Here is a 51,964-nt window from a genome sequence, read left to right on the forward strand (position 1 = left end):
GCTCCGGCATGTCGGTGGAGCCGGAAATCGATACCAAGGCCGCCCAAACATCGACCGCTGACGCGCAAGGATTATCCAGCCACGCTGGATGATCCTTCCCGATCTTCGTCGATTATCAGCTCAGCATTGTCATGAGATTATTCCGGCATGACCCCGGAAGGAGACGCGTCGTGGCCACTCTTCAGATCGCCGCAAACAACAATTCAGCCGTATCCCAGGGCGCTGCAACCACTGCCGTTGCCGGAGCTGCCATGAGCCCGCTGCGCATGTGGACCGCTGTGGTCGGTTCGACACTTGGCGCCTTCATGGCCGTTCTCAACATCCAGATCGTCAATGCCTCGCTGGCCGACATCCAGGGCGCGATCGGTGCCGGAACGGATGATGGCGGCTGGATCTCGACCTCCTATCTGATCGCCGAGATCGTCGTCATTCCCCTTAGCGCCTGGCTCGCCCGCGTCTTTTCCGTCCGCATCTACCTGCTGACCAATGCCATCCTCTTCCTGGTCTTTTCGGTCGGCTGCGCCTTTGCGGCCAACCTGCAGCAGATGATCATATTGCGCGCCATACAGGGCTTTTCCGGCGGCGTGCTGATCCCGATGGCTTTCACGATCATCATCACGCTGCTGCCGAAACCCAAGCAGCCGATCGGCCTTGCGCTCTTTGCCCTTTCGGCGACCTTCGCGCCGGCAATCGGCCCGACCATCGGCGGTTACCTCACCGAAAACTGGGGCTGGGAATATATCTTCTACGTCAATCTCGTGCCCGGCATTCTCATGGTCGGCATGCTCTGGGCTTCGCTTGACCGTGCGCCGATGAACCTTTCACTGCTCGCCAAGGGTGATTGGCCGGGCATCATCACCATGGCGGTCGGCCTTGCCGCACTGCAGACCGTGCTTGAGGAAGGCAACAAGGACGACTGGTTCGGCTCGCCATTCATCGTCCGTCTTTCCGTCATCGCCGCGATCTCGTTGACGCTCTTTCTCATCATCGAGCTTCGCGCCGCCCATCCGCTCCTCAATCTGCGTCTGCTGGTTCGCCGCAATTTCGGCTTTGGCATCGTTGCCAATTTCCTGCTGGGCATCGCGCTCTATGGCTCGGTCTTCATCCTGCCGATCTACCTGACACGCACCCAGGGCTACAACTCCGAGCAGATCGGCATGGTGCTTGCCTGGACCGGTATTCCACAGCTGATCCTCATTCCGCTGGTGCCGCGGCTGATGAAGCGTGTCGATGCCCGCCTGCTGATCGTCGTTGGCTTCGCGCTCTTTGCTGCCTCGAACTTCATGAATGTCCATATGACCGGCAACTATGCCAGCGACCAGCTCTTCTGGCCGAACATCGTGCGTGCCATCGGCCAGGCGCTCGCCTTCACGCCGCTGACTGCGATTGCGACGGCCGGAATCGAACAGGAAAATGCCGGCTCCGCCTCGGCGCTCTTCAACATGATGCGCAATCTCGGCGGCGCGGTCGGCATTGCGGCGCTGCAGACCTTCCTTACCAAGCGCGAGCAATTCCACTCGAACATTCTCACCAATTCCGTTTCTGTGTTCGAAGAGGCAACCCGCGACCGGGTAGCAAAATTGACCAACTATTTCATGAACCATGGGGTGAGCGATCAGGCGCTTGCCACGCACAAGGCGATCGTCGCCATCGCCTCCGATCTGCGCGCGCAGGCCAATATCATGGCCTTCAGCGACACCTTCTATCTGCTCGGCGTCGCGCTGGTCATCGCCCTCATCGCCAGCCTGCTTCTGAAGAAACCCGGCCACCTTTCCGGCGGTGCGGCACACTGAGCGCCGCACCTCAAAGAGGAGGAGATAGCCATGACTTTGCTGCATGACATGCCGAAGACCGCAAACGTCAATTCCAGAACGGACCGCGGCGGCGTCAACACCGCGGCTACCTTAAACCTGATCGAATGGCTGACGGGCGACGAATGCCATGCTCTCGATGAGGCCGGCCTCGTTGCCGGGCTCGGCCGTCGCCTGCAGGCCGTTGGGCTTCCCGTCGATCGATTGACGCTGCACCTGACGACGCTGCATCCCGAATTCATTGGCCGCACCTTCGCCTGGGCTCCCGGCGAGCCGGTCGAGATCCATGATCGCGAACATGGCTCGCGCCTCGCGCTCGCCAATACGCCGCTTATGAAGGCACAGGAAATGCGCGAGCCGCTCATCGTCGGTCCCGGCGAGAGCCCCCATGGGCGCTGGCAGCATATCGACATATTTTCCGGCCGAGGGCTGGTTCAACTGATCGTGGCACCGCTTTGCAATGCCGACGGGCCGATCAGCAGCGCCGTCTTCGCCACGCGGCGGCCCGGCGGCTTCACATCCAGCGAGCAGGACCTGATCGAACGCATCCTGCCGGCATTGCGCAACACCTGCGAGCTACGTGTTCTCAGACAATGCGAACTCAGCCTTCTCGACACTTACATCGGTCCGATGACGGCAAGCCGCATCCTGGCCGGACACATCCGTCGCGGGGAAATCGAATCGATGGAGGCAGCACTTCTACTGTGCGACCTGCGCGGCTTCACCGAGCTTTCCAATCGGCTGCCCGGCGAGACCGTGCTTGGGCTCTTGAACGCCTATTTTGACAAGGTAGTGCCGGCGATTACCCATGAAGGCGGAGAAGTACTGAAATTCATGGGCGATGCGGTTCTGGCATTCTTTCCAGGCATCGATGCGACCGGAGCCTGCAATGCCGCGCTGACGGCAGCAAAAACAATCCTCGGTGAAATAGGCGGCTTCGAATATGACGGCATCCACGTCAAGGCCGGCATTGCGCTGCACTATGGCGAGGTGAGCTACGGCAATGTCGGCTCCGGCAACCGCCTGGATTTCACCTTGATCGGCCCTGACGTCAATATCGTCAGCCGTATTCAGAACGTCTGTAGCGAAAGCGGTAAAGCGCTTCTGATGTCCGGCCCATTCCAGCAAAAGGCCGATATCACCGATGCAATCTCGATCGGGCGGCGGCAGCTGAAAGGCTTTGCCAAGGCGATGGAGTTGTTCGCGATCGCATATTGAAGCTGCCGATGAGGCGAGAGAGATGAGCCTTCGGGGCATTCCGTCGGTAGGCCGATTGCCTGGCTGGACTTCCCGTCTGAGTTTTCTCGTCAAGCATGTGTTGCATTAAATCAACAACCGCTTTTTCCGTTTCTGAATGGCTCCAGCTCAGATTTACAAACAATCCGAATGTATATAGCTCTTTCTTCAGGACCTAATTGGCTTGCGATCTGGTGGGGTGTTGTTTCAGCCGCCAGCTAACGAGGTTCCATCGGGGTGGGGATAGTACCGGCAGTCTATTGCAAATGCAGTGCCTGTTTTTTGCTTCCTGTTTATGGGGAGCACTTTCAGGATGGCCTATTATGCTCGCTCCTTGGATTACGTACGAATAGTTACAACCAGGAGTTTACAATGAACATCAAGAGCCTTCTTCTCGGCTCCGCTGCCGCTCTGGCAGCAGTATCCGGTGCTCACGCGGCTGACGCTATCGTAGCAGCTGAGCCGGAGCCGCTGGAATACGTCCGTATCTGCGACGCATACGGTGCAGGCTACTTCTTCATTCCCGGTACCGAAACCTGCCTCAAGGTCGGCGGCATGGTCCGTACCGAAGGCAAGTGGTACGACGCCTACAATGCCAACAGCCATAACGGTACGCTGTGGCATACCCGCGCTCAGCTGAGCCTCGACACCGCAACCGACACCGAATACGGCCCGCTGAAGACCAACACGGTCATCCGTTGGGATTGGCAGGAAGGCAACAGCACCAGCACCAAGCTGCTCTGGGCCAACATCAGCCTCGGCGGTTTCCTCGTCGGTAAGGCAGACTCGCAGTATAACTCCTACATCGGTTATGCCGGCGACGTCATCAACGACGACGTGATCTATGACGGCCCGTACGAACTCAACCAGTTGACCTACAACTACGACGCAGGCAACGGCTTCACGGCTGTCGTCTCGCTCGAAGACAGCAACTCCAGCGGCTCGGGCGCTGGCTATGGCGCAAGCTGGGCATCTGACGACAAGGCCAACCACTACGCTCCTGACGTTGTTGCCGGTGCTGGCTTCAAGTCCGGCGCATGGGGCTTCAAGGTCGTTGGCGGTTACGACTCGATCAAGTCGGAAGGCGCTATCAAGGCTCGCGTCGATGCTGACTTCGGCGTCTTCTCGGCCTTCTTGATGGGCGGCTGGAACACCGATGGCGACAACCTCAACAAGTACGCCGGCACCAACCTGGCTCGCTCTTCTTGCCCGGCTAACGATGCATCGAAGTGCGGCTGGGGTGACTGGGCTGTTTGGGGCGGCGTTGGCGTTCCGATCAACGAAAAGCTGAAGTGGAACCTGCAGCTCGCCTACACCGACTCGAAGATCTTCGCAGCGACCACGAACCTCAAGTTCAACCCGGTCAAGAACCTGCTCATCGAGCCGGAAGTCTCCTACACCAACTTCGATTCTGTGAACCAGGATCAGTGGGCTGGTATCCTGCGCTTCCAGCGTAGCTTCTAATACCGAATTACCTGGTCTACCTGGGACCGGGTACGGGAAGCCTGATGTACCGATCCATCAGGCTTCTCAAAGTGATCGGTTGACCTCCGATCAAAGCCGGAAGGATCCGGTTTCCCTCCGGGTCCTTCTTATTGCCCAAGCAAGATCAACGATGACTACGTCAATCCGGCGCGTAAAATCCCGCCTGATGGGCGGCTCGGTCCAACTCTTCCCTGAAATCGGGATGGGCAAGCGCAATCATCGCCTTTGCCCGCTCTGCCACCGATTTACCCTTGAGATTGGCCCAGCCATATTCCGTCACGACGATATGGATATCGTTGCGTGATGTCGTTACCGGCCCTGTCAGCGTCGGAACGATACGCGAAAGCGTTCCCTTGGCCGCCGTCGCATGGCAGGCGATGATCGAACGGCCGCCGCGTGAGCCATAGGCGCCGCGGACGAAATCCACCTGCCCGCCCGAGCCGCTGAACTGCCTTCCATTGACGAATTCGGAATTGCACGCCCCGTTGAGATCGATCTGCATCGTCGCATTGACTGACACCATACGATCATTCTGCGCGATGACGAACGGATTGTTCACGTAGTCGACGGGATGCGCTTCGACATGGGGATTGTCGTTCAGGAAATCGTAAAGCGGCTTGTCGCCCAGCGCAAAGGTGAAGATGGTTCGCCCGACATGGATCTGCTTGCGGCTATTGTCGACCACGCCCGCCTTGACCAGCGCGGCAAGTCCCGATGTCATCATTTCGGTATGGATACCGACGTGGCGATGGTGGGAGAGACCGGCACAAACCGCATCGGGCAATGCACCGATGCCCATCTGCAGACAATCGCCATCGTCCACAAGCCCGGCAATGATGGCGCCGATGGCATCATCGACTTCCGAACGGGGCGCAGCAGGGAGCACCGGCAAACTTGCGTCGTTCTCGACCAGAGCCGTGACGCTCGACACGGGGATCATGCAATTGCCGCGCACATAGGGCATGTTGGCATTGACTTCGAGGATCAGCCGAGTTCCCGGCTTGCGAGCGACCGCAAGCGCATAATCCGTACTGGCGCCGAGGCTGAAATTCCCGTCCGCATCCATGGGCGAGACGGTTGCGACCAACGTATCGACGCCGACATGCTCGACCAGCGAGCGCGGCACCTGACTGAAGTGGCAAGGCACGAGATCGCCAGCGGGCAACATTTCCGCCATTCGCCTCTTATCGAGGGCACGATCCACCGCTCCATGAAAATAACTCATGGGAATGATGCGGTCGCGCAAGTCGAAGTCGAGCACGCTGGAGCCGGCGACGCCTGTACAGAGCAGGTAGTAGAGCCGGATGTTGTCCACCGCCCCCGCCCGAGCACGCTCGGCCAGCGCCGCAAGAATGGCAGGCGGCTGGCCGGCAGCGATCGGCATGGCGATCTTCGCGCCGGATGGTATGAAGGCAACGGCCTCATGTGCAGAGCGCACGCGTTCGCGATATTGCGTCTGATGATTAGCGGCCATCGAGTCCTCCCCTTGAATGCCACCGTCAGCACAATTGGCATCCACTGCGAGATCGCATACGGCCCTCCTCCGAGGCCGTTGCGAGCGCTTTCGCTGCAATAGGACGCGCTTACATAAAAGCGCCTAACCTGCTGTTTGCGCAAGACCCGAACATCACGCGTACACCGGCGAAAGCGAAATCGGGCCCAACCTTCGAATCGCGGCCGACACCGCAACCTCATCAAGGACAAGTTCCAAAGGTCAGGGAAACAGGAGGGATAATGTCAATCCTCCCTCCAGGCTGCGATTGACGGTGGAGGTCGTCAGGCCTCTACGTCGATTGTGCCCATCATACCGAGATCTTCATGCTCGAGGATGTGGCAGTGATACATGCGCTGCCCCGGTAAATCCTGTCGCAACAGGATACGCACCGTCTCGCCAGCCGCAACGTTCACGGTATCCTTCCAGGCCCGGTAGGGTGGCTTGGCGACCGCCCCATCCTTTACGCGTTCGACAACCTGGAACTGCGTCCCATGGACATGAAACGGATGATCCATATCCGCCTGGTTGGCAATTTCCCAAAGCTCGACCTGCCCGACCTTCGAGACTTCGTCAACGCGGTTCATGTCGAAGCTGGCGCCGTTGATGAGGAACTTCATCTCCATGCCGCCCATGGATTCCGTTAGCGCAAAGCGGCGCGTGACCGCCGGCGCGGCGAGGGGTTCAATGGTGCGCAGCTTCGCCGGCAGCGGCGGCACGGACGGCGCTGCCACCTCCGAGACATTCGCCGTCAGCAAGGTCATGCCGGCCTCTTCGGGCTTGCCCGGCCCCATCCACCCCCGCTCATAGTCGAGCGTGGTGAGCTTTGCCGCTCCCGGCTTGTCGAACGATACGATGAGCTCGACGCGCTCGGCGGGCGCAAGCAGAAACTCGCCGACGCCGACGGGAGCCTCGATAAGACCCCCATCCGTTCCCACGAGCATCATGTCGGCATTCTCGAATGTCAGCCGCAGGAACCGCGCATTCGTCGCATTGAAGAGGCGCAGGCGACGCTTCTCCCCCTTTGCCACGGCCAGGACCGGATTTTTCTGACCATTGACCAGCACATGGTCGCCGACCCGCCCGTTCATCAGATCGATCATGTTGCTCGCCGGCATGCTTCCATCTTCGGCGATCCGAAGATCGGTGAACATCAGGACCGTATCGCCATACTCGGCGGGAATCGGGTCATCCTTGGGTTTCACGAGGAAGATGCCTGCAAGCCCACGATAAACCTGCTCGGCGGTAAGGCCATGCGGATGAGGATGGAACCAATAGGATGCGGCACTCCCCGCTGGTAGATCGAAAGCATAGATGTGCTCGCCGCCCGAAGCGACGGGTTCCATGGGATTGCCATCTTGATCGGCCGGCACCGGCATACCATGCCAATGAACCGTGGTCGGTTGGCCGGGAATGCCGTTCTTGAAGCTGATCTCGATCCTGTCTCCTTCATGCGCTTCGATCACGGGATTTCCACCGTTGTAGAGAAGCACGGGCGTATCGAGCCCCTCGGCGAAGCGAGCAAGCCCCTGCTCCGCGGCAAGCCTTGCCTTGAACAGACCGGCTTGGCTGGCCTCGTTCATCAAGCGTGGCAGCTCGCGCAGAGGCTGGCCTTCCGGCAAGACGAGCTTGTTGCCGGCTTTGGGCATCATGTTGTGAGCGCCGTTTCCGCTCATGCTGCCCATGTCGTGCATCATCTGGGCCGTGGCAGACCCGGAAATCGTAAGGCCCGCCAGCCCCACGAGAAAACTACGTCGGTACATCGATTGCTTCCTCTTGCTCACCTGGAAGCGATACGCCCGTAGGGCCGCTCGCCACGGTGTCGCGCCTTTTGTCTCTGTGTCGAAGGTGACTTCGAGGAGCCACCTTCCGGTCGTCAATTGCCGTGCTCGGCGCACCGCCTCTTCATCACGGCAATCTTGCCTTCCGCCGGCTCTGCGCACTCACCGGGCCTGCGTCGATGAAGATCGGGGAGCCTGTGCATAATCTGAACCACTCAGTTTGCGACTGCCGGATAGCCGGCCTGTTCGAGAGCCTGCTGGAGCATCGGCTGAGAGGCAGCCGTCTCGATCTTGACGGTGCGCGCGTCAGGATTGGTCTCGATCCTGGCGTCTGGATCGACGGATTGGATTGCCTTGGTGACGGACTTGGCGCAGCCGCCGCAGGTCATGTTTTCGATTCTGAGTTCCATGAGAATTCTCCTTGGTTTTGATCTCACGGCGCTCAAGGTGGGGCTTCCAACCATGGTAAGGTCAAGTGTCATCCGACGAAAAAAATGCTATTGACCTTCCAATGGTTGGAAGCCTCACCTTCCCTTCACAATCAAATTCGGAGCGTGAAAGGACCTCCCATGAATAGTTCAGTTCGGCCATTGGATTTGTCGACTGTCATATCTCTGCCTATCGAGGGCATGACTTGTGCATCCTGCGTGGGTAGCGTCGAGCGCGCCTTGAAGAACGTGCCGGGCGTCGATGCAGTATCGGTCAATCTCGCCACCGAAAAGGCGAGCATCACGACACACGCAGGCATCGATCACGCGGCACTCGTCCGGGCCGTCGAAAATGTCGGCTATTCCGTTCCGGAGAATTTCACCGCTGCGACAGGTTCCGTCGAGCTTTCGATCGAGGGTATGACCTGCGCCTCGTGCGTCGGCAGCGTCGAACGCGCCCTGAAGACCGTGCCTGGCGTGAGTGAGGCCACCGTTAACCTTGCAACCGAGCGGGCCACGATCAAAGGGGCGGCGGACGCGGCAAGCCTGATCACGGCGGTCGAGAACGCCGGCTACGAGGCGAAAATTATAAGCGCGGACCGAGGAGACGAAGAGGCCGGACGCGCGCGGAAGAAGGACGCCGAACGGCGGGAGCTCACCCGCGATTTCATCGTTGCCGCGATTTTGACGACGCCGGTCTTTCTCCTGGAGATGGGATCGCATCTCATTCCCGGCGTCCACGGTCTGATTGCAGAGACGATCGGGATGCAGCGGAGCTGGTACATCCAGCTTGCGCTGACGACGCTCGTCCTTTTCGTTCCCGGCATACGCTTCTATCAGAAGGGACTTCCTGCGCTCCTGCGCCTTGCGCCCGACATGAACTCGCTGGTCGCCGTCGGCTCATTGGCAGCCTACGGCTATTCGCTGGTTGCGACCTTCGCGCCTGGCCTGTTGCCATCGGGCGCAATCAACGTCTATTTCGAAGCGGCGGCCGTCATCGTGACGCTCATCCTGCTCGGCCGACTGCTCGAAGCTCGGGCCAAGGGACGCACCTCCGAAGCAATCAAACGCCTGGTCAACCTACAGGCCAAGACCGCGCGCGTCCGCCGCGATGGCAGGGCCGCCGATCTACCGATCGGTTCGGTCGTTTCCGGCGATATCGTCGAGGTTCGTCCAGGCGAACGGGTACCGGTCGATGGCGAGCTCATCGAGGGCGAGAGCTATGTCGACGAATCGATGATCACCGGTGAGCCCATCCCGGCCCTGAAGACGATTGGCAGTAACGTGGTTGGCGGCACGGTCAACCAGAAGGGCGCCTTTGCCTTCCAAGCGACCGCCGTCGGCGGCAATACGGTGCTGTCGCAGATCATTCGCATGGTCGAGGAGGCACAGGGCTCGAAGCTGCCGATCCAGGCCATGGTCGATAAAGTGACCATGTGGTTCGTACCAGCCGTGATGGCCGCGGCCGCCGTCACCTTCGCAGCCTGGCTCTATTTCGGCCCGTCACCCGCTCTCAGCTTTGCGCTGGTCAATGCAGTCGCCGTGCTGATCATCGCCTGCCCCTGCGCCATGGGGCTTGCCACCCCCACCTCGATTATGGTCGGCACCGGCCGCGGTGCGGAGCTGGGCGTGCTCTTCCGCAAGGGCGAAGCCCTGCAGCTGCTCAAGGACGCGAGCGTTGTCGCCGTCGACAAGACAGGCACACTGACTGAGGGCAAGCCGGCGCTGACCGACCTGGAACCGGCGGCGGGCTTCGACCGCTCCGGCGTGCTGCGCCTGGTGGCGGCGGCAGAAGCAAAGTCTGAGCATCCGATTGCCCGGGCGATCGTCGAGGCGGCGATCTCCGAGGATCTGACGCTGCCAAGTGTATCGGATTTCGAATCGGTCACAGGCTTCGGCGTTCGGGCGAAGGCCGGCGACAAACGTGTCGAGATCGGCGCAGATCGCTACATGGCCGAGCTCGGACTTGACGTCACAGGCTTCCGCGAAGTCGCCGAACGTCTCGGCAACGAGGGCAAGTCGCCGCTTTATGCCGCGATCGACGGCAAGCTCGCCGCAATCATTGCCGTCGCCGATCCGATCAAGGAAACGACGCCGGCAGCGATCAAGGCGATGCACGATCTCGGCCTGAAGGTCGCAATGATTACCGGCGATAATGCTCGCACGGCCAAGGCCATCGCCGCACGGCTTGGCATCGATGAGGTCGTGGCCGAAGTGCTGCCCGACGGCAAGGTCGAGGCCGTTCGCCGGCTCAAGCGCCAGCACGGCAAGGTGGCCTTCGTCGGCGATGGCATCAACGATGCGCCGGCTCTAGCCGAGGCCGACGTCGGTCTTGCGATCGGCACCGGCACGGATATAGCCATCGAGGCGGCCGACGTCGTCCTGATGTCGGGAAGCCTACAGGGCGTGCCGAACGCCATTGCCCTGTCCAAGGCGACGATCGGCAACATCAGACAAAACCTCTTCTGGGCCTTCGCTTATAACACGGCCCTGATCCCGGTCGCTGCCGGCGCCCTCTATCCGGCCTTCGGCATCTTGCTCTCGCCGGTCTTTGCCGCCGGCGCCATGGCCTTGTCGAGCGTCTTCGTGCTCGGCAATGCGCTGCGGCTACGTCGCTTCAGGGTCATCAACTAGCAATCGGACGCGGCCGGTCCTTTTCGGGCCGGCTGCCTTATGTCAGGAGAACATTCATGAATATCGGGCAGGCAGCAAAGGCATCGGGCGTCTCGGCCAAGATGATCCGCTATTACGAAGAGACCGGCCTCATTCCGGCGGCCGGCAGAACCGCGTCGGGCTATCGCGACTATTCGGATACCGACGTCCACATGCTGCGCTTCATCCGCCGGGCGCGCGATCTCGGCTTTGCCGTCACCGAAATCAGTGAGCTTTTGGAACTTTGGCGCGACGAAACCCGCCAGAGCGCGGAGGTCAAGCGCCTGGCTCAGGGCCATATCGAAGCGCTGAAGAAAAAGATCGCCGACCTGCAGGATATGGAGCATACGCTCACCATGCTCGTGAATGCCTGCCAGGGCGACCATCGCCCGCATTGCCCGATCCTGCAGCGGCTCGAGACCGATCAGGAAGACGAAAGCCCGGCGATCCGGCCGCGGACCGGCGCAATCCCGCGGCCCCTGCAGTGAGAGCGGACCCGGCGATGTAACCGCCATCGATTCGGCGGCGCTGCAGCTTTCCGGCCTGCGGCCTCTACAGGACTGGCGGCGGGTGCCTGCCAGCCTGGATAGCAATTCCCATATGCAGATCCTTTTACAACAGCGTCCTGCTGCGGTTCGTCAGCGCGCTTGTTGCCGACCCTCGACGCTCGGCCTCTCGGCGGGCGGCCGATGCCAGTCGATCCGCGAGATCTCGGACTGCGAAGAATTCAGGAAGAAGCCGTCGAAGTGAGGCGGGGCACGAGAATTGCGTCTATCGGTACACTCAGCCCTCGCTCGGCGCACGGGTTGTCAATATATCGCCGATCGCTGGACCATCTTCGATGGTGCCGTCTTGACCGCGGCGATATTTGACCCCGACCTCACAGGCGTGCGGCGCCATCTTCCAGATCCAGCCCTTGAGGTGACGGCCGGTGTCGGGAGGCGAGTAAAGCGGCATGTTGAAGCGCAGTCCGTCATCCTCGCCGAGATCGAGCGTGCACATGACCGTGCCTTCGCCATCGTCCTCTTCGTCAAGATTTGGATCGGCGACATGGGTGATCGTGGTACGAAGCGGCTCGACATGGATCATGGCCTGCAGGATGTGCGGAAGATCGTCAAAGGGCGGAGCCGCGCGGCCATCGCTCGGCTCTTCCACGAAAGCCTCATGTAGTGTGACCCGGCGGAAATAATATTCGCTGCGCCCCATTTTGTCCCAGCCGCCGATCGCCGTTGCGATATCGCCCAGCTCGTAGACGCGCAGCAGGAGGCTGGTTTCGCCCGAATGCATTGCCACGAGACGGTCGTCATTGTCGTCGCCACCCGAGGAATCGGCGCGCAAGACGATGTCGAGCGCAACGATCTCGTCACCGTCGGCATTGCCTGAGATTTCGTAGGTCCCGGTGTAGAAACGCACGTCGACCCGTTCCAAACTCCGATAATGGATACGCCAGAACAACAGGCTGTAGCGCCCATCTGGTCGGAGCGCCAAGAGCCTGTGCCAGTCGATATAGGAAGACAGATATAAGCCGGCTAAGCCTTGCCCGTCTGCGATATCCTCAAATGTGGTGCGATGTTCGACCGGCAGGGCATCGGCCACGGTCGTCGGCTTCTCGGCTGTCGGCTTCGGCGGATCGACGGCGTCGCGAAGACGCCGATGCATCTCGAAGGCATCGACCTTTGCGATCCGCAGCATCTGCATCGAAAACAGCATCTGGTCGATTTCATAGACTTCACCCGGTGAAAGCGCCCCACAGTCCTTACGTGCCGATTGTACCAATGTCGGCGAAATGAGGGATTCAAGCGACTGCCTGTCGCAAAGAAACCGATTGAAGAACTCGTCGAGGCTCCAGGCCAGGTCGCTCGTCCTTTTCGATACAGGATCGATGAAGACAACATCCTCGTCGGTTGCCGTCAGCTTGCGGTAATAGAGAAGGACGCCGAAGGGCGTCAGCGCAATCGGGATGCGCCGCACATCATCCGGCGGCGAAACGATCCAACGATGAAGCACGGCCTGCCAAGGCCGCGGGTCGATCAGCGCGAGTTGCATATCGCCATAAAATCCGACCCCCTTGCGGCGCCACAATTCGAGAAGGCTGGCGGGAAGAACGCCTTCATAAGCGGCGACAAGCTCACTGTCGGCTCGGGAAACCTGCCGCGATGGCGGATGCGCTTCGATAAAGCAGTGAAGAGCGGGGCGGCGAAATGGGAGAACAAGACGATCAAACATAAGTTGTATATGGACGGCAGCATCCATCGGACAAGATGCCCGATCGCTCAGCCACACATACACCTTCCCGTCGCCCATGTGATCGGGGCGACAGGCTCAGACTTCCCCGTCAAGGAATTGCCGGAGGCGCGGCACGACGAAATCGAGGAAGACGCGCACGCGCTGCGGCATGCGAGCACCTCCCAGGAAGACCGCGTGAATCTGCTCTTCATCCGGCTCGACGACATCGGCGAGCACCTCGATGAGACGGCCGGCCGCAATGTCGGCCCGGACGTGATAGTCACCCATGCGGGCAAGCCCCACACCTGCCAGCGTCATACGCCGCACGGTTTCGCCATTGTTGGCAAGCAGCGAACTCGTCATGGCACGATCGACGATGCGGCCGCTTTCCCTAACCGGCCAGACGGGCGCAAGGCGGCGGAAATTAAATCCCAGGCAATTGTGCCGTGAGAGATCATCGACCGTCAGCGGTATTCCACAACGATCGAGATAACTGGGCGCGGCGACGATCTTGCGGCGAGCAATGCCGATGCGGCGCGCTATCATTCCCGAATCCGGCAGGGATCCCACCCGGAAGGCAATGTCGGTCCGGTCGAGATAGAGGTCGACGATTTCATCGGATAGCGAAAGGTCGACCACGACATTGGGGTAGATCCGCCAGAATTCCGGCAAGAGCGGCTCGAGGCCGAGCACGCCCAGGGCTACCGAGATGTTGACCCGCAGGGTGCCACCTGTCGTCGTCGCACCCTGCGCCAGCTCCTGTTCGACCTCGTCGAGATCGTGCAGCAGGGCCTGGCTGCGCTCATAATAGATCCGACCCTCCAAGGTCAGCGACAGCCGGCGGGTGGAACGCTCGACAAGCCGCACGCCGAGTCTTGCTTCGATGCGTGAGATCAGCTTGCTGACGGTTGACGGCGTCATGCGCAGCAAGCGTGCCGCTTCGGAAAAGCTACCGGCTTCCACCACGCGAAGAAATACCTGCATCTCGCCCGCACGATTGTCCATGAAACACCCGTCTTTGATTTTGTTTCACAAATAATGTGAAAACTCACCCAATTATCAAGTGCGAATGCTCCCTCTATTTCATAGGCCGAAGAGATTGCGCCCTCGAATCCGGCGCTCGATCCATTCAAGGCGGCCAAAGCCGCCGAGGCTTTCAAAAGGAGTTTTCGATGCTCACCGTTACTGCCCATGGCGCAACAATTCCCGCGCTCGGCTTCGGCGTCTTCCGTATGTCGGACGCAGAAGTGGAGCGCGTCATCCCGGCCGCACTGGAGGCCGGTTTCCGTCATTTCGACACCGCACAGATCTACCAGAACGAGGAAGCGCTCGGCCGAGCCCTTCAATCGGCCGGCGCACGACGCGACGACCTGTTCCTGACCACGAAGGTCTGGGTCGACAATTATAGCAACGAGAAGTTCGCCGCTTCGGTCGAAGAGAGCCTCGACAAGCTCAAGACCGACCGGGTCGATCTGCTCCTGCTGCACTGGCCGACCGACAAGGTGTCGGTCGCCGACCAGATCGAGATGCTGAACACGGTGAAGGCCGCCGGCAAGACCCGTTTCGTCGGCGTCAGCAACCAGAATATCGCGCAGATGCGCGAATCGGTCAGGCTTTCCAGCACGCCGATCGTGACCAATCAGGTCGAGATCCACCCCTACCTGCCCCAGCACGCGCTCGCCGCAGTCGCAAAGGCAAGCGGTCTTGCGATCACCGCTTATTACGGCATGGCCGACGGCGCGGTGCCGAAGGATCAGGTGCTGCAGCAAATCGGCGCCCGATACGGCAAGAGCGCTGCGCAGGTCGGCCTACGCTGGCTGATCCAGCAGGGTCACATCGCCCTCTCCAAGACCGCCAATCCCGCGCGCGCCAAGGAGAACATCGCGATCTTCGACTTCAACCTCGACGAGGCCGATATGGCCGCCATCGCCAATCTCGCTCGTCCGGATGGCCGGATCGTCAGCCCTCCCGGCCTTGCTCCGGAATGGGATGTCTAAGGAGATTTTAACATGAACGCCCACGTTTCGACGGCCGAAAAGGCCCAAACATCCTCTCATGCGCAATGGGCGCTTCTCGCCCTTGCAATCGGCGCCTTTGGCATCGGTACAACCGAGTTTTCGCCGATGGGGCTTCTCCCGGTGATCGCCAAAGGGGTCGACGTCTCGATCCCGACCGCCGGCCTCCTGATCAGTGCCTATGCGATCGGCGTCATGGTTGGTGCGCCCTTCATGACGCTGGCTTTCAGCCGCTTCGGCAAGCGCACCGCGCTGATGCTGCTGATGAGCATCTTCACGGTCGGCAATCTCATGTCGGCCATGGCGCCCGGCTATTTCACACTGCTGCTTGCCCGGCTCGTCACGAGTCTCAATCACGGCGCCTTCTTCGGTCTCGGTGCCGTCGTGGCGGCAAGCGTGGTACCGAAGGAAAAGCAGGCAAGTGCGGTCGCAGCCATGTTCATGGGACTGACAATCGCCAATATCGGCGGCGTTCCGGCCGCGACCTGGGTCGGTCAGGCAATCGGTTGGCGCATGGCCTTTGCCGGGACGGCTTTGATTGGCGTCGCCGCCATCGCGGCGCTGTGGATCGCTCTTCCGAAAGGCGAGCGCGGTGCGATGCCCGATGTCAGGAGGGAGTTGGCCGTGCTTACTCATCCTACGGTGCTCATTGCCATGGCAACCACCGTCATGGGTGCAGGCGCGATGTTCTCGCTGTACACCTATGTTGCTCCGGCGCTCACCGAACTCACTGGCGCATCCAATAGCTTCGTGACCCTCGGGCTGGTCCTGATCGGCGTCGGCTTCACGATCGGCAACTGGCTGGGCGGCCGGCTGGCCGACTGGTCGCTCGACGGCGCAACCAAGATCTTCCTGGCTCTGCTCGCGGCCATCATGTTCGTGCTGCCGCTCGCGATGGTCACCCACGTGGGTGCCGCCATCGGCCTGCTTCTTTGGGGTGGCGCAGCATTTGCCATCGTCCCGCCCGTGCAGATGCGCGTCATGGAAGCAGCAGCAGAGGCCCCGGGCCTTGCTTCCTCCATCAATGTCGGGGCCTTCAACCTCGGCAATGCCTTGGGGGCTGCAACCGGTGCGGCCGTCATCAGCCTTGGCTTCGGCTATGCGGCGGTTTCGATCGCTGGTGGCCTGCTCGCCGCAGCCGGCCTGGCGCTGGTGTTGATCGGCACCCGCAGATCGTCGTCGCTCCCGGCAAATTGCGGCGCCTGATCAATCCGCTGGCCGCCAATCAGGTATCGAGGTTTCTCGATACCCTGCCCACGAAAAGCGAGCCGTCTACGGTCTATTGCCGCAGACGGCTCAACCCAATCGAAGCAGCCATGTTCAAGGCAGCTTGATCTCGAGCGTGATCATGTAGTTGCTGTAGTTGGGAGCTGCCGGCGGCGGGTTATGGTTAGTGGCAGAGAAGATCGAATAGTCTGTTATGCGCGGAGGCGTGGATGGCGGCTTCACGTCCGGCCTCCAGGACGCCTTGATCGTTATCTTGTCCGTCGCGCGATAGGAAAGATTGAGCTCGCGGTTCCTGCTTGCGCCGTCCCGGGAATGCTTGCCTCCCACGGACCATTTGTCCCATGATGCGTCCAGGGTCTCGCTTATCTCCGTACCCTTGCGCTCATAGCTGCCACTCAGGGAAGAATTGTCACCCTTGGTCGACAGCTTGTAGAGCTGATCCTGAACCTTGCCGTTGAAGTCCGTCGTTATCGTGGCACTGCCTTCGGTCTTGCCATCAGACGACCGCGCGTTGAGGTCGAAGATGATGGTCTTGTTGCCGACATAGACGCCGACGTTCGGATTGAGCCCATTCGTCTTGAAGCCGATGTCGCTCTTGGCCTTCGAGTCGAGAACGATGGGACGCTCGGGCGACTGAAAATACTTTCCAAGCAAATCCTGCTGGGGCTTGGTCGGCTCAACGGGTTTGCCCATCGGGTCGAAGGCACCCATGACCGTGCAGCGCTGGCCGCTCACCCAACTGTTGACGGCAAAGATCAGATGTCCGTCATCGCCAATCGCGGCTACGCCCTGATGCAGGCTGTTCCTCAGATTATAGCGACCGCAGCAGGACAGGGAGTTGTCGCTCATTGCTTCGAAGGATCGGCCGGAAAAAAGCACGCCGGATGGCAATCCCGATGCAGCCTCGCTCCCAAGAATAGGGCAGCTGGAGAGCGGTATCAGCCTATAGCTGTTCAAATCCGTTTGCGGCGTCTGGCCCGTTGGCCTGGTGAGCGGTGCTAATCCCATATCTGATCTGCCGTTTCTCGATCCGTTGACGAAGGATGAAAGATGAAATTCCCAAATCGCCATGCCACTAGAGGACAGTGAGCGATACGATTTATGCGTGTCCAACCCGGGGAGTTAGGTCAGCGAACTTATTTGTCCAGACGGTCAATTTTGTTCTGACGGCACAGAGCCGGGCTGGCGGAATTGGCTTGAAGCCATGACCGCCTGATCATTTGACGCGGCTCGTATTGCCAGCACTAGTTGCTTTCGGATAGACCCTCTCCATCTCATCTGTGTTCAGATTCTCCGGAGCATCAAAATGCGTCTTGAACCGCAGCAGCGAATTTATGTCTGCTTCTTCCTCTTTGCGGTATCGATGGGCGCAATGCTGTCGCGCCTTCCCGACCTCCAGGACGCCTTGCAGATCAACAAATCCGAGCTCGGCCTGACACTGATCGGTGCGGCCATCGGCGCTCTGATATCGCTTACCTTCGCCTCCCCCATCGTCGCACGCCTTGGCGCCCGCAAGACGGCATTCATCACCGTGCTCGGAACCTCCGCATCCCTGGCGCTCGTACCCTGGATGGGCGTGGCCCCCCTGGTCTTTGCCGTCCTGTTTTGCGAGGGACTGCTTGCCGGAGCGCTCGAAATCAATCTCAATGTCGAGATCGATCGCATCGAGGCGCAGCTCGGCCGTGGCGTGATGAACCGCGCACATGGGTTCTGGAGCCTCGGCTTTTTCGTCACCGCCCTCGCCTCATCGGCGATACGCCAGGTCGGCATTTCAATGCAGCTGCACCTCGCCCTGATATTCATCTTCGTCCTGATCGTGGGGTCGGTGACGATCGCCGGCATGCGCAATGCGCCGGCACGCCCGACGCAGGATCACCCGGAGGCCGGGCATATCGCGCTGCCGACGCTCGGCCTGCTGCCTCTCTGTGTGATCGGCATCGCTGCCTTCCTGGTCGAGGGTGCGGGGATCGATTGGTCGGCGATCTACATGCGCGACGTCTTTCACGTCGAGCCCTTCATCGGCGGTCTCGGACTGACGCTTTTCACCTTCTTCATGGCGCTGGCAAGACTGTTTGCCGACGGGTTCGTCGATCGCTTCGGCTCCCGCTCCGTTGCGCTTTCGCTGCTCCTCCTTTCGACCGCCGGCCTCTGCGCCGTCTGGCTGGCACCCCACCCCAATGTGGCGCTCCTCGGCTTTGCCTTCATGGGCGCCGGCTGCAGCGCGGTCTATCCGCTTGCAGTTTCGGCCGCCGCCCAGCGCACCGACCGTCCGGCCCACGTCAATGTCGCAGCGCTCGGACAAATGTCCTTCGTCGTCTTCTTCCTCGCCCCGCCATTGCTGGGATTCGTGGCCGAGCATGCCGGCATTCGCACCGCCTACCTCGTGTGCATCCCGGTCATCCTGGCTGCACTCGTGGGCATCGGATCGCTTTCGACGCGCCGCAGCGCGTTTGCGTAAGGGCTCTGCGATCCCACGAGAGTTGCCAGGATCGAATCAGCCAAGATCCGTTATTGGCTGTCGAGGGGGTACGCCATACGCTTCCCCCTCTTCCGCAGCCAGGCGTGGGGCATTGCTCGCCTGCGGTGCTTTCACCAAGTCAGAAGCCTCGGCCCGCTTAACGCAGCGAGCGGAATGCTGCCCTGACTTCGTTGGTGAAAATCGCCGGCTGCTCCCAGGCCGCAAAATGCCCGCCATTATCGGTTTCGTTGAAGTAGATCAGATTGCCATAGCAACGCTCGGCCCAGGTCTTCGGCGCCTGGTAGATTTCGCCCGGAAAGACACTGACTGCGACCGGCAAGGTTGGAATCTGGATGGCGTTGAAGTTGTTGGAATGGTCTTCCCAATAAATCTGGGCCGCAGAGGTTCCGGTTTCGGTAAACCAGTAGAGGGAGATGTCGTCCAGCATCTCGTCGCGGGTCAGGACTTTTTCCGGCTGCTTGCCGCTGTAAGTCCAGGTGGCGAACTTGTCGTAGATCCAGGCCGCCAGGCCCACCGGCGAGTCGACGAGCGAATAGCCAATGGTCTGCGGGCGGGTGACCATCATGTTGGCGTAGCCCGAACTATCGCGATAGAACTCCGCCAGCTTTTCGAAGCAGGCACGTTCCTTGTCCGTCAGATCGGCCGGAGCAGGATCGCCAGCCGCAAGAATATGGGCAATCTCCTTCGGGACGATGCCGGGCATATTGAGATGGATGCCGAGCAATCCCGGCACGTTCTGGAGCGCCATGCGCTGGGAGATGACGGAGCCGCAATCGCCGCCTTGCGAGACGAAGCGCTCGTAGCCAAGACGACGCATCAGCGTGCCCCACGCGCGGCCGATATGGTCCGAACCCCAGCCCCTCGTCGTCGGCTTGCCGGAGAAGCCGAAACCGGGGATCGATGGCACTACGAGATGAAAGGCGTCTTCGGCCTTGCCGCCATGAGCGGTTGGATTCGTCAAGGGATCGATGACCTTGAGCATTTCCAGAACCGAGCCCGGCCAACCGTGGGTCATGATCAGCGGCATTGCGTTTTCATGCGGAGAGCGCACGTGAATGAATTGAATATCCAGCCCGTCGATTTCGGTTATGAACATCGGCAGGGAATTGAGCTTTTGTTCCACCTTTCGCCAATCATAGCCGTCGGCCCAATATCCGACGAGATCACGCAGACGTTCGAGCTGCACGCCCTGGGAGTCGTCAGCAACATTTTCCTTGAGCGGCCAGCGTGCTTTCGCAAGCCTCTGCTTCAACTCGGCAATCGCGCTGTCGGGTATGTGGACCTTGAACGGCTTCACGCCGTCGGGCAAGGCGTCCGATGCGGCAAAGGACATGACAGGCTTCAGGAGCGATGCTGCGCCAGCGACGGCGGCAGCAGTCACAAAGGCGCGTCTGTTCATTGAGAAGGATAAAGGCGACATCAGAATCTCCATATGTTTGGGAGGTTTGTTGAATGCCGCGAAGTTCTGCTTTCGGTGTGTATCCCGGTTGTGTCTTCAACCGCGCCAAATTGTATCCTTCCGTGTCCAGATCGACCAAGGCTACGATGGAATACAGAATTCTGCGCTTTGGCTTTGGCAGCGGCAAGTACGTCCCAAAAGATGGAACTTGGCTCAGTAGACCAGTGAAGAAGGATTTTTCGGGGAGCCGCGACGGTGGGAGATAAGGCAATGCTGGGCTCCCAAAGCCGGAAGCGGAACCAGAGATTGCGCAGGCTTGTGAAAGTCGTCTTCCATGATGATGGAAGCGGCTCGATGACTGCTCGCTGAGAGCAGCGCTCGCCTGTCGGTCAAAATAGGGGACGGCTATCCCGATGGGAGGAAAAATCATGGATAGCCGGCCAGCCGCGATGTGATGAGATCGGGCCAGCAAATTCAATTTAGCCAGGTTGCCGCGTCTTACGGCGCATAGCGCGTAAAGACGTAGTCGTGATCCCTAACATTGCCGACATGGCAGCTGAGACAGGTCTCATGTTGTGCAACGTCGACCGGCTTGCCGTCGACGAACCGCCCGAAGCCCCAACCGTGGCTATCGGGATATTTCTTGGAATCCTTCACCATGACCTGCACCGTCGTCGGCGCTCCCGGCACCGTTGCCGGTGCAAACTCCGTCGATTGCTTGCGTTTGTAGGCCAATTTGACGAGGATCGAACCGTCCGGAAAAGGCAGGGTGCCCTTCTTATAGGCGTCGATGGCGATATCATTGCCGAGCACTGCGCGAAGTTCGTCGAGCGGCGGAGCCTCCTGCGCCGGCGCAATGAAATTCCAGTCCCTATAGCCTTCCGGTATGGTGACGCCGTAGATCGGCGAGGCATTTTCCGGCGGCGTTGCAGAACTTGCGGATTGAGAAGCCGCGATGCCGACGGCGAGGCTTGAGACGGCAAATGCGCCAAGGAATGCGAGTTTCATTTTTGACTCCTGCCTGACGGATGATCTGGCAGAGGATCGCGCGGAATTGTATCCGCGAGATTTCAGGAAACGGCCCGATTGTATCGCAATGTAGCCGGGGAGACCCGTTCGTGTGAGCTACTCGTCGGAAATCGGGTGGCCACCGCTCCGGTTCGGACGCTAGGCTCCAGGTTCTTGCCGCGCCCGAGGGCCTAGAGCGCCCTCGAAAACCCGCCCAAACCGAGGACATGACATGAACACGCAACCATCCAGCTTCGCTCCGGCTTTTGCGGAAACCTCCACAGTGACGCGGGTCGCCGCCTACGATTGGTCGTCGCTGACGGGAGAGCTTGACGGCTTCGGCTGCGCCATCCTTCCGAAGTTGCTCGCACCCGAGGAATGCGATGCGATCTCCCGCCTTTATCCCGAGGAACGTCATTTCCGCAGCCACATCATCATGGCGCGTCACGGCTTCGGAAGAGGTGAATATCGCTATTTCAACTATCCCCTGCCGGGGCTTCTCGGTGGATTGCGCACGGCGCTCTATCCTCATCTCGCCGATATCGCAAACCGATGGAATGAACGCATGGGCGTCGAGGAACGCTATCCCAATGAGCACGCCGCCTTCCTGAAGCGATGCCATGAAGCCGGCCAGAGGCGGCCGACACCACTGCTGCTGCAATATGTGCCCGGGGACTTCAACTGCCTGCATCAGGATCTCTATGGCGAGCTTGCCTTTCCGATCCAGGTCGCAATTCTGCTGTCCGAGCCGGGCCGGGATTTCACCGGCGGCGAGTTCGTCCTGACCGAGCAGCGGCCACGCATGCAAAGCCGCGTGGACGTCGTGCCGCTTCGACAGGGCGATGCCGTCGCTTTCGCGGTCCATAATCGGCCCGTGCGGGGAACGAAAGGGAGCTACCGTGTCAATCTCAGGCACGGGGTAAGCCGGGTGCGCTCGGGCATGCGCCACACCGTCGGCATCATCTTTCACGACGCGCGCTGAGGGCGCTAAGCAGCAGCCGATCTTACCCGACGAAGCCGGCGTAATTTTCTCCCGTAATTCTGCGCATGATAGCCGAGTAAGCATCGTGATTGTGATCGCCCGCCAAGACACGCCCCAGCGACGGCTGCGCGAAAGCCGACATTGGCAGAAGGGCGAGCGGCGTCGAGACGGGCGTGAGGTGAGAACCCTGCCCGGCGCGCAATGTCGTCAGCAGGCCGAACATCTCGCCGGTGATGCTGGGCCTCGACAATATCGCCATACGATACTGCCCGGACGAATTCGTCACGAGATAGATATGCCCCGACAGGTGCGGCACCGACACCGAGCCCTGTTGCGAAAACGAGGCATCGCTGCGCTCGCGCTCCCGAAAGCTCAGGCAGGTCAGTTCGCCATCCCAGGCGATCTCCGTGCAATAGGCGAAGATCGCCTGGGGATCGCCGAAGGACGGGCGAAGCGTCAGGTAGGTGCCTTCCAGCCATGACACCGAGGCGCGGGAATAGGCGCCAAGCTCTTCAGGGGCATGGCCGGGCCTGTCGTTGACGACAGGCGCCTGCGTTCCAACCGGTTCCCGCAGGACGACGCCCATCGCCTGTTCCAGCCGAATGAGGGTCGCAAGCGTGAAAGGGCGATGGCCGGAAAGAGCCTTCTCCAGGGTCGAGAGGCTGATGCGCGCATCATTGGCAAGACGCTGCCTGGAAATACGCCGCCGGGCGATCTCTTCGCGAACCCGCGCCGCCACGGTGCTGTTCTGACTGTCGGACAAATAGGGGTCGCCCTGGACCATTCCTTCGTTTCCTGTTTGCGTAATTTCCTTCACAATTCCACACATGGCCGTAACCGGCAAGACCGTTTGCGGCAAGATGCGGACGAAACAGGGCAAAGCTTACGCTGGCGAGAAAATAGCCTTTGTTCACAATGGCTTCAGTCATTCCACGGCGAACAAGGAGCCTGTCATGTCAGCCTCGCCAAGCATCTCGCGCTACCAAAAGCGGCAAAATTTCCTCATCAGATTCGGCCTGTTACTCTGGTTCAGCAATGCCATCCTGCTGCCGGTGCTTGCTGTCATTTTCGCACTGCTTCATCCGCTGGAATCGCACGCGCAGCCGGCAGCCTTCGTCACCCCGAACGAAATGGGTGCGGGCAGCCTTCTTCTTCAGACCAAGGAAGAAGGAAAATATATCGAAGCGCCTCGTCTTGCGACCGATGTCGACATCGACGTCAACGGCCCGACGGCACGCGCCGTTCTGACGCAAGCTTTCGAGAACACCACCGACAAATGGGTCGAAGCCCTCTACGTATTTCCTCTTCCTGAAGACAGCGCCGTCTATTCCCTGAAAATGGTCGTCGGCAACCGCGTCATTGTCGCCGACATTAAGGAGAAACAAGCCGCCCGCGCTATCTACGAAAAGGCTCGCAAACAGGGGAAGAAGGCCACCTTGGTCGAGCAGCAGCGTCCGAACGTCTTCACCAATGCGGTCGCCAACATCGGCCCGCATGAAAAGATCGTCGTCCAGATCGAATATCAGCAGGCGGTGCGTCTCGCGGATGGTCGCTTTTCCCTGCGGGTTCCGCTCGTCGTTGCGCCGCGCTACACCCCCCAGAATGGATCGCCCATCACACAGCAGGCCGATCTGAAGGCCGGTTGGGGTCGGAGCGAAAACAGCCCTTCACACAATGCTGCCGACAAACCCGTCTCCGCGCCGCTTTTGGCGCCGGACAGCGACCGCACCAATCCGGTCACGCTGAAGGTCAATCTCAATGCTGGCTTTCCGCTCGACGATGTCAAAAGTCTCTATCACACGGTCAGGATCGACAAGGTAAGCGATAACGCGCGCCGGATCGTGCTCGATGGCGATGCAACGGCCGACCACGACTTCGTGCTCGAATGGAGCGCCGTCGCCAGCGACGTGCCGAGCGTCGGTCTCTTCCGCGAACATGTCGGCAAGGATGATTACGTGCTTGCCTATGTAACGCCGCCGGCGGTGGCGGCGCCGCAAAAGGCTGGCCGCGAAGTGGTCTTCGTCATCGATAATTCCGGCTCCATGGGCGGCACGTCGATCGAGCAGGCGCGGGCGAGCCTCGATTATGCCCTGTCGCGGCTCGAGCCGAACGACCGCTTCAACGTCATTCGTTTCGACGATACGATGACCAAGTTCTTCCCGGATTCGGTCATGGCAACGGCTGAGAATATCGCCTCGGCCCGCCGCTTCGTCACCGGCCTGGAAGCTGCCGGCGGCACCGAAATGCTGCCGCCACTTCATGCAGCCCTCGACGACAGCCATCAGGCGAACGGATTGCGTCAGGTCGTGTTCCTGACCGACGGCGAAGTCAATAACGAGCAGCAGCTTCTCGATGCGATCGCTCAATCGCGTGGTCGCTCGCGCATCTTCATGGTCGGCATCGGCTCGGCGCCGAATACCTACCTGATGAGCCGCGCCGCCGAACTCGGCCGCGGCAGCTTCACCCATATCGGCTCGGTCGCCGAGGTGAACGAACGCATGCGCGCCCTCTTCGACAAGCTGGAGAACCCGGCCGTCACCGATGTCGCCGCCAGCTTTTCGGAAAAGAATGTCAGCCTCTCGCCGAACCAATTGCCCGATATCTATCACGGCGAACCGCTGGTGCTTGCCGCCCGGATGGGGAAAGCGGCCGGCACATTGACCGTCAGCGGCAAGATCGGCGACCGGCCGTGGACGATTACCCTGCCGCTCGATCAGGCGAGCAGCGCCAAGGGCATCTCGAAGATCTGGGCGCGTCGCCAGATCGACGATGCCGAAGTCAATCTCACGCTCGGCAAGATCACGCAGGCCGATGCCGACAAGCGCATCCTGCAACTGGCGCTGGATCACCATCTGGTAACGCGCCTGACCAGCCTTGTCGCTGTCGATAGCAAGCGCCTACGCCCGACGAATGCGCCGCTGACGCAGGCCGACATCCCCCTGCAGCTGCCGGCTGGTTGGGACTACGACAAGCTGCTCGGCATCGGCGCAACGCAAGATGCAAAGGCGGAGACCAAGCATCGTCAGACGGCCGACAAATCGCAAGGGGCGGATGGCGACGCGGAGCTTGCGCCGATCTCCGCACCGGCTCCGGCCAGCGTTCCGCTACCGCAGACGGCAACGCCCGGAGAGTTGATGATCCTTCAGGGATTGCTGGCCCTGCTGCTTGGGACGTCGTTGCTGGCCCTCGCATCGCGAAAGAGCAAGGCATGATCGCCACCACTCGCATCCAAACCATCGGGAGCGCGCCAGCGCGCTCCCTTCTGACCTTTGCAGCCGGCATTCTTATCGCGACCGGCCTCTTCCTCGCCGCACAGGGAGGATGGATCTATGCCAAGGCAGCTTTGGCGCAGCTTCTCCTGGAGCGCGCCTTCGCCGAGAGCGTGGCGTCAGGCACGCCGGTCAAGCCCTGGAGCTGGGCCGATACCTGGCCGGTGGCGCGCATCGAGGTTCCCCGCCTTGGCGTTGCCGCGATAGCGCTGAAGGGCGCAAGCGGCCAGGCGCTTGCCTTTGGCCCCGGCCACCTCGACAACACCCCGCAGGCGGGCGAAGAGGGCACGGCCGTCTACGCAGCGCATCGCGATACCCACTTTACCTTCCTGAGGGATATTAAAGAGAATGACCGTATCCGCATCACCCGCAGCGATGGCCGGATCTTTACTTTCCGCGTGAGCCACATGGCCGTTGCCCGCTGGGACGAAGCAGAGATCGACCCCAATGCGGAAGGCGTCCATATCGTGCTGGCGACATGTTTTCCCTTCGACGCCGTGACGTCAGGCCCGCTTCGCTTTCTGGTCTATGGCGATCTTGAAGAAACGGCGGCGAAATAGATCGCCGCCAGGAAGCCATGCTGCATCGGTACTACCCGCTAGCTGCGGGTAGAAGCTTCCGAATAGCGCGCGTCCATGGCCGAGAGGCCATTGGCGTTGGGCTGTGTCAAAATACCATAGAGTTCCGGGCGGCGGCCTCTTATCCAGCGCTGGCCCGTGCATTTGTCGAGCAAAGCCAGATCGATTTCAGCACTCACCCTTGCGTCGGCAGCCGTCCAGGTCTCGACCAGGATCCGACCATAGGGATCGAGGATCATGGCGTTGCCGGTGCGCACCTCGTCTTCATCCTGCCCGACGCCGTTGCTGAAGACTAGGAACATTCCATTGTCATGGGCGCGCGACGGCAGCCAGCGCATGAACCACTCCCGGCCGTTCGGGCCGCGAAACTCCGCCTCGATCGTCTCGGGATCTTCTTGGCGATTGATCCATTTTTCGACCGGTATCCGCCTCAGCCCATGCGGGCTCACCGAATGGCCGCCGCCGGCCTGATGCGGTGCGATCAGCAATTCGGCGCCGAGCAGCGCCGTGGCGCGCGCATTCTCGATCAGATTATTGTCCCAGCAGATCAGGATGCCGGCACGAATTCCCCAGGGTGTGTCGAAGACCGTGAAGGCATCGCCGCTAGAAATCAGGCGATGCTCCCAGGCATGCAGCTTACGATGGCAATGGATGTTTCCATCAGGCATGCAGACTGCATAGCTGTTATAGAGTTTCCCATTCTCGCCCGCCTCCAGGAAACCTGCGCCGATCGCAATGCCTTTCTTGCGCGCGAGAGCTGCGACGCGACTGATCGATGGACCCGAGAGAGGCTCCGCCAGCGCCTGTAGTGCGGGACCATCGAGCTTGGGAACGTGCCAGTATCCGCAAATGCACATTTCGGGGAATACGATGAGCTGGTTGCCGGCCTGAACGGCTTCCTCCGTGAAATGCACGATGCGCGAGAGATTGTAAGCCTTGTCGTTGGCCCGATGCTGAAACTGCACGGATGAAATTTTGAACGCCATGTCCATTGCTCCTTACTGTCGTGAAGCAATTTGACCACGCGGCGTCTCTTTCGTAAAATGACTTTATCGATTAAAATTATTCCGAGATAGAATGGAAATAAAACTCCTCCGCTCCTTCATTCAGCTGATCGATACCGGCCATTACGGCAAGGCATCGGCAAAGCTGTTCGTCACCCAGTCGACCCTGACCAAGCAGATCCAGGCTCTGGAAGCCGCAATGGGCGGAGCATTGTTCGAACGTGGTCGTCATGGCGCGAAGCTGACGCCACTTGGAGAGCTGTTGCAGCGCGAAGCGCGGCCGCTTCTTCGCTTGAACGAAGACGTCGACCGGAAGATGCATCGCGCCATTGCCGGTCTGACCGGATACCTCGATATCGGATTTGGGATATCGACCCTCGTTGCCGCACCGCAGCTGATTGCCGGCTTTCGTGCAGCGACGCCGGATTGCAGCATCACGCTCAACGACCTGCCGTCACGGGAACAGCATCAGCGCCTGCTCGACGGCCGGCTCGATATCGGCTTCTGCCGGGCACCGGAGGAAGATAGCGGTCTGGCGTTCATGCCCGTGCTTGAGGAGCATCTGGCCCTGGTGCTTCCACGCGGGGTGACCATGCCGGCCCAAGACCGGCTGACGGAGCTGAATGAACTCGGCTTTGTGGCACTTTCACCATCGCGCGGACCGGGACTGGCCGACCAGATCAGGCGCTGGTGTTCGCTCACCGGCTTCGAACCTCGCATCGTCCAATATGCTGACGATATCCTGACCGTGCATGCCATTGTCTCCGCCGGCCTGGGCGCGGCATTCCTGCCCTGGCGCGGCGTGCAGGCATTGGCTGGATCCAGCCACAAGCAGCCTCTCTCAGGACCGGAATCGAGATGGCCGGTTGGAATTTGCTGGCATCGCAAACATACGAGCCCCTTATTGGCCCGCTTTATCGATCACGTGTCGAAGAATCATGAATTCGGCCAAGCGCAGGCCGGGTGGCAATCGAGATAGAGCCTGACGCATCGTCATTCTGCAACGCAAAACGACCGCTCTCGTTGCCGACAATGGGGTTATGCACTCCAACCCCATTGTCCGAAAGGCGCTAGACGTGAGCCCATCCGTCGTCATCGGACGGTTCTAGCGCCTTGATGGTCAAAACGAACCGTGTAGCCAAAGCATTGTCGGCGTGCCTAGAATTGCCACCGCAATCACCAGTGAAACTGCCATCTTGATCGCTTTGATGCGCCGTGTCCTGACGCCGCTCCAATCATAACTCAAAATCACTAACCCTCGCAAATCATTCATGATTCGCAAACTAGAGCCGACACGCCTTTCGGCAAGGGAAGGCGGCGATTCGTCCACAGAGGATATTTCTGCGATGCTTCGACATGGGCAACGCCGAGACCATCTGATGGGCGGGGGACAACCGCTGAAATCAGAAGAGAGACTGCCGTGCATGGGCTTCTGGGATGCCGAACCGCAAGATTCCGCACCATACGCTTCACCTGCACCGACTCGGACGGAAAGCCGAAATCTTGAGCGAAATTATCCGTAGGCCACCGACTCACCTGTGGGCCGATATAGTGATTCTCGCCGCTAATCTTAGCCGGGTAGAGGTCGAGCGATCGACGACAACCGCACTTTACTATCAAAAGGTGTGAGTCATCCCCGCAACCATCTTCGGGGACTTCTTGAAGAAAATCCAGGAAAAGCAGTGTATTAAACACCCCAACGGAGAGTCTTCGCTGTCACACGTTAACCGGTCATTAACCGTTAATCTCTGGACGGCCTGACAGAATCGTGTTCTATCTTCTGGCGGGCAAAGGTCGGCAAACCGGCGACAAGCCGCCAAGAGGGACAGATGGCGATAGCAAACCGCACGGAGACTGTAGCTCCTTCAAAGGAAAATGCAGCCAGCAAAATTGCGCGGCACGCAACTGTGCTGTCTGGTCAGCTCCAGCAGCTCAGGACGCGGATGTATCCGCCGAAATCCGAGAAGATGCTGCGCCAGTTCCTGACCAATGAAGTGTCGAAGCTGACATCGATCCCGGATTCGACCTTGAAGCTGATGTCGAGCGAAGGCCGCGGCCCAACTCCCAGCCGCCTGGAGAACAATCACCGGGTTTATACGCTGGCCCAGATCAACGAATTGCGGGAGCTGTTTGCCAAGCAGAAGCCCGTGGAAGCCCTTCGCTTCCTGCCGCGGCGCCGACCGGGCGAACACCTCCAGGTCATGGCGATCGCAAACTTCAAGGGTGGTAGTGCCAAGACGACGACCTGCGTTCATCTCGCGCATTACCTTGCGCTGCATGGCTATCGCGTGCTTGCCCTCGATCTCGATCCGCAGGCCTCGCTTTCGGCCATGTTCGGTGCCCAGCCGGAAATCGATGTCGGCGCCAACGAAACCATCTACGCGGCGCTCAGATATGACGCGGCCGAAAGACGCCCGATCCGCGAGATCATCCGTAAAACCTATTTTGACGGCATCGACCTCATTCCGGGCAATCTGGAGGTCATGGAGTATGAGCATGAAACGCCGCGGGTTCTGGCCCAAAAGTCCGGCGCCGGCGCCATCTTTTTCGAGCGCCTCAAGCTGGCACTTACCGAGGTCGAAGATGATTACGACATCGTTATCCTCGACACGCCGCCTTCGCTCGGGTTTCTAACCCTTAGCGCCATCTATGCCGCCACGAGCATGATCATTACGGTACATCCCGCCATGCTCGACGTGGCATCGATGAGCCAGTTCCTGCTCATGATGGGCGATCTGATCAGCGTGCTCAACGAAAGCGGTGCGCAGCTCGATCAGGATTTCATCCGCTATCTCGTCACGCGCCACGATCCGAATGATGCGCCGCAGTCGCAGGTCGTCGCAATGCTGCGCCATCTCTTCGGCACCGATGTCCTGTTGCCGACGGCAATCGAAAGCACAGCAGTCGAAGCTGCCGGGCTTGCCAAGCGCTCGCTCTACGAACTCGAAATGGGTCAGATCGGCCGGGACACGCACAAGCGCGCCCGCGAGGCCGTGGATGCTGTCAACGAAGCGATCGTTCATCTCATCAATACAAGTTGGGGGCGTGGATGAGCAAAAACCCGAGAAAATCCATCGTCGCCAGTTTCGGTCTGCTTTCAGCGGAATTGGAAAGCGGCGAGAACAAATCGGATTCGACGCTTCCTGCCCCTGCCCCCGCGCAGTCGGGTCGCGTTGGCGCTGGCGTGATCGGCGCCGCGCATCGCGCAATCGGCGACATACGCGCGGAGCGTGATCGGCTGCGTGCCATTGTCGAATCCGGCGAAGGCTGGGTTCAGGATCTCGATCCACATGTGATCGAAGCATCCCCCTATCCGGATCGCCTGCCTGACGACGATCCCCATGATTTCGAGAGATTCAAGCGCTCCATCGAGGAAGAAGGCCAGAAGGTTCCGATCCAGGTTCGGCGGCACCCCACCTCGAGTGATCGATATCAGGTCGTTTATGGTCATCGCAGATGGCGGGCCGCTCTCGAGCTGGGCCGCACCGTCCGTGCCATTGAGGTCGAGATTTCCGATCTCGATCTGGTTCTGGCGCAAGGCATCGAGAATGCCAGCCGTCAGGATCTGACATGGATCGAGCGCGCCTTGTTCGCCTCACGCATGGATGATGCCGGCATCAAGGCACGCCATATCTATGCGGCCCTCTCGATCGAAGATGCGGAACTTGCGCGGATGCGCAGCGTCTATCGGGCGATTCCGGCAGATATCATCGAAGCGATCGGCAGAGCCCCGAAAGTTGGCCGACCACGTTGGCTTGATCTGGCAAAGACGATATCCGCAGCTCCTAATGCCCTCAAGGTGGTACGTGCCGCTCTCTCGAACGCAAGCGAGGCCAAGGAAACCTCCGACCAGCGATTTCAGATGGCGCTGAAGGCAATCAAGCCGGCCTCTGAGGCGCGCAACACTCAGATCGCGATTTCCGATACGTCGGGAACCAGGTTGGGTGTGTTTATGACGTCGCCCCGGGAGGTTCGAATCTCTGCCGAGGGTAAATTGGGTACGGAATTCGTAAGATTTGTCGAGGAAGAGCTGCCTGACCTTGTCGCGCGCTTCACTCGTTCGAGAAACAACCGCAACCCCTGACAGCTGTCAGGGTTTTCTGATTGGAAAGGAAACCTCGCAAAAGAAAAAAGGCCCCCAAACGTTGCCGTCGTGGAAGCCTTCTCTTCAATGTAGCAACTGAAGAATCGCATTTCCTCGAATCCCAGTCAAGAGTCTTTGGCACCGTTTTTGGTGATCGTATTTCTTTTGCCTCTCGAAGGTGAGGAAAATGCAGAATGGAATTGTAACGACGCCTTTTGGGCGGCGGCCGATGACGCTTGCCTTGTTTCGGCAACAGTCTGCCGCGACCATGATCGAGCCCAGCAGGTCGGTCGACAAATGGAAGGTCTTTCGAGATGCATCCGAAGCACGGCAAAAGCTCGGATTGCAGGATCGCAGCCTTGCCGTACTTGACGCTCTGTTGAGCTTCTATCCCGAAAACGAGCTTCGCCGTGACGCCCAGCTCGTTGTCTTTCCGTCCAATGCGCAGCTGACCTTGCGTGCCCACGGCATTGCGGGTGCGACGCTTCGCAGGCATCTTGCGCTTCTCGTTGACGCCGGCCTGATCGTCAGAAAGGATAGCGCCAATGGCAAGCGCTATGCGAGAAAGGGCAGGACGGGCGAGATCGAAAGTGCGTTCGGCTTCGACATCTCACCGCTGCTGCTGCGCGCCGAGGAGCTTGCGATCATGGCTCAGCAGGTCGCAGCAGATCGCATCGCCTTCCGACGTGCCAAGGAAAGCCTGACGATTTGCCGGCGTGACGTCCGCAAGCTGATTGCGGCAGCGATCACGGAAGGAGCCGGCGGCAATTGGACTCTGATCGAAGAAAGCTATAGCGCCCTCGTCGCGCGCATTCCTCGTTCCCCGACAATGTTCGACATCATCTCCATCCTGGAAGATATGGAACATCTCCGCGACGAGATCATCAACCTTCTGGAAACGCAGCAGAAAGTTGAAAATTGTAGCACCAATGATGCCCATAATGAGCGGCACATACAGAATTCGAATCCCGAATCCCTTAATGAACTTGAACCAAGCTTTCGAACAAAGCTGGAAGTGAGTTCCCTGAAAAAAAGTGTATCTCAAGAAGAGTCGATGCGTATCTTCCCGTTAGCTCTCGTGCTGAAGGCCTGCCCGGAAATAAGCTCTTACGGGCCGTCAGGTATTATCAATAACTGGCGAGATCTGATGTGTGCGGCTGTCGTCGTACGATCGATGCTGGGCGTCAGCCCGTCAGCCTATCAACATGCCTGCGAGATAATGGGGCCGGAAAACGCTGCCGCGACGATAGCCTGCATTCTCGAGCGATCAGGGCATATCAATTCCGCCGGCGCTTATTTGCGGGATCTCACCGCCAAGGCAAAACGCGGCGAATTTTCACTCGGTCCGGCGCTTATGGCACTGCTTCGAGCAAATAATGGAGGTGGTGATATCGCATTGAAGGTTTCGTGACGATCTCGAGTGCTTCTGTCCCCAAGAGATCGACCCCTCATAGGCGTTATCGGAATAAGCCTTCGGTGCTATAAGCCGAATAGGCAACTGGCCATGTCATTTCCATCAAATGATACGGCCACAGCCGATACTTCCGCTATGGCCGTCCATTGACCGTCGAACTTTGCCAACGGCACAAATTCGTGTGCTGGATTAACGGCAGACGCGTTCCTTGCGAACGACCCAGTGACCATGGACCTTATGCTTTACGGTCTTCACAAAGCAATCATGGTGATGACGATGGAACGGAGCTGCCTGAGAGGGAGCGCTCACGGCGACAACCGAAGCAAGGGCGATAACGGAAGAGAGAAGCAGGCTTTTCATGTTAAACCTCGTAAGCATTTGGGGGTTGATGCTGCGTGTTTACGCATGACTTTGATGCCCGATTTAGACTTAACCGAAAATGAATAGCACCCTTACAATTTTGTAATGCACTTTGGGAGCTACAAGCCATTCAACGAGCCCATTCATGGGTAATTCCAGGGTGGTTAGTCTCGTTCTTCAGTTTGGTAGCCAGGTTTGGCTTAGCCGAGCATATCCATTGTGCTGTCTCTCCATTGTTTCAGCCGTTAGCGGGCTGTAGCCATGACCATGACATCGAGCGGCCGCAGGCCTTGGGGAGATTTCATTAGTTTGGGATATCTTGAGATTGGCAAATCCGGGCGAAAACTTATCCAAAAGCTGATCAGACTGCCCGTCTGAAGGCCCGTTTGCTCAGATCCTGAAGGCAAGATCGCTACTTTCGCCACAGCGCCTTCTCACCTCTCGGAAGCTTCAACCGACCCTGTATGGCTCATGGAAGCTAACGCCGAGATAGCTTCTCAATTGAAAATTTTCCTTGGGAAATCCGTTACTTAGGCAGCGTCAAATTTGAGCATGAAGAGCGAAGCATTTCGTCTGCCTTGCGTCATATAGCACGTTAGATGGACCGATTAGTCAAGCAAATTGTCGGCCAATGACATCTTTCAAACGGCGTGCAGACGGAGATGCATCGCCTTGCGCAGGAGCGCGATAGCCTCGGGAACGGTCGGTCCCTCGATCGGAGGCGGCTGCAGGCATTCGCAGAATTCGCGCCAGACGAAAAGGGTCAGTTCCGCGCCGTCCGTTTCGGTCCCCCCCTCCCCTTCGGCAAATTGTCCGAGGACCCGATACCGGGCATCATGCCAGAACAGCCTCTCCACCCAATCGTAGATGGGAATGATATGGAAGTGAAAGGCTAGTCCGGAAATATGACCATATCGACCGATATAGACGCGTGGAGCGTGCAGCTCCTGTTTCAGCGTTGCTTGCGATAATGCCAGGAGCGGACCGATCTCGTGCAGGGCACCATCTGGCAGATCAAAGAGGTCATTGGCGGGTCTCTTGGAGGTTATGATGAGATAGCCGGGAAGCGCCGAATTTGCACGATGGCTTACAAGCCATCCGTCGGTCTCTGTGATGAGAAACTGTGAAGCAGCCATCATTTTCTAGCCTCGGTTCCAGCTGTTATTCGTCGGCTACCTTTGCTTCTCACCAAAGCGGGGATAGCGTCGCTCGGAACCAGTAAGCTGAAATCATGCCGGCTTTTTGATGGCCCAATCAATGAGGGACGAACGATATGCGTCCCTCATTGATCGTGATGTTCGTCTAACCCCCGGGAGGCTGGCAGCGCCGGCGAAATAGATTGAGCGGTGAGGTAGTTGCGGGTTGCCGCTCGAGCCGCGAGCATGTGCCGGAGTTTGTCGACCAGCGGAGCCGGCGGCAATCGAAGATGACGGGTACGGCAAGAATAGATGAGATGGACGACACCGGTCCACCATATCCATCCGAAGAACTTACCTGCCGGAGCAATCGCGGTGTTCAGACCCGGCAGTAGGACGAGCGGCATCGTTGCTGCGATGAAAGCTGCATATAATTCGAGCGACATGTCGGAACTCCCTGTGCAAGGTAGCTGTGACGGCGAGATCGGCAAGGGCCGACTTTGGGCATGGGCGGGGAAGATGTTTCCAGGGGCCGTCGCGAGGTGTGCGTTCCTGGCTGGAAACAGGTTGCTTTCAGTGTTCGCCACGAAACCCTGACAGCTGTCAGGGTTTTCCACGCGGCAGATGTTGGAGATATGGTCGCAAGAGATTTGCGCCGTCCGACGTCTGGCAGGAGAGCAATATGTGTTGTGCGCCGCTCTTCCAGCGAAGCTCGGACCAAAACCCTGACAGTTGTCAGGGTTTCAGGTCTGCAAGGTCCGTCACGACATCGCGATCGCCGGACGGACTGCGATAGACGATGGTGCGGGCACTCGTTTCTCTCAGGGTCGGAACTTCCGTCATATCGAAAGCTCCGACCGAGAATGTCGGTCAGTGTCCCATGGATGCCTTCTTGCCAAGCGCTACGTTCCGAAGCGTCAAGGCGAGGGGGATGGCGGCGAGCGAGATCAGCGTCAGGACCCAGAAAGCATCGACGTAGGAGAGAAACGAAGCCTGGCTCTGGATTTGCTGATTGATCCAGGCAAGAGCTTGCTGCTTAGAAGTGAGAAGCGAGCTCCCCTGCGCCATGAAATAGTGACTCAACTGACCATAGGTATCCTGATAGGCGCTGTTTGATGGGACGATATGTTCGACCAGGCGGCTTTGGTGGAACTGTTCGCGATGGGTGATGATGTTCGATATCAGCGACACGCCAATCGACCCGCCGGTGTTGCGAGCGGCGTTCAGCAGGGCGGAGGCCTGGTCGGTCTTGCTGGGAGGAATGCCATCATAGGAAGCCGAGGTGATCGGCAGGAAGATGAATGGCAGGCCAATCCCCTGCAGCATGCGAGCCTCGGCGAGATACCAGAAGTCTACGCCGCTATAGACGCTGGTTACCTGGTACATCGACAGGGCAACGAAGCCGGCACCGATCGCGATCAGATATTTCGGCTGTACTTTCGATGACAGAAAGCCGACCACGAACATCATGACCATGGTGACCACGCCACCGGGAGACAGCATCAGCCCGGCCCAGGTTGCGGTGTAGCCGAGATTCTGCTGAACCAGCTGCGGTAGATACTGTGTCGTGGCGAGCAGCAGCGCGCCCGTCGCCATCATCACCAGAAAGCAGGTGCCGAATTGCCGGCTGACCAGCATTCTGATATCGACCGCCGGATTTTTGTGCTTCAGTTCCCACGGGATCATCAGCAGGAAAGCCAGTCCACAGATCACGGCCGCCGCGACGATGAAGCTGGAGCCGAACCAATCGTCTTCCAGACCCCGGTCGAGCATCAGCTCCAGCATTCCGAGAAAGGTGGCGACGAGCCCAAAGCCGATCCAGTCGAAGCCGGGTTCCTGGCTGCGCTTCTGAGCACGTTCCTGCGCAGCGCCTGCCGGTTCCTTGATCAGCATGGCAACGGCGGCAAGTGTCAGGATACCGACGGGGCCGTTGATCAGAAAGCACCAGTGCCATGAGAAATTATCCGAAAGCCACCCGCCTAATGTAGGTCCCACGACAGGGGCAACGACGACGGCTACGCCGAACAGGGCAAAGCCCTGCCCGCGCTTTTCAGGCGGAAAGCTGTCGGCCAGAATGGATTGCGCCACCGGCACCATGCCACCGCCGCCGATGCCCTGCAGAATCCGGGCAAGCAGCAGGAATTGCAGATTGGGCGCAAAGCCGCACATGACGGAGCTGACGGTAAAAAGAGCGAGGCAGCTGAGAAAGAAAGTCCTGCGCCCGAGGATGCGCACGAGATAGCTTGTGGCGGTCACGATCACGGCGTTGGAGACGAGATAGGTGGTGACCACCCAGGACGCCTCGTCCTGGCTGACGCCAAGGCCGCCTGAAATATAGTTCAGGGCGACGTTGGCGATGGTTGTGTCGAGCACTTCCATGAAGCTGGCAAGTGCGACGACGATCGCAATGATCCAGGGGTTTGCCAACGATCTGGCGGCAGCGTTGGTGCTCACAACACGTTCCTCAAGCTTTCCCACAGGGAGGGGCTGGCATCGGTCCGTACCGTAGGGACGACGGACATGCCCGGTCCTAGCGCGACATTGCTCGGCACGTCATCAAGCTCGATCTTCACCGGCACGCGCTGGACGATCTTCACATAGTTGCCGGTCGCGTTTTCTGCCGGCAGCAACGAAAATGCCGTTCCTGATCCCGGCTGCACGCTTGCGACATGGCCATAGATCGTGCGGCCGCCATAGGCGTCGATAGTCAGCGTTACCGGCTGGCCCGGACGCATGTGATCGAGCTGTGTTTCCTTGAAGTTGGCGGTTACCCAGAGCTTGTCCGGCACGAACATGGCCAGATTCGTACCCGCCTGCACATATTCGCCGTCGCCGGCCGACAGCTGCACCACCCGACCCGGCTGCGCTGCTGTCATCGTCGTATAGGAGAAATTGAGCTTGGCCTGGTCGAGCTGGGCCTGATCCTGCTTGAGAGTGGCCTGAACGTTGGCGATCTGAAAGTCATAGGCGTCAAGCTGGCGCTGCGCAGCGGTCAGCGCGGCTTGATCGGTGTTCAGGGCAGCCTGTTGCTGGTGCAATTGCGAGGTATATTGCTGCGCTTCCTGAACAGTGCCGGAGCCGCTCTTCACCAGCCCCTGATAGCGGTCGTTTTGCTGTTGGGCGAAGACGAGATTGGCTTGGGCCTGTGCAACTTGAGCCTTGCCTTCTTCCACATTCGCTTCCTGAACCCGCTTCTGCGCTTCGGTGTTCTGGATATTGGCATTTGCGGCAGCGACCTGGGCCTGCGCCTGCTCCAGAGCTGTTTGATAGTCGCGATCGTCGATACGGGCGATCACCTCGCCGCTCATGACGTGCTGGTTGTCGGTGACGGGGACGGAAGAAATGTAACCGGCTACTCGCGAGGTGATGGCATATTGCCGCGCGGCGATGAAGGCATCGTCGGTGCTTTCGTAATGCGAAGCGTTGTCCCAGTAGATAAAGGTCACTGCTGCCGCGGCGGCGAGTGCGCTTCCGCCGATCAGGAGCATCCGCAGGCGTCGGGAGGGGCCGCCTGCCTCATTCTTATCGACCGTATCATCCAGAGCTTCGACGTTTCCTTCGAGGATTCGGGTTTGATCGCCGGGTTGTGGCGCTTCAGCCCTTTCTTGCAGGACCGAAGCGCCGCTTTGCTCATGATTTGCCTTGGCGCCGGTCGTTTTCGGCTCCGACACGATCAATTTTCCGAGAATTTCGTCCTGAGGCGTGCTCATCTTCTACCTCTTCCATCACAAGGATTTAAATTGAAACGAAACGTTCAATTTAAATATTGACGTAGAACTGATCGAGGTGTTAGTCAAGAGCTGCAGAGGGTGCTAAACCGCGTCCAAGCCAATCAAAAAGCAGTGAGGTCCGTCATGCCGCAAGAAATGGCAAAACCCCAAATTACATCGGCAAAGACAAGCGCAACGCGACGTGGTCGTCCGCCGCGGGAGAGGGCAGGTGAGGTCGAGGACAGAATTCTGCAGGCAGCCCTCCAGGTCTTCATCGCACGCGGCTATGAGGGCGCGAGCATTGACGAGATTGCCGAGGTGGCGAGAGCCGGCAAGCCGAGCATCTATGCACGCTTCATCAACAAGGAGACCCTGTTCAGGGAGGTCGTCATCCGCTGGGCGCAGCGATCGGGCGAGATGGTGGGCTCGGCGACATCGGGCAGCATTCTCGAACGCTTCCAATCCGCAGGTGTCTCAATCGTCCAGCGGGCCATAAGGACAGAGACCATTGGGCTTATACGCAGCGTGATCGGCGAAGCGACGCGCCATCCCGATCTGGCAACGACGATCCATTATGCCATGCGGGCGCATGGAACGGCTACCGCGATGAAACTCGTGGCAGAATTGGCCGAGGCCGAAGAACTCAAGTCATTGGCCGCCTTCGCGCCGGCTAATCTTGAAGCCACCACCCGATACTTCATCGATCTGGTGTTGTTGCCGATGATGATGTCCTCGCTGTTTCATGCCGACCTGACGCCTGTGAAGGCGCAGATGGAGGATCATGCGCGCGAGGCAGCCACTTTTTTCTTGCGCGGCTGCGGCTATAGCGGCGTTTGACGGTCGCTGCTTTCGCGGCGCCGTCGGAGCAAGCTCGATCTTCAATATGCGGCGAGCAAATTCGACCCGAAATCCGGCTCGACGCCGAGCAGCGGCGCAGCCTTGCTGATGATGTCGTGGACCATGGGCGCCGCCGTTTCGGCAGCGAGATTCAGGTTGTGTACGCCCGTCAGTGGCTGGTCGATGAAGGCGAGCACCACGTATTTCGGGTTATCCATGGGAAACGCCGCCAGGAACGAATTGAAGCTGAGCTTGTGCGAGTAAACCCCGTGAATGACCTTGTTTGCGGTGCCTGTCTTGCCGCCGACATGATAGCCGGGGACGTCGGCAGCTCTGCCGGTACCCTGCTCGCCATTGAGGCGGAAGAGGTAGCGGATCGTGTCGCTGGTGCTCTTCTTGACGATCATCGTTTCGGTCTTTTCCGCTTCTTCCTGCGTGCGCGGAAGGAAGGAGGGCTCGATCAGCTTGCCGCCATCGATGAGGGCTGCGCCGGCGACGGCGGTCTGCATCGGCGTGGTGGCAACGCCGTGGCCGAAGGCTATGGTGATGGAATTGAGCTTCTTCCAAACCTTTGGCTGGCTGGGTGCCTTTACCTCGGGCAGCTCGGTCTGCATCTTCGTCAACAGCCCGAAGCGGGTCAGGTAGTCCTTCTGAATGGTCATGCCCACCTTATCCATCATCTTGGCCGTGCCGATGTTGGACGAATAGCGGAAGATTTCCGGGATCGACAGGACACGCCGCGGCACGTCACGGTCATCATGGATGGTGAAGCCGCCGTAGTGCAGCGGAGCGCTGGCGTCGAAGGTGTCCGACAGCTTGACCGTACCCGTGTCGATGGCCAGCGCGATCGAGAAGGTCTTGAACACCGAACCCATCTCGTCGGTTCCGTTCGACATGCGGTTCAGCCAGCCTTTGACGTCCGCTTGCGGATCGTTCGGGTCGAAATCAGGGGCTGACGCCATTGCGAGCACTTCGCCGGTGTGGATATCGAGAATGACGGCGCCTGCCGCCTGACTCTGGTAACGGCTGATCGCGTCCGACACTACGTCATGCACGACGTTCTGAACACGAAGGTCGATCGAAAGTCGCACCGGCTCCAGCTGGTCGCGGCTTGTCAGGCCAGTGGAAGCAAGATCCGACAGGCCCTGCATGTCGAGATACTTTTCCATGCCGGCGACGCCGTGATTGTCGATATCGACATAGCCGAGGATATGCGCGGCCGTGCGTCCGCCCGGATAGAAGCGCTTCACCTCAGGCCGAAACCCGATCGCCGGGATACCGAGCGCCAGGATCTCGCTCTGTTCCTTCGGCGTCAGCTGCCGGCGCAGCCAGGCAAAATGCGAGCGGCGATCGGAAAGCTTCTTATAGAGTGATTTGCGGTCGATATCGGGAAAGATCGAGGCGATTTTCTCCACCGCTTCATCTGGATCGACCACGCGGTTGGGCTCGGCAAACATCGAGACGGTGCGGATGTCGGTTGCAAGCAATTCGCCGTTGCGGTCAACAATATCCGGGCGCGCAGCGCTGATGTGATCTGGCGGGATCGCCGACGTATCGGTCCTCGGCTCCATATCGAAATAGGTAAGCCTGGCGAAGATCGCCACATAACAGACGAGCAGCCCACCCGCGAGCATCATGATGCGAGCCTTGGCGAGCTTGGCCTGACCGGTAGCGCGCACCGGCGGGCGCTCGCGCCCCCCTGGACCGAAGGTGATTCTGATGAGGCGACCGCTATTTGCGCTGAGGGCGTGGATGATCGACATGAACGATTATTCGCAAAAAACTGGGAAGGCGGATTTGCCTCTCGATTAACAATCTTTAAACGCAAGATGGTTAACAGGAGTCTAATTATAAGTTCTTCTTACTAACGTTGTGTTTGGGAACGTGGCTCGCGCCTTGCGCGCATGTCAGCTGCAGGCAAGACGGTCTTGCCTGACTATGCCCGCGTCAGAATTCTTTGAACACAGTTTAGAGCGCGAGCCGTTCAGCACCATGGGATCGAGTAAGAGACTCGAGCTCCTCATAAAGCGATTCCGCAAAACTGCGCAGTACCGTCAGCTCGAAATCATTCATGCCGGTGCGCGTGAGCTGCACCGAAATATGCCCGAAAAGCGTCATGGCGCTGCACCCCTCCGGGAAGCTCGATGGATACAGGTCGAGTGCCGTACCCTTGTTGAGCATCCGGGCGGCGTCCGGGCCTGAAACAAGGATACGGATACGGCCGTGGCTTTGGTCGCAAATGAAGGCGCGGCCTGACAGGGCATTCGCAAGAGCCTGTCTTTGAGATTGAGCGAGCTGCTCATCGCCGACGACGAACCATTGCCGGTATCCGGCCGGGCGCACGGAGCTTTCCTTCAGTCCCACCGCAAGCAGATGGGTTGTGATCTCCTCGCTCGTGGTCGCGCCCATCACATGCAGGAGGTGGCCTTCGGGCAGGGCTTCCAGCCGGATTGTCTCGCTCCGCAAAACGATCTTGCCGGCAAGGACCGGCTTTGATGTCGGCAAATCAGGCATGGAGTTTCTCGTTCTGAGGGTCGATGAAGACGGGGCTGCAGATTACTGCATCCGTGAATTCGTTTTTGAGGCCGTTCCAGACGATAATCTTTTCGCCGTGGCGCTCCGGCCCGTTCTTGATGAGGGCGAGCCCGATCGTATGGCCAAGGCTCGGCGAAAAGGCGCTCGATGTCACGTAGCCCTGATCATTTTCGAGCGTCGCCGCCGCGCCTTCCTCCAGGATATGGGCGCCGGTGCGGAAACTGGTTGCCGGGTTCACCGGTTTGACACCAACGAGGCGCGGTCGGTCGGCTGTCTGGAGGCCTTCGCGTTGAAGCATTGCCTTGCCGATGAAATCGGGTTTGGTGGTCGAAACCATGCGGGCAAAGCCAAGATCGCCGGGCGTTACCGTGCCATTGATCTCTGCATGGGTGACGTGACCCTTCTCGATGCGAAGAACGCCGAGCGCTTCGGCGCCATAAGCGCAGATTTCATATTTTCGACCTGCCTGCATGATGGCGTCGGCAACTGATTCGCCATAGGCCGCCGGGACGCCGAGCTCATAGGCGAGTTCGCCCGAGAAGGATATGCGAAAGAGCCGGCCTTCGAGCTTGCCGCCGAACAGCGAAATCGAGCGTGCGCTCATGAACGGGAAGGCGGCATCGGAAATGTCCTCATCGACGATCTCCGAGAGGATCGCCCGCGATTTCGGACCCGCGACCGCCATCTGCGCCCATTGGTCGGTCGAGGAGGCAAAGTAGACATCGAGCTCGGGCCAGAGCGTCTGGGCGCAGAATTCCAGATGGGTCAGCACGCCGGCGGCAAGCGCCGTCGTCGTCGTCATGAAGAAATGGTCTTCGCTCAACCGGCTGGTGGTGCCGTCGTCATAGATCATGCCGTCTTCGCGCAGCATGATGCCGTAGCGCGCCTTGCCGACAGGCAGTTTGGCAAAGCCGTTGCAATAGATGCGGTCGAGGAAGGTCGCGGCATCCTTGCCGAAGATTTCGATCTTGCCGAGCGTCGAGACATCGCAGATGCCGGCATTCTTGCGGATGTTCAGCACTTCGCGATCGACGCTTTCGCGCCAGGTCTTTTCGTCAGCGCGTGGGAACCAGGACGAGCGATACCAGAGGCCAGTCTCGACGAAGACCGCGCTGCTTTTCTTTGCCCATTCGTGCAAGGGGGATTTGCGCGCCGGCTGAAAATGCTTAGCCCGCGAAGTACCTGTCAGTGCGCCGAAAGAGACCGGTGTATAGAAAGGCCGGAATGTCGTGGTACCGACCTCGGCCGGCGAGATGCCGCGGGACTCGGCGAGGATGCCGATGGCATTGATATTGGAGAGCTTGCCCTGGTCGGTCGCCATGCCATTCGTCGTATAGCGCTTGGCAAGCTCGACATCACCGTAGCCCTCGCGCACGGCAAGGCCCAGATCCTTCAAATGCACGTCGTTCTGGTAATCGACGAAGGCTTTGCCCTTGCCGCCTTTGACATACCATAGCGGCGCGGCGGCAGCCGATGTCTCTTCCGCTGAAGCAAAGGCGGGGTCAACCTTGCCAAAACCAATTGCCTGCAATGCCTCGGCAGCCTTGATCGCTCCGTCGCCAAGGCAGCTATCCGTAGAAGCAAGGCCTGCTGCGGAGCCGGCAATCAGCAAGCCATCCTGTCTTTCCGGCGCAAGAAAGGCTCCATGTTTTTCCGACCAGACCGGCCTGGCACCGCGATGGCAGGCGAGATGGATGATCGGGCTCCAGCCGCCGGACATAGCAAGCGCATCGGCATCGATGTCCTGCGTACCTGAGCCGCTCGCAACGCTGACCCCACGGACTTGCTTGGTGCCAAGCGCATCGATGATGCACGCGCCGGTCAAAACCCGCGCCTTGCCATTCCAGCGTTCACCACTATTGGCGCGCGTATCGATGATGGCGGCAACTTCGACGCCTGCAGCCTCGAGGTCGGTGGCGGTCCGGTAGCCGGAACTGTTGGTCGTGAAGATCACAGTGCGTTTGCCGGGAGCGATCGCTTGCCGGTTCAGATAGCTGCGCATGGCGCCAGACATCATCACGCCTGGAATGTCGTTGCCACCGAATACGAGCGGCCGCTCCTCTGCCCCGGTCGCGAGGATCGCCTGCTTGGCGATGATGCGCCAGAGGCGTTCGACCGGCTGGCGAGGGTCGGGCGTTGCCACATGCTTCTGGACACGCTCGACCGCGCCGAAGACATTGTCGTCGTACCAGCCGATGACAGTGGTGCGTGGCAGGCATTGCACATTCGGCAGGCTGGTGAGCTCCTGCAGCATCTCCTTGAGGGGCGAGCTGGGCTCCGAGAGCAAACTGCCGCCGAGAGCGAAGCCTTCGTCGGCGAGAAGAACGCGTGCTCCGGCGCGCCCCGCCGTCAGTGCCGCAGCAAGACCCGTAGGCCCAGCGCCGATCACGAGCAGATCGCAATGCGCCCAGCATTTCTCATAGGAATCGGGATCGACTTCATAGGACGCCTTGCCGAGACCGGCGGCCTTGCGGATCAGCGGTTCGTAGACCTTCTCCCAGAAGGCGGCAGGCCACATGAAGGTCTTGTAGTAGAAGCCGGCGCTCAGGAAGGGCGAGAGCAGCCCGTTGACGGCGCCGACATCGAAGCCGAGGGAAGGCCAACGGTTCTGGCTATGCGCGATGAGCCCGTCATGGAGCTCGATCATCGTGGCACGGGTGTTGGCCTCCGTGCGTCCACCCGTACCGGTCGTGACGAGTGCATTGGGTTCTGCGGCACCAGCTGTCAGGATGCCGCGTGGGCGGTGATATTTGAAGCTGCGGCCGACGAGCTGGATACCGTTGGCGAGCAGGGCAGACGCAAGCGTGTCGCCGGGATGGCCGGCGAGGTCCTTGCCGTCGAAGCTGAAGGCAATGGCTTTGGAGCGGTCGATCAGGCCACCGGAGGAAAGACGATAGCTGCTCACGCGCCACCTCCGAGCTTGGCCAGTGCCGCATCGCTGACGCCGTGGACCTTGTGGGTGACCGTGTCGCGCTCGACGATCAGCCAACGGCGGCAGCCGGAAGAGTGGTGCCAATATTCCCTGTGCAGTCCTTTCGGATTGCCGCGAAGATAGACGTAGTCGTACCAGTCTTCCGCGCCGGCATCCGCTGCCGGGCGGGCGAGGTTCGCGTCACCCTTGATGGTAAACTCTTCCTTGGGTCGGGCGCCGCAATGAGGGCAGGAAATCAGGCTTGCCATCGTGTCATGTCCTCAATGCAGGTTCGGTTGGGCGCCGACGCCCTTTTCATCGATCTGATAGCCGCGCTGGAACCGGTCGAGGCGCAACTGTCGCGCCGTTTCATGCGGCTCGTTGCGGGCGATCAGGTGTGCGTAGCAGTAGCCCGATGCCGGTGTCGCCTTGAAGCCGCCATAGCACCAGCCGGCGTTCAGATAGAGATTGTCGAGATGGGTGCGGTCGATGATCGGAGAACCATCCATGCTCATGTCCATGACGCCGCCCCAGCTGCGCAGATAGCGCACGCGCGTCAGCGCCGGGATCATCGCCACGCCGGCTTCGGCGACATGCTCGACGGTCGCAAGGTTGCCGCGCTGGGCATAGGAATTGTAGCCATCGATATCGCCGCCGAAGACGAGACCGCCCTTGTCGGATTGCGAGACATAGAAATGGCCGGCGCCGAAGGTGACGACGCAGTCGATGAACGGCTTCAGGCCCTCGGAGACGAAGGCCTGAAGCACATGGCTTTCGATCGGCAGGCGCAGGCCCGCCATATCGGCGACGACGGTGGAATTGCCGGCTGCCGCGAGAGCCAGCTTACCGCAGCCGATGAAGCCCTTCGTGGTTTCGACACCTGTGACGCGGCCATTCTCGGAACGAATACCAGTCACTTCGCAGCCGGTAATGATATCGACGCCGCGGCTGTCAGCTCCGCGGGCATAGCCCCAGGCTACGGCGTCGTGACGGACTGTGCCGCCACGCGCCTGCAGCAATCCGCCCATGATCGGGAAACGGGCATTTTCAAAATCGAGGAAGGGTAGCTTCCTGCGAACGGCTTCGCGGTCCAGCAGCTCAGCATCGACCCCGTGCAGGCGCATGGCATTGCCGCGCCGGGTATAGGCGTCGCGCTGCGCATCCGAATGGAAGAGGTTGAGCACGCCGCGCTGCGAGACCATGGCGTTGAAGTTGAAATCCTGCTCCAGCCCTTCCCAGAGCTTCATCGACAGCTCGTAAAAGGGATTATTGCCGGGCAACAGATAGTTGGAGCGGATGATCGTGGTGTTGCGGCCGATATTGCCGGAGCCGAGATAGCCCTTTTCCAGAACGGCGACATTGGTGATGCCGAAGGTCTTGGAGAGATAGTAGGCTGTTGCCAGGCCGTGGCCGCCGCCTCCGACGATGATGACATCATAATGCGGCTTCGGTTGCGGCTGCCGCCAGGCTGGCGCCCAGCCGGTATTGCCGCGTAGGCCGTTGAGAAAGACAGAGAGAGCCGAATAGCGCATGGTCAGGTCCGCTTTGAATTGCGTCCATGATGACAGAGTGGAAAATGCCGACTTGCCCAATTGGGACCTATTTGGATAAAAAAGGGACATGGCTCAGGTCGACATCAGAAATACCCACACTATCGGTTTCATCCTGATCCCGGGATTCGCCTTGATGTCCTTTGCATCCGCGAGTGAGCCATTGCGCGCCGCCAATCTCCTGGCTGGGCGCGAAATCTATCGATTGTCGACCTTTTCGCCGGACGGTGCCCCGGCGGTATCATCGGGCGGGGTGCCCGTGCCGGCCGAGCCTCTTCCGGGTCGCGGATCCGATCTTGGCACGGTCTTCGTCTGCGCCGGCGGCTCACCCCGGGACTGGCACTATCCTGCCGTTCTCGCCTGCCTGCGCCAGCTCGCGCGCGAAGGCGTTCGCATCGGCGGCATTTCCGGCGGTCCCTATCTGCTTGCCGCCGCCGGGCTTCTGGCCGAGCGCGATTTCACCATTCACTGGGAGCATGCCCCGGCCTTGCTCGAAGCCTTTCCGACGCTCTCGCCGCGTCAGGCGCGCTTCGTCATCGACGGCAACCGAATTACCTGCGGCGGCGGCATTGCGCCGCTCGACATGATGCATGTGCTGATATCCGAGCGCATGGGCGCCGATTTTGCCCGGCGCGTCAGCGACTGGTACCTGCACACGGAGGTGAGCGAGCCCGCGGCGCCGCAGCGCGGTTCGCTTGCCGAGCGTTACGGCGTTCACCATCCGGGTCTCCTCAACGTTCTGGAAAAAATGGAAGAGACGATTGAGATGCCCCTCGACCGTACGGCCATGGCACGGATTGCCGGCGTCACGCCGCGTCACCTCGACCGGCTCTTTGCCGCTCATCTCGGCTCGACGTTCCTTGAGCAATATCGGCGGATAAGGCTGCAGCATGCCAGGCGGCTCCTGGAACAGAGCCCGCTTTCGATTTCCGAAATCGCCGTCGCCACCGGCTTTTCCAGCGGCGCACACTTCTCCAGGGCATACCGCTTTCTTTACGGGATCGCGCCCGGCGAAACCCGTCGCATCTGATTTTCGTCGCAGTTGAGAAAATTTCACTGGGAGGATAGAGTCCTTTCCGACAAGCCCTGCCGACAAAAAGGATACAGAATGAAAACCAAGGCAGATAAAATAGCGGCCGACGACCCATCCCACGGCGGACGCTCGGCTTTCCTGCAAAATCCGCATGCGGTGCGCGAGCCCAAGGAAAACAATCTCGAAATGGCGATCGGCCACGAGGTCCGCGCCTATCGCAAGAAGCTTGGCATCACCGTGACGGATCTTGCCGCCGCGACGGGCATCTCGCTCGGGATGCTGTCGAAGATCGAAAACGGGAATATCTCGCCGTCGCTGACGACGCTGCAATCGCTGTCGCGCGCACTTGGCGTACCGTTGACTGCCTTCTTCCGCCGGTATGAGGAGCCGCGCAATGCCGTCTTCGTCAAGGCTGGCCAGGGTGTCGAGCTCGAACGGCGCGGCACGCGCGCCGGCCATCAATATAATCTGCTCGGTCATATCGACAACAATTCCAGCGGTGTCATCGTCGAGCCCTATCTCATCACGCTGACGGCGGATTCCGATGTCTTCCCCACTTTCCAGCATGAGGGCATGGAGTTCCTCTACATGCTGGAAGGCGAGGTGATGTACCGCCACAGCGATCAGCTCTACCCCATGCAGCCCGGCGACAGCCTTTTCTTCGATGCGGACGCGCCGCATGGGCCGGAAGTGCTGGTGAAACTGCCGGCAAAATATCTGTCGATCATCAGTTACCCACAACGCGGCAAGACGGACTGACTTGCCTTAAAAGAAAAAAATATTCTTTTGAGTTGAAAAACCGCATTGGACCTGATAGCCATTTTTGCAGATGCGAAAACGGAGGGTTTGGGCATGTGCGGAATTGTCGGTCTTTTCTTGAAGGATAAGGCGCTGGAGCCGAAACTCGGCGCGCTTCTGTCTTCCATGCTGATCACGATGACCGATCGCGGACCTGATAGCGCAGGCATTGCGATCTACGGCAACGATAGCGGCAACACGGCGAAGATAACCGTTCAGTCGGCCGATCCGGCAAAGGATTTCGACGGGCTGGAATATGAGCTGAGACGGGCGCTCGACGTTCCGGTGGCCGTCGTGGTCAAGAGCACGCATGCAGTCATCACGCTTGCCAAGGACAAGCTTGATGAGGGCAGAGCAGCGCTTGCGGCATTGCGCCCGAATATCCGCGTGATGAGCAGCGGCGATACCGTCGAGATCTACAAGGAAGTCGGCCTGCCGAAGGATGTGGTCTCACGCTTTGGCGTGACCGGCATGTCCGGCACGCACGGCATTGGCCATACGCGCATGGCGACGGAATCGGCCGTCACGACGCTTGGCGCGCACCCCTTCTCCACCGGGTCGGATCAGTGCCTGGTTCACAACGGTTCGCTGTCCAACCACAACAACCTGCGCCGCGAGTTGAAGCGCGAGGGCATGATCTTTGAAACGGAAAACGACACCGAAGTCGCCGCCGCGTATCTCACCGCCGAAATGGCGAAAGGCAAGGATCTCGGTGCGGCGCTCGAAAGTGCTGTCGACGATCTCGACGGTTTCTTCACCTTCGTCGTCGGTACCAAGTCGGGCTTCGGCGTCGTTCGCGATCCCATCGCCTGCAAGCCGGCGGTGATGGCGGAAACCGATCAATATGTCGCCTTCGGTTCCGAATATCGCGCGCTCGTCAATCTCCCCGGCATCGAGGATGCCCGCATCTGGGAGCCGGAGCCGGCAACTGTCTATTTCTGGGATCACGAAAAGGCTGCCTGATCGGGCGCGCTGAAATCGAGAGAGTTTTTCATGCCAGTTTTCGACCTATCCGTCACGCCGCTGCGTGAACTTAACAGCGCACTCCACGGCCTTGCTGCCGGCGCCAACGATACGGCTTTCGAGGTCGTCAATCCGCGTGGTCATCATGCGGTGGCCGCCGGCATCGACGCGCCCGTCACCGTCGATATCAAAGGCTCCGTCGGCTACTACTGCGCCGGCATGAACGATGGTGGCAATGTCATCGTTCATGGCTCCGCCGGCCCGGGCGTCGCGGAAAACATGATGTCCGGCACGGTCGTCATCGAAGGCGATGCCAGCCAGTATGCCGGTGCAACCGGCCACGGCGGGCTGCTTGTCATCAAGGGCAACGCCGCCTCGCGCTGCGGCATTTCGATGAAGGGCATCGACATCGTCGTCTACGGCAATATCGGCCATATGTCTGCCTTCATGGGGCAATCCGGTCATCTGGTCGTGCTGGGTGACGCTGGTGATGCGCTCGGCGACAGCCTCTATGAGGCCAAGCTCTTCGTCCGCGGGTCGGTCAAAAGCCTCGGCTCCGATTGCATCGAAAAGGAGATGCGTCCGGAGCACCTCGCAAAGCTCTCCGAGCTTCTGGAAAAGGCCGGCGTGCGCGGCGTCAGGCCGGAAGAGTTCAAGCGCTACGGATCGGCGCGCAAGCTCTACAATTTCAACATCGACAATGCCGACGCGTATTAAGGCGAAGGGGACCTCATGAGCTACCACAATCCGCATACGCCGCCGCGCAAGTCCGCCACCTTCGACGATCACACGCTGGCCGAAATCCGCCGCGCGGCGGCGACCGGCATTTATGATATTCGCGGCGCCGGCACGAAGCGCAAGGTGCCGCATTTCGACGACCTGTTGTTCCTCGGTGCGTCGATCTCCCGCTATCCGCTCGAAGGCTATCGCGAGAAGTGCGATACGACCGTCGTCCTCGGCAGCCGCTTCGCCAAGAAGCCGATCACGTTGAAGACCCCAATCACCATTGCCGGCATGAGCTTCGGCGCGCTTTCAGGCAATGCCAAGGAGGCGCTCGGGCGCGGCGCGACGCTTGCCGGCACGTCGACCACGACAGGCGACGGCGGCATGACGAACGAGGAACGCGGCCATTCGCAGACGCTGGTCTATCAGTATCTCCCCTCGCGCTACGGCATGAACCCGAAGGATTTGCGTCGCGCCGATGCGATCGAAGTGGTCGTCGGGCAGGGGGCAAAGCCCGGCGGTGGCGGCATGCTGCTCGGTCAGAAGATCTCCGATCGCGTCGCCAACATGCGCAACCTTCCGAAGGGCATCGACCAGCGTTCGGCCTGCCGCCATCCGGACTGGACCGGTCCGGATGATCTCGAAATCAAGATCATGGAGCTGCGCGAGATCACCGATTGGGAAAAGCCGATCTATGTGAAGGTCGGCGGTGCGCGTCCCTATTACGACACCGCTCTTGCCGTAAAGGCTGGTGCCGACGTCGTCGTGCTTGACGGCATGCAGGGTGGCACGGCTGCGACCCAGGACGTCTTCATCGAGAATGTCGGTATGCCGACGCTTGCCTGCATCCGCCCCGCCGTCCAGGCGCTGCAGGATCTCGGCATGCATCGCAAGGTGCAGCTCATCATCTCCGGCGGCATCCGGTCCGGCGCGGATGTGGCCAAGGCTCTGGCGCTTGGCGCTGACGCGGTTGCCATCGGCACGGCGGCGCTGGTCGCAATCGGTGACAACGATCCGAAATGGGAAGAAGAGTATCAGAAGCTCGGCACGACGGCTGGGGCCTATGACGACTGGCACGAGGGCAAGGACCCTGCTGGTATCACCACGCAGGACTCGGAGCTGGCAAGCCGGCTCGATCCCATTGCGGCTGGTCGCCGCCTTGCCAATTATCTGAAAGTCATGACGCTGGAAGCGCAGACGATTGCCCGCGCTTGTGGCAAGAATCACCTGCACAACCTGGAACCGGAGGACCTGTGTGCGCTGACGATGGAAGCTGCCGCCATGGCGCAGATTCCGCTCGCCGGCACCAACTGGTATCCGGGCAAGGGAGGCTTTTGACATTCCGGCCGGGCCGAAAGGCCCGGCCGGTGCATGCATCATCGAAGTGTCTCTAAGAAATCCAAAGGGGAACGAGAATGACACTGGATCTTGCTGCCTTTGCCAAAGACAAGGGCATCAAATATTTCATGATCAGCTATACCGATCTTTTTTCCGGCCAGCGTGCCAAGCTGGTGCCTGCTCAGGCGATTGCCGGCATGCAGGAAGACGGTGCCGGCTTTGCCGGCTTCGCCACCTGGCTCGACATGACGCCGGCCCATCCCGACCTTTTTGCCGTACCAGATGCCTCCTCCGTCATCCAGCTCCCATGGAAGAAGGACGTCGCCTGGGTCGCGGCCGATTGCATGATGGAGGGCGAACTGGTCGCCCAGGCGCCACGCAACGTGCTGAAGAAGCTCGTGAAAGAAGCGGAAGCAGCGGGCAAGCGCGTCAAAACCGGCGTCGAGGCCGAATTCTTCCTAATCACGGCCGACGGCGCCAAGATTTCCGACGAATACGATACGGCGGAAAAGCCCTGCTACGACCAGCAGGCCGTCATGCGGCGCTATGACGTCATTTCCGAGATCTGCGACTATATGCTGGAACTCGGCTGGGGCGCCTATCAGAACGACCACGAGGACGCCAACGGCCAGTTCGAGATGAACTGGGAATTCGACGATGCCTTGAAGACGGCGGACAAGCACTCCTTCTTCAAATTCATGGTCAAGTCGATCGCCGAGAAGCACGGGCTTCGCGCCACCTTCATGCCGAAGCCGTTCAAGGGTCTGACGGGCAATGGCTGCCATTGCCATATCTCCGTGTGGGACAATGACGGCAGGGTCAATGTCTTTGCCGACAGGGAAGCCGAATTCGGCCTCTCGGCCGAGGGCAAGCATTTCCTCGGTGGCATCATGAAACATGCCTCGTCGCTGGCGGCGATCACCAACCCGACGGTCAATTCCTACAAGCGCATCAATGCCCCGCGCACGACATCGGGCGCCACCTGGTCTCCCAACACCGTGACATGGACCGGCAACAACCGCACCCACATGGTACGCGTGCCCGGTCCTGGCCGCTTCGAGCTGCGCCTGCCCGATGGTGCCGTCAATCCCTATCTGCTGCAGGCGGTCATCATCGCTGCCGGCCTCGATGGCCTTCGCAATAGGGCCGATCCGGGACCGCATCACAACATCGACATGTATGCGGAGGGTCACCTGGTGAAGAATGCGCCGCGCCTGCCGCTCAATCTGCTCGATGCTCTGCGTGCCTACGACGAGGACGAGGGGCTGAAGCAGGCGATCGGTTCGGAGTTCTCCGAAGCCTATCTGAAGCTCAAGCATCAGGAATGGAACGCCTACTGCTCGCACTTCACGCAGTGGGAGCGCGACAGCACGCTCGATATCTGAGTGCGCAGCGGAACAATGCCAGAGTTGACCCATGCACCGGGGCGGGCCGCCCCGGTGCAAAAGCGGAATTTTGGCCGCAGACGGCGGAGGAAGATCAGCATGACGAGCTATGTAC

At 59.8% G+C, this 51,964-nt stretch carries 43 protein-coding genes (1 of these 43 only partly in view); 23 read left to right on the top strand and 20 right to left on the bottom strand.

Going from position 1 to position 51,964, the window contains the following annotated elements; translation table 11 throughout:
* The 4 genes from AC13Q5_RS24735 to AC13Q5_RS24750 form a co-directional block, all read left to right on the top strand.
* On the top strand, positions 1-92 hold the 3' portion of the coding sequence (locus AC13Q5_RS24735; RefSeq protein WP_488503492.1) for an HlyD family secretion protein. 1,135 nt of this gene lie to the left of the window's left edge; the window shows 92 of its 1,227 coding nt (coding positions 1,136-1,227); the start codon falls outside the window, past its left edge; its stop codon occupies positions 90-92.
* A 78-nt stretch (positions 93-170) separates the two neighbouring features.
* Positions 171-1,793 (top strand): MDR family MFS transporter, encoded by a 1,623-nt coding sequence (locus tag AC13Q5_RS24740; RefSeq protein ID WP_488503493.1) that lies wholly within the window; start codon positions 171-173, stop codon positions 1,791-1,793.
* Between the two features lie 30 nt (positions 1,794-1,823).
* A complete protein-coding gene (locus AC13Q5_RS24745) occupies positions 1,824-3,029 on the top strand; it encodes an adenylate/guanylate cyclase domain-containing protein (RefSeq protein ID WP_083961400.1) in 1,206 nt (401 codons plus the stop codon).
* 390 nt (positions 3,030-3,419) lie between these two features.
* Entirely contained in the window at positions 3,420-4,511 is a 1,092-nt protein-coding gene (locus AC13Q5_RS24750; protein ID WP_488503494.1) for a porin, read from the top strand.
* A 160-nt stretch (positions 4,512-4,671) separates the two neighbouring features.
* Here the strand turns inward: AC13Q5_RS24750 and AC13Q5_RS24755 are convergent, their stop codons facing one another.
* From AC13Q5_RS24755 to AC13Q5_RS24765, 3 genes are all read right to left on the bottom strand, one after another.
* Positions 4,672-6,006 carry an acetyl-CoA hydrolase/transferase family protein gene (locus AC13Q5_RS24755; RefSeq protein WP_488503495.1) on the bottom strand — a complete coding sequence of 445 codons (1,335 nt, stop codon included), beginning with the start codon at positions 6,004-6,006 and terminating at the stop codon, positions 4,672-4,674.
* A gap of 302 nt (positions 6,007-6,308) precedes the next feature.
* Positions 6,309-7,787: a multicopper oxidase family protein gene (locus tag AC13Q5_RS24760; protein ID WP_488503496.1), complete on the bottom strand. Its 1,479-nt coding sequence runs from the start codon at positions 7,785-7,787 to the stop codon at positions 6,309-6,311.
* 233 nt (positions 7,788-8,020) lie between these two features.
* Entirely contained in the window at positions 8,021-8,215 is a 195-nt protein-coding gene (locus tag AC13Q5_RS24765) for a heavy-metal-associated domain-containing protein (RefSeq protein WP_457882058.1), read from the bottom strand.
* A 159-nt stretch (positions 8,216-8,374) separates the two neighbouring features.
* Between AC13Q5_RS24765 and AC13Q5_RS24770 the strand changes: the two genes are divergently transcribed.
* Complete coding sequence (locus AC13Q5_RS24770) at positions 8,375-10,867, top strand: heavy metal translocating P-type ATPase (protein ID WP_488503497.1); 2,493 nt, start codon at positions 8,375-8,377, stop codon at positions 10,865-10,867.
* Positions 10,868-10,923: 56 nt separating this feature from the next.
* The gene (gene cueR / locus AC13Q5_RS24775) at positions 10,924-11,373 is read left to right on the top strand and encodes a Cu(I)-responsive transcriptional regulator (RefSeq protein ID WP_075854717.1); all 450 of its coding nucleotides are present in this window, start codon (positions 10,924-10,926) and stop codon (positions 11,371-11,373) included.
* Positions 11,374-11,668: 295 nt separating this feature from the next.
* Here the strand turns inward: cueR and AC13Q5_RS24780 are convergent, their stop codons facing one another.
* Together AC13Q5_RS24780 and AC13Q5_RS24785 are read right to left on the bottom strand one after the other, a co-directional pair.
* A complete protein-coding gene (locus AC13Q5_RS24780) occupies positions 11,669-13,111 on the bottom strand; it encodes a GAD-like domain-containing protein (RefSeq protein ID WP_075854718.1) in 1,443 nt (480 codons plus the stop codon).
* Between the two features lie 96 nt (positions 13,112-13,207).
* Complete coding sequence (locus tag AC13Q5_RS24785; protein ID WP_075854719.1) at positions 13,208-14,116, bottom strand: LysR family transcriptional regulator; 909 nt, start codon at positions 14,114-14,116, stop codon at positions 13,208-13,210.
* A gap of 167 nt (positions 14,117-14,283) precedes the next feature.
* On the opposite strand from AC13Q5_RS24785, the gene AC13Q5_RS24790 reads away from it, so the two are divergent.
* Both AC13Q5_RS24790 and AC13Q5_RS24795 read left to right on the top strand, forming a co-directional pair.
* On the top strand, positions 14,284-15,108 hold the full coding sequence (locus AC13Q5_RS24790) for an aldo/keto reductase (protein WP_075854720.1): 825 nt from the start codon (positions 14,284-14,286) through the stop codon (positions 15,106-15,108).
* Positions 15,109-15,120: 12 nt separating this feature from the next.
* Positions 15,121-16,332, top strand: a complete 1,212-nt coding sequence (locus tag AC13Q5_RS24795) for an MFS transporter (RefSeq protein WP_075854721.1) — start codon at positions 15,121-15,123, stop codon at positions 16,330-16,332.
* Between the two features lie 114 nt (positions 16,333-16,446).
* Here the strand turns inward: AC13Q5_RS24795 and AC13Q5_RS24800 are convergent, their stop codons facing one another.
* A complete protein-coding gene (locus AC13Q5_RS24800) occupies positions 16,447-17,202 on the bottom strand; it encodes a hypothetical protein (protein ID WP_488503498.1) in 756 nt (251 codons plus the stop codon).
* A gap of 457 nt (positions 17,203-17,659) precedes the next feature.
* Between AC13Q5_RS24800 and AC13Q5_RS24805 the strand changes: the two genes are divergently transcribed.
* Positions 17,660-18,811: an MFS transporter gene (locus AC13Q5_RS24805; RefSeq protein ID WP_488503499.1), complete on the top strand. Its 1,152-nt coding sequence runs from the start codon at positions 17,660-17,662 to the stop codon at positions 18,809-18,811.
* Between the two features lie 157 nt (positions 18,812-18,968).
* Here the strand turns inward: AC13Q5_RS24805 and AC13Q5_RS24810 are convergent, their stop codons facing one another.
* Together AC13Q5_RS24810 and AC13Q5_RS24815 are read right to left on the bottom strand one after the other, a co-directional pair.
* Positions 18,969-20,252, bottom strand: coding sequence for an epoxide hydrolase family protein (locus AC13Q5_RS24810; RefSeq protein WP_488503500.1), 1,284 nt, complete (start codon positions 20,250-20,252; stop codon positions 18,969-18,971).
* 477 nt (positions 20,253-20,729) lie between these two features.
* Positions 20,730-21,239, bottom strand: a complete 510-nt coding sequence (locus AC13Q5_RS24815; protein WP_488503501.1) for a cytochrome P460 family protein — start codon at positions 21,237-21,239, stop codon at positions 20,730-20,732.
* A gap of 232 nt (positions 21,240-21,471) precedes the next feature.
* Here AC13Q5_RS24815 and AC13Q5_RS24820 point away from each other — a divergent pair, with 232 nt between their 5' ends.
* Entirely contained in the window at positions 21,472-22,221 is a 750-nt protein-coding gene (locus AC13Q5_RS24820; protein WP_488503502.1) for a 2OG-Fe(II) oxygenase, read from the top strand.
* 22 nt (positions 22,222-22,243) lie between these two features.
* Here the strand turns inward: AC13Q5_RS24820 and AC13Q5_RS24825 are convergent, their stop codons facing one another.
* Positions 22,244-23,005 (bottom strand): helix-turn-helix domain-containing protein, encoded by a 762-nt coding sequence (locus AC13Q5_RS24825; RefSeq protein ID WP_488503503.1) that lies wholly within the window; start codon positions 23,003-23,005, stop codon positions 22,244-22,246.
* Between the two features lie 169 nt (positions 23,006-23,174).
* Between AC13Q5_RS24825 and AC13Q5_RS24830 the strand changes: the two genes are divergently transcribed.
* Positions 23,175-25,433 carry a marine proteobacterial sortase target protein gene (locus tag AC13Q5_RS24830; RefSeq protein WP_488503504.1) on the top strand — a complete coding sequence of 753 codons (2,259 nt, stop codon included), beginning with the start codon at positions 23,175-23,177 and terminating at the stop codon, positions 25,431-25,433.
* On the top strand, positions 25,430-26,050 hold the full coding sequence (locus AC13Q5_RS24835) for a class GN sortase (protein WP_488503505.1): 621 nt from the start codon (positions 25,430-25,432) through the stop codon (positions 26,048-26,050). The genes AC13Q5_RS24830 and AC13Q5_RS24835 overlap by 4 nt, the downstream gene beginning before the upstream one ends.
* A 38-nt stretch (positions 26,051-26,088) precedes the next feature.
* Here the strand turns inward: AC13Q5_RS24835 and AC13Q5_RS24840 are convergent, their stop codons facing one another.
* Positions 26,089-27,054, bottom strand: a complete 966-nt coding sequence (locus tag AC13Q5_RS24840) for a nitrilase family protein (protein WP_488503506.1) — start codon at positions 27,052-27,054, stop codon at positions 26,089-26,091.
* 91 nt (positions 27,055-27,145) lie between these two features.
* Between AC13Q5_RS24840 and AC13Q5_RS24845 the strand changes: the two genes are divergently transcribed.
* The 4 genes from AC13Q5_RS24845 (at position 27,146) to repC (ending at position 32,567) form a co-directional block, all read left to right on the top strand.
* Positions 27,146-28,051, top strand: coding sequence for a LysR family transcriptional regulator (locus AC13Q5_RS24845; protein WP_488503507.1), 906 nt, complete (start codon positions 27,146-27,148; stop codon positions 28,049-28,051).
* Between the two features lie 850 nt (positions 28,052-28,901).
* Positions 28,902-30,125 (top strand): plasmid partitioning protein RepA, encoded by a 1,224-nt coding sequence (gene repA, locus AC13Q5_RS24850; protein WP_075854730.1) that lies wholly within the window; start codon positions 28,902-28,904, stop codon positions 30,123-30,125.
* Positions 30,122-31,156, top strand: coding sequence for a plasmid partitioning protein RepB (gene repB / locus AC13Q5_RS24855; RefSeq protein ID WP_488503508.1), 1,035 nt, complete (start codon positions 30,122-30,124; stop codon positions 31,154-31,156). The genes repA and repB overlap by 4 nt, the downstream gene beginning before the upstream one ends.
* Positions 31,157-31,343: 187 nt before the next feature.
* Positions 31,344-32,567: a plasmid replication protein RepC gene (gene repC / locus AC13Q5_RS24860; protein WP_488503509.1), complete on the top strand. Its 1,224-nt coding sequence runs from the start codon at positions 31,344-31,346 to the stop codon at positions 32,565-32,567.
* 192 nt (positions 32,568-32,759) lie between these two features.
* Here the strand turns inward: repC and AC13Q5_RS24865 are convergent, their stop codons facing one another.
* The 5 genes from AC13Q5_RS24865 to AC13Q5_RS24885 all read right to left on the bottom strand — a co-directional run bounded on the left by AC13Q5_RS24865 (position 32,760) and on the right by AC13Q5_RS24885 (position 37,776).
* Positions 32,760-32,930 (bottom strand): hypothetical protein, encoded by a 171-nt coding sequence (locus tag AC13Q5_RS24865; protein ID WP_167459839.1) that lies wholly within the window; start codon positions 32,928-32,930, stop codon positions 32,760-32,762.
* A gap of 641 nt (positions 32,931-33,571) precedes the next feature.
* The gene (locus AC13Q5_RS24870) at positions 33,572-34,069 is read right to left on the bottom strand and encodes an HIT family protein (RefSeq protein WP_488503510.1); all 498 of its coding nucleotides are present in this window, start codon (positions 34,067-34,069) and stop codon (positions 33,572-33,574) included.
* Between the two features lie 143 nt (positions 34,070-34,212).
* Positions 34,213-34,512, bottom strand: a complete 300-nt coding sequence (locus AC13Q5_RS24875; RefSeq protein ID WP_488503511.1) for a hypothetical protein — start codon at positions 34,510-34,512, stop codon at positions 34,213-34,215.
* A gap of 424 nt (positions 34,513-34,936) precedes the next feature.
* Positions 34,937-36,520 (bottom strand): DHA2 family efflux MFS transporter permease subunit, encoded by a 1,584-nt coding sequence (locus AC13Q5_RS24880; protein ID WP_488503512.1) that lies wholly within the window; start codon positions 36,518-36,520, stop codon positions 34,937-34,939.
* Positions 36,517-37,776 (bottom strand): HlyD family secretion protein, encoded by a 1,260-nt coding sequence (locus tag AC13Q5_RS24885; protein ID WP_488503513.1) that lies wholly within the window; start codon positions 37,774-37,776, stop codon positions 36,517-36,519. The genes AC13Q5_RS24880 and AC13Q5_RS24885 overlap by 4 nt, the downstream gene beginning before the upstream one ends.
* Before the next feature lie 156 nt (positions 37,777-37,932).
* On the opposite strand from AC13Q5_RS24885, the gene AC13Q5_RS24890 reads away from it, so the two are divergent.
* Complete coding sequence (locus tag AC13Q5_RS24890) at positions 37,933-38,613, top strand: TetR/AcrR family transcriptional regulator (protein ID WP_488503514.1); 681 nt, start codon at positions 37,933-37,935, stop codon at positions 38,611-38,613.
* A 41-nt stretch (positions 38,614-38,654) separates the two neighbouring features.
* On the opposite strand, the gene AC13Q5_RS24895 is transcribed toward AC13Q5_RS24890, so the two are convergent.
* The 5 genes from AC13Q5_RS24895 to AC13Q5_RS24915 all read right to left on the bottom strand — a co-directional run bounded on the left by AC13Q5_RS24895 (position 38,655) and on the right by AC13Q5_RS24915 (position 45,591).
* A complete protein-coding gene (locus AC13Q5_RS24895; protein WP_488503515.1) occupies positions 38,655-40,376 on the bottom strand; it encodes a peptidoglycan D,D-transpeptidase FtsI family protein in 1,722 nt (573 codons plus the stop codon).
* A 205-nt stretch (positions 40,377-40,581) separates the two neighbouring features.
* Positions 40,582-41,127, bottom strand: coding sequence for a sarcosine oxidase subunit gamma family protein (locus AC13Q5_RS24900; RefSeq protein WP_488503516.1), 546 nt, complete (start codon positions 41,125-41,127; stop codon positions 40,582-40,584).
* Positions 41,120-44,053 (bottom strand): sarcosine oxidase subunit alpha family protein, encoded by a 2,934-nt coding sequence (locus tag AC13Q5_RS24905; RefSeq protein ID WP_488503517.1) that lies wholly within the window; start codon positions 44,051-44,053, stop codon positions 41,120-41,122. The genes AC13Q5_RS24900 and AC13Q5_RS24905 overlap by 8 nt, the downstream gene beginning before the upstream one ends.
* Entirely contained in the window at positions 44,050-44,328 is a 279-nt protein-coding gene (locus tag AC13Q5_RS24910; RefSeq protein ID WP_075854738.1) for a sarcosine oxidase subunit delta, read from the bottom strand. Before AC13Q5_RS24910 ends, AC13Q5_RS24905 begins: the two co-directional genes overlap by 4 nt.
* A 12-nt stretch (positions 44,329-44,340) precedes the next feature.
* A complete protein-coding gene (locus tag AC13Q5_RS24915; RefSeq protein WP_488503518.1) occupies positions 44,341-45,591 on the bottom strand; it encodes a sarcosine oxidase subunit beta family protein in 1,251 nt (416 codons plus the stop codon).
* 88 nt (positions 45,592-45,679) lie between these two features.
* Between AC13Q5_RS24915 and AC13Q5_RS24920 the strand changes: the two genes are divergently transcribed.
* From AC13Q5_RS24920 to glnT, 6 genes are all read left to right on the top strand, one after another.
* Positions 45,680-46,639 carry a GlxA family transcriptional regulator gene (locus AC13Q5_RS24920; RefSeq protein ID WP_488503519.1) on the top strand — a complete coding sequence of 320 codons (960 nt, stop codon included), beginning with the start codon at positions 45,680-45,682 and terminating at the stop codon, positions 46,637-46,639.
* A gap of 78 nt (positions 46,640-46,717) precedes the next feature.
* Positions 46,718-47,401 carry a helix-turn-helix domain-containing protein gene (locus AC13Q5_RS24925; protein ID WP_075854740.1) on the top strand — a complete coding sequence of 228 codons (684 nt, stop codon included), beginning with the start codon at positions 46,718-46,720 and terminating at the stop codon, positions 47,399-47,401.
* Between the two features lie 93 nt (positions 47,402-47,494).
* Positions 47,495-48,403 carry a class II glutamine amidotransferase gene (locus AC13Q5_RS24930; protein ID WP_457882084.1) on the top strand — a complete coding sequence of 303 codons (909 nt, stop codon included), beginning with the start codon at positions 47,495-47,497 and terminating at the stop codon, positions 48,401-48,403.
* A gap of 30 nt (positions 48,404-48,433) precedes the next feature.
* The gene (locus tag AC13Q5_RS24935) at positions 48,434-49,120 is read left to right on the top strand and encodes a GltB/FmdC/FwdC-like GXGXG domain-containing protein (RefSeq protein ID WP_075854741.1); all 687 of its coding nucleotides are present in this window, start codon (positions 48,434-48,436) and stop codon (positions 49,118-49,120) included.
* A 15-nt stretch (positions 49,121-49,135) separates the two neighbouring features.
* Positions 49,136-50,464, top strand: coding sequence for an FMN-binding glutamate synthase family protein (locus tag AC13Q5_RS24940; protein ID WP_488503520.1), 1,329 nt, complete (start codon positions 49,136-49,138; stop codon positions 50,462-50,464).
* A 77-nt stretch (positions 50,465-50,541) separates the two neighbouring features.
* Positions 50,542-51,849, top strand: a complete 1,308-nt coding sequence (gene glnT, locus AC13Q5_RS24945; protein WP_457882085.1) for a type III glutamate--ammonia ligase — start codon at positions 50,542-50,544, stop codon at positions 51,847-51,849.
* Positions 51,850-51,964: the final 115 nt, after the last annotated feature.

The organism is Martinezella sp. CNPSo 3964 (assembly GCF_057784375.1).

Excerpts from the sequence above, each read along its gene's own strand:
- AC13Q5_RS24745 (WP_083961400.1), top strand. The coding sequence starts at position 1,824 with ATGACTTTGCTGCATGACATGCCGAAGACCGCAAACGTCAATTCCAGA.
- AC13Q5_RS24750 (WP_488503494.1), top strand. The coding sequence starts at position 3,420 with ATGAACATCAAGAGCCTTCTTCTCGGCTCCGCTGCCGCTCTGGCAGCA.
- AC13Q5_RS24755 (WP_488503495.1), bottom strand. The coding sequence starts at position 6,006 with ATGGCCGCTAATCATCAGACGCAATATCGCGAACGCGTGCGCTCTGCA.
- AC13Q5_RS24760 (WP_488503496.1), bottom strand. The coding sequence starts at position 7,787 with ATGTACCGACGTAGTTTTCTCGTGGGGCTGGCGGGCCTTACGATTTCC.
- AC13Q5_RS24765 (WP_457882058.1), bottom strand. The coding sequence starts at position 8,215 with ATGGAACTCAGAATCGAAAACATGACCTGCGGCGGCTGCGCCAAGTCC.
- AC13Q5_RS24770 (WP_488503497.1), top strand. The coding sequence starts at position 8,375 with ATGAATAGTTCAGTTCGGCCATTGGATTTGTCGACTGTCATATCTCTG.
- cueR (WP_075854717.1), top strand. The coding sequence starts at position 10,924 with ATGAATATCGGGCAGGCAGCAAAGGCATCGGGCGTCTCGGCCAAGATG.
- AC13Q5_RS24780 (WP_075854718.1), bottom strand. The coding sequence starts at position 13,111 with ATGTTTGATCGTCTTGTTCTCCCATTTCGCCGCCCCGCTCTTCACTGC.
- AC13Q5_RS24785 (WP_075854719.1), bottom strand. The coding sequence starts at position 14,116 with ATGGACAATCGTGCGGGCGAGATGCAGGTATTTCTTCGCGTGGTGGAA.
- AC13Q5_RS24790 (WP_075854720.1), top strand. The coding sequence starts at position 14,284 with ATGCTCACCGTTACTGCCCATGGCGCAACAATTCCCGCGCTCGGCTTC.
- AC13Q5_RS24795 (WP_075854721.1), top strand. The coding sequence starts at position 15,121 with ATGAACGCCCACGTTTCGACGGCCGAAAAGGCCCAAACATCCTCTCAT.
- AC13Q5_RS24800 (WP_488503498.1), bottom strand. The coding sequence starts at position 17,202 with ATGAGCGACAACTCCCTGTCCTGCTGCGGTCGCTATAATCTGAGGAAC.
- AC13Q5_RS24805 (WP_488503499.1), top strand. The coding sequence starts at position 17,660 with ATGCGTCTTGAACCGCAGCAGCGAATTTATGTCTGCTTCTTCCTCTTT.
- AC13Q5_RS24810 (WP_488503500.1), bottom strand. The coding sequence starts at position 20,252 with ATGTCGCCTTTATCCTTCTCAATGAACAGACGCGCCTTTGTGACTGCT.
- AC13Q5_RS24815 (WP_488503501.1), bottom strand. The coding sequence starts at position 21,239 with ATGAAACTCGCATTCCTTGGCGCATTTGCCGTCTCAAGCCTCGCCGTC.
- AC13Q5_RS24820 (WP_488503502.1), top strand. The coding sequence starts at position 21,472 with ATGAACACGCAACCATCCAGCTTCGCTCCGGCTTTTGCGGAAACCTCC.
- AC13Q5_RS24825 (WP_488503503.1), bottom strand. The coding sequence starts at position 23,005 with ATGGTCCAGGGCGACCCCTATTTGTCCGACAGTCAGAACAGCACCGTG.
- AC13Q5_RS24830 (WP_488503504.1), top strand. The coding sequence starts at position 23,175 with ATGTCAGCCTCGCCAAGCATCTCGCGCTACCAAAAGCGGCAAAATTTC.
- AC13Q5_RS24835 (WP_488503505.1), top strand. The coding sequence starts at position 25,430 with ATGATCGCCACCACTCGCATCCAAACCATCGGGAGCGCGCCAGCGCGC.
- AC13Q5_RS24840 (WP_488503506.1), bottom strand. The coding sequence starts at position 27,054 with ATGGCGTTCAAAATTTCATCCGTGCAGTTTCAGCATCGGGCCAACGAC.
- AC13Q5_RS24845 (WP_488503507.1), top strand. The coding sequence starts at position 27,146 with ATGGAAATAAAACTCCTCCGCTCCTTCATTCAGCTGATCGATACCGGC.
- repA (WP_075854730.1), top strand. The coding sequence starts at position 28,902 with ATGGCGATAGCAAACCGCACGGAGACTGTAGCTCCTTCAAAGGAAAAT.
- repB (WP_488503508.1), top strand. The coding sequence starts at position 30,122 with ATGAGCAAAAACCCGAGAAAATCCATCGTCGCCAGTTTCGGTCTGCTT.
- repC (WP_488503509.1), top strand. The coding sequence starts at position 31,344 with ATGCAGAATGGAATTGTAACGACGCCTTTTGGGCGGCGGCCGATGACG.
- AC13Q5_RS24865 (WP_167459839.1), bottom strand. The coding sequence starts at position 32,930 with ATGAAAAGCCTGCTTCTCTCTTCCGTTATCGCCCTTGCTTCGGTTGTC.
- AC13Q5_RS24870 (WP_488503510.1), bottom strand. The coding sequence starts at position 34,069 with ATGATGGCTGCTTCACAGTTTCTCATCACAGAGACCGACGGATGGCTT.
- AC13Q5_RS24875 (WP_488503511.1), bottom strand. The coding sequence starts at position 34,512 with ATGTCGCTCGAATTATATGCAGCTTTCATCGCAGCAACGATGCCGCTC.
- AC13Q5_RS24885 (WP_488503513.1), bottom strand. The coding sequence starts at position 37,776 with ATGAGCACGCCTCAGGACGAAATTCTCGGAAAATTGATCGTGTCGGAG.
- AC13Q5_RS24890 (WP_488503514.1), top strand. The coding sequence starts at position 37,933 with ATGGCAAAACCCCAAATTACATCGGCAAAGACAAGCGCAACGCGACGT.
- AC13Q5_RS24895 (WP_488503515.1), bottom strand. The coding sequence starts at position 40,376 with ATGTCGATCATCCACGCCCTCAGCGCAAATAGCGGTCGCCTCATCAGA.
- AC13Q5_RS24900 (WP_488503516.1), bottom strand. The coding sequence starts at position 41,127 with ATGCCTGATTTGCCGACATCAAAGCCGGTCCTTGCCGGCAAGATCGTT.
- AC13Q5_RS24910 (WP_075854738.1), bottom strand. The coding sequence starts at position 44,328 with ATGGCAAGCCTGATTTCCTGCCCTCATTGCGGCGCCCGACCCAAGGAA.
- AC13Q5_RS24915 (WP_488503518.1), bottom strand. The coding sequence starts at position 45,591 with ATGCGCTATTCGGCTCTCTCTGTCTTTCTCAACGGCCTACGCGGCAAT.
- AC13Q5_RS24920 (WP_488503519.1), top strand. The coding sequence starts at position 45,680 with ATGGCTCAGGTCGACATCAGAAATACCCACACTATCGGTTTCATCCTG.
- AC13Q5_RS24925 (WP_075854740.1), top strand. The coding sequence starts at position 46,718 with ATGAAAACCAAGGCAGATAAAATAGCGGCCGACGACCCATCCCACGGC.
- AC13Q5_RS24930 (WP_457882084.1), top strand. The coding sequence starts at position 47,495 with ATGTGCGGAATTGTCGGTCTTTTCTTGAAGGATAAGGCGCTGGAGCCG.
- AC13Q5_RS24935 (WP_075854741.1), top strand. The coding sequence starts at position 48,434 with ATGCCAGTTTTCGACCTATCCGTCACGCCGCTGCGTGAACTTAACAGC.
- AC13Q5_RS24940 (WP_488503520.1), top strand. The coding sequence starts at position 49,136 with ATGAGCTACCACAATCCGCATACGCCGCCGCGCAAGTCCGCCACCTTC.
- glnT (WP_457882085.1), top strand. The coding sequence starts at position 50,542 with ATGACACTGGATCTTGCTGCCTTTGCCAAAGACAAGGGCATCAAATAT.